Below are 53,115 nucleotides of genomic sequence, written 5' to 3'. Positions count from 1 at the left end.
AGCGTTAGGGAAACGCCCGGTTACATTCCGAACCCGGAAGCTAAGCCTTTCAGCGCCGATGGTACTGCAGGGGGGACCCTGTGGGAGAGTAGGACACCGCCGAACAATCTTTCAGGACCCTTGGTCCAGCGTTCATGCTGGACCAAGGGTCCTTTTTTATTTACCGAAGCGCGTCGGATGGCCGACTGCGCGAGAATGACTGCGTTACCCCACGACAGGAGCCAACCGATGTCCACCAACTCTTCCGACGATCGTCCGGAGCGCGAGCCGCGCCGGCGAGACGGCGATGACAGGGGCGGATACCGCGGCGGTCGCGACGACCGCGCGCCGCGCCAGGACAACGATCGCGGTGGGTTCCGTCGTGACGACCGCCCCACCGGAGGGTCCCGCGGCGGTCGTGACGACCGTCCGAGCGGGCCGCGCCGTGATGACGACCGAGGCGGGCGTCCGGGCGGGGGCGGCGGCTACCAGCGTCGTGACGACCGTCCCAGCAGTGGGCCGCGTCGGGACGACGAGCGTGGTGGCGGTTTCCGCGGCGGGCGCGACGACCGCGCTCCCCGTCGCGACGACCGCCCGAGCGGCGGTGGCTATCAGCGTCGTGACGACCGTCCCAGTGGCGGCGGTGGCTACCAGCGTCGCGACGACCGTCCGAGCGGTGGGGGTTTCCAGCGCAGGGACGACCGTCCGAGTGGCGGCGGTGGCTTCCAGCGTCGTGACGACCGCCCCAGTGGTGGCAGCGGCTATCAGCGTCGTGACGACCGCCCCAGTGGTGGTGGGTTCCAGCGTCGTGACGACCGGCCCGCCGGCGGCGGTGGGTTCCGCGGCGGCCGTGACGACCGCGGCCCGCGCCGTGACGACGACCGTGGTGGCTTCCAGCGTCGTGACGACCGTCCCAGCGGCGGCGGCTATCAGCGTCGTGACGACCGTCCGAGTGGCGGCAGCGGTTACCAGCGTCGCGACGACCGTCCGAGCGGTGGGGGTTTCCAGCGCAGGGACGACCGTCCGAGCGGTGGGGGTTTCCAGCGCAGGGACGACCGTCCGAGCGGTGGGGGTTTCCAGCGCAGGGACGACCGTCCGAGCGGCGGCGGTGGCTTCCAGCGTCGTGACGACCGTCCCAGCAGTGGGCCGCGTCGGGACGACGAGCGTGGTGGCGGTTTCCGCGGTGGGCGCGACGACCGCGCTCCCCGTCGCGACGACCGCCCGAGCGGCGGTGGCTATCAGCGTCGTGACGACCGTCCCAGTGGCGGCGGTGGCTACCAGCGTCGGGACGACCGCCCCAGTGGTGGCAGCGGCTATCAGCGTCGTGACGACCGCCCCAGTGGTGGCAGCAGCTACCAGCGTCGTGACGACCGTCCCAGCAGTGGCGGCTATCAGCGTCGTGACGACCGTCCCAGTGGCGGCGGTGGCTTCCAGCGTCGGGACGAGCGTCCGAGTGGTGGCGGCGGTTACCAGCGTCGGGACGACGAGCGCGGTGGGTTCCCCCGTGACGACCGGTCCCGGTCGCCGCGTCGGGACGACGAGCGCGGGTACCGCGGCGGTCGTGACGACCGTGGGCCCCGCCGTGACGACCGCGCACCGCGCCGTGACGACCGCGACGGGTACCGCGGGCAGCGTGACGACCGGGACCGCGAGCCCGTCAAGCGGCTTCCGATTCCCGAGGACGTCACGGGACACGAGATCGACAAGGACGTTCGCCAGGAGCTCCAGAGCCTGCCGAAGACGCTGGCCGAGGACGTCGCCAAGAACCTCGTCATGGTCGCGAACCTCATCGACGACGACCCCGAGGAGGCGTACGCGTACTCGCGCATCGCGCTGAGGCTCGCCTCCCGCGTGGCCGCCGTCCGTGAGGCCGCGGGCTTCGCGGCGTACGCGACGCAGCGGTACACGGAGGCGCTCGCGGAGTTCCGCGCGGCCCGCCGTATGACCGGCAGCGTGGAGCTGTGGCCCGTCATGGCGGACTGCGAGCGCGGGCTCGGGCGGCCGGAGCGGGCGCTGGCGATGGCCGGTGAGCCCGAGGTGGCGAAGCTCGACAAGGCGGGCCAGGTCGAGATGCGTATGGTCGCGGCCGGCGCGCGGCGCGACATGGGGCAGATCGACGCCGCCATCGTGACGCTCCAGGGTCCCGAGCTGGCGTCGAACTCGGTGCAGTCGTGGACCGCGCGGCTGCGTTACGCGTACGCCGACGCGCTGCTGACCGCCGGGCGTGAGGCCGAGGCGCGGGAGTGGTTCGCCAAGGCGATCGAGGCCGACAAGGACGGTTCGACGGACGCTTCGGACCGGCTCGCCGAGCTCGACGGTGTCGACTTCGTCGACGCTCTCGACGAAGAGGGCGACGAGGTCCAGGATTCCGAGGAGACCGTCGCGACGGACGGTGCCGAGGACGCGAGCGGCCCGAAGGTCGTCGAGGGCGACGAGGACTGACTGGCGCTGTGACTGAGGGCGGCACCCCGACGGGGTGCCGCCCTTTCGCGTTGTCGAGGGGCTCAGCTCAGGTCGAGGCTGCGCAGGACCAGGCCCGTCGCCGGCTTCGGGCCGAACGAGGTGGACTTGCGGGGCATCGTGACGCCCTGGCGGGCCAGGTCCCGGACCACCTCCTCGCGTACCGGATGCATCAGTACGGCCGTGCAGCCGTGACGTTCCGCCTGCTCGACGGCCGCCTCCGCGCCGTGGATGTACGCGATGTGCTCGGGGGCGTCGGGGACGGACCACACGTGGTCCAGGAGCGTCGCGTGCAGCACCGTCGCGTCCAGAGTCCGCCACGCCTCGGGGCGGCCGGACGGGATCGTACGGGCCAGCAGCGCCTCGTCGGGGCGGTCGACGAGGTGGAAGACGCCGTCCCCGGCCAGCAGGAACGCGTTGCCGGCGGTGGCGGCGTCGGCCAGGGCGTCCAGGGCCCGGGGCAGCGGGCCCGGCACCTCGCGTACGCGGAACGTGTCCGTCACCGCGGCCAGGGCGTCCGCGACGGGCAGGCGGTGCAGCAGGCGGTGGATGGCGCGGACCTGGAGCGGGTAGCGGGCCGTGTCGATGAGGAGGACGAGGCCGGAGTCCCAGGGGCCGCCGGCCGGGTGCTCCGACCGGAGGCGCAGGTAGGTGGCCCAGCGGTGGTGGCCGTCGGCGATCAGCGCCTGGCGTGCGGACAGGTCGGCCGTGGCTTCGGCCAGCTCGGCAGGGTCGGTGACGGACCACAGGCGATGGCTGAAACCGTCGTCCGTCGTGGTGGCCAGGACCGGCGGGCGCAGGGTGGCGCGTTCGATCACGGCGCCGGCGCCGGTCTCTCCGCCGTCGCCGCGGTAGGTCAGCAGGAGCGGTTCGAGGTTGGTTGCGGTGGCGCGCATCAGGGCGGCCCGGTCCGCGACGACGTGCGGCATGACGTCCTCGTGGGGCAGGACGATGCCGTCGGCGGGCGGGCTGAGGGTGAGGGCTCCGATGAGGCCGCGCTGCAGGAGGTCGCCGCTGCGCTGCTCGTACACGTACAGAGCGGGCTCCGGGTCCGGGGCGAGCACGCCCTCGGAGAGCCAGCGGCGCAGCGTGTCGGCGGCCTGCTGGTTGCGGATGCCCGGGGTGGCGGCCTGCGGCAGGATCAGCCGGACGATGTTGTACGGGTCGGCCGATTCCAGGTGGAGCAGGCCGTCGGGCCGTACGACCACGTCGTACGGCGGGGACGTGACAGCGGCCAGACTGCTCACGCGCTCGGGGACGTAGCGCAGTCCACGGAACGGGGCCAGGCGCAGGCCGTGGTCCTCCTCGGGCCGACCAGGTGTACTCATTGGTGCATCGTAAGTGGGGTCGTCCGATGCGCGATGATCGGGGGACGAGCGAGGATCTAGGAGCGATACGGAATGAGCCAGCGGACCAGGACCCGGCCCGACGCGAGCGCGCGTGCGCTGAGGGAGGCGTACGACACGGCTCTGCTGGACCTCGACGGCGTCGTCTACGCGGGCGGCGCGGCCATCGCGCACGCCGTGGACGCGCTCGGCGTGGCCCGGGAGGGCGGGATGCACCTCGCGTACGTGACCAACAACGCCCTGCGGACGCCCGACGCGGTGGCCGAGCACCTGACGGAGCTCGGCGTTCCGGCGGAGGCCTCAGACGTGATCACTTCCGCGCAGGCGGTCGCCCGGCTGATCGCCGATCAGATGCCGTCCGGGGCGCGCGTGCTGGTGGTCGGCGGCGAGGGCCTGCGGGTCGCGCTGCGCGAGCGCGGGCTGGTGCCGGTGGAGTCGGCCGACGACGATCCGGTGGCCGTGGTGCAGGGGTACGGCGGGCCCGATCTGGCGTGGGGCCGGTTCGCGGAGGCTTCGTACGCCGTCGCGCGCGGGCTGCCGTGGTTCGCCTCCAACACCGACCTGACGATTCCCAGTGCGCGGGGCATCGCGCCGGGCAACGGCGCGGCGGTGGAGGTCGTACGGATCGCCACGGGCGCCGAGCCGCAGGTGGCGGGCAAGCCGCTGCCGCCGATGCACCGCGAGACGATCCTGCGGACCGGCGCCGAGCGGCCGCTGGTGGTCGGGGACCGGCTGGACACGGACATCGAGGGTGCGAACGCCGGCGGCGTGGACTCGCTGCTCGTGCTGACCGGAGTGACGGACGCCGTGCAGCTGCTGGCGGCGGCGCCGAAGTACCGGCCGACGTATGTCGACGCGGATCTGCGGGGCTTGCTCACCGGGCAGCCGGAAGTGGCCGAGAGCGACAGCGGTTTCGTGTGCGGCGGCTGGACCGCTGCCGTGCGGGACGGCGAGCTGGTGGCCGACGGGGAGGGCGCGGCGCTGGACGGGCTGCGTGCGCTGTGCGCTGCGGCCTGGACGTATGCGGGGGACGGTACGTGCGAACTGGAGGCGGGGAAGGCGCTGGAGAGGGTGGGGCTCTAGGCGGCGGACCGGGGGCTTCCGTCGGGGGGCGACGGCCGTTTGCCGGATTGCGAGGGTAGGCTAACCTAACTCCGTGTTGGTCGAGAGTTCCCCCAAGCAGAGCGCGGTGCCGGCCCCCCGCGCCCCCGCGTCCCCCGGACGCAACGCCGTACGCGCCGTCGGGCTGTTCGCCGCCCTCGGCGTGTTGCTGCTGGTCGTCGTGGCGAGTATCGCGATCGGCGCCAAACCGCTCGCAGTGGGCGACGTGTGGCACGGCCTGTTCCATGCCTCCGGGACCGGCAACGACGTGATCGTCCGTGACGTGCGGGTGCCCCGCACCCTTCTCGGCGTGCTGGTCGGGGTGGCCCTCGGGCTCTCCGGCGCGGTCATGCAGGGACTCACCCGCAACCCCCTCGCGGAGCCGGGAATCCTCGGCGTGAATGCGGGGGCGGCAGCCGCCGTCGTCTCCGCCATCAGCTTCTTCGGCATCACGTCGCTGACCGGATACGTGTGGTTCGCGTTCGCCGGCGCGGGAGTCGTCTCCGTACTGGTCTACGTCCTGGGCGGCAGCCGGGGCGCTACCCCGGTACGGCTCGCGCTCGCCGGCACCGCCGCGACCGCCGCGCTCTACGGCTACGTCAACGCCGTACAGCTCATGGACTCCGCCGCGCTGGAGCAGATCCGGTTCTGGACCGTCGGGTCGCTGGCCTCCGCCGACATGGAGATCATCGGCAAGGTCTGGCCGTTCGTCGCCGCCGGCGTCGTGCTCGCGCTGCTGATCGCGCGGCCGCTCAACGCCATGGAGATGGGCGACGACACGGCGAGGGCGCTGGGCGCGCACCTGACCCGCACGCGTGTGCTCGCGATGGTCGCGGTGACGCTGCTGTGCGGGGCCGCGACCGCCGCGTGCGGGCCGATCGTCTTCATCGGGCTGATGGTTCCGCACCTCGTGCGGACCCTCACGGGACCCGACATGCGCTGGATCCTGCCGTACGCCGCCGTGCTGTCCCCGGTCCTGCTGCTCGGCTCGGACGTCATCGGTCGGGTCGTGGCCCGGCCCTCGGAACTCCAGGTCGGCATCGTGACCGCGCTGGTCGGCGGGCCCGTGTTCATCCATCTCGTACGCCGCCGGAAGATGGCCCAACTGTGACTGTCACCTCTCCTTCGCGACCTTCGCGCTCGCGGAACCTGTCCGGGACCTCCCGTGCGATGCGCACCCGCGGCGGACTCTCCTTCCGGGTCGAGCCCAGGGCGCTCCTCGCCACGGTTCTGCTGCTGGCCGCCGCGCTCGGCATGGCGGTCGTGCTCATCGGCAGCGGCGACTTCCCGATGTCACCGGGCGACGTGGTGCGCACGCTCCTCGGGAACGGCACCGCCGCGCAGGAATTCATCGTCACCGAGCTGCGGACGCCGCGGGCCGTCGTCGCGCTGCTCGTCGGTGCGGCGCTCGGGGCCTCCGGGGCGGTCTTCCAGTCCATCTCCCGCAACCCGCTGGGCAGTCCGGACGTGATCGGTTTCGGCCAGGGCGCCACGGCCGGTGCGCTGACCGTGATCGTGCTGTTCAAGGGCGACGCGCTCGCGGTGACGGGCGGCGCGCTCGTCGGCTGTCTGCTGACCGGAGCCGCCGTCTACTTCCTGGCGTGGAAGCGGGGCGTGCACGGTTTCCGGCTGGTGCTCGTCGGAATCGGCGCGGCCGCCATGCTGACGGCGCTCAACCACTATCTGATCACCAAGGCCAGCATCTTCGACGCCACCCGCGCCACGGTGTGGATGACGGGCTCGCTGGAGGGGCGCGGCTGGGAGCAGGCGTGGCCGCTGCTCGGCGTGTGCGCCGTCCTCCTTCCGCTGGTGCTGGGGCACGGGCGGTCGCTGCGCATGATGGAGATGGGCGACGACGCGGCGTACGCCCTCGGGGTGAGGGTCGAACGGGCCCGGCTCGTGCTGATGCTGTCCGCCGTACTGCTCATCGCCGTCGCGACGGCCGCCGCCGGGCCCATCGCCTTCGTCGCGCTGAGCGCGCCGCAGCTCGCCCGCAGGCTGACCCGGTCGCCGGGGGCCAATCTCGGCGCCTCGGTCTGCATGGGCGCCGCCCTGCTGGTGGTCGCCGACTGGATCGCCCAGCTGGGCCTCGGCGGCACACAGCTGCCGGTGGGCGTGGTGACGGGCGTGCTCGGCGGCTGCTACCTGCTGTGGCTGCTGGTCACCGAACGCAAGGCGGGACGTATATGACGAACGAGAAGACTTCCAGGAGCATGCCAGTGCAGCGTCAGCGCCTCAGCGCGGAATCGGTGACCCTCTCCTACGACCAGCGGGTCATCGCGGAGGACCTGTCCGTCGAGATACCCGACAACTCGTTCACGGTCATCGTCGGGCCCAACGCGTGCGGCAAGTCGACGCTGCTCCGGGCTCTCTCACGGATGCTCAAGCCGACGCGGGGGCGGGTGCTCCTCGACGGCGCCGCCATCGGCTCCATGCCGGCGAAGAAGGTCGCCAGGACGCTGGGGCTGCTGCCGCAGTCGTCCATCGCGCCCGACGGGATCACGGTCGCCGACCTCGTGGCGCGCGGCCGCTATCCGCACCAGGGGCTGCTGCGGCAGTGGTCGCCGGAGGACGAGCGGATCGTCGGGGAGTCGATGGAGTCCACGGGCGTCGCCGAGCTGGCCGACCGGTACGTCGACGAGCTGTCCGGCGGACAGCGGCAGCGCGTGTGGATCGCGATGGCCCTGGCCCAGCAGACGCCCCTGCTGCTCCTCGACGAGCCGACGACCTTCCTCGACATCCAGCACCAGATCGACGTCCTCGACTTGTGCGCGGACCTGCACGAGACGCGGGGGCGCACCCTCGTCGCCGTACTGCACGACCTGAACCACGCGGCGCGCTACGCCACGCACCTGATCGCCATGCGGGACGGCGCGATCGTGGCGCAGGGACCGCCGGCCGAGGTGGTCACCGCGGAGCTGGTGGAGCGGGTCTTCGGGCTGCGCTGCCAGGTCGTCGACGACCCGGAGACGGGAACGCCGCTGGTGGTCCCGGCGGCGCGGCAGGCGCGCGGCCGGGCCGTGGCCGCCCCGGCTACAGCAGCTTCCTGAGCCGGATCAGGTCGCGGAATCCGGCCTCCAGCCGGACCCGGCCCGAGGCCCAGGCCCTGGCGAAGTTCAGCTCGCCGCCGACCATGGCGACCAGGTCGTCACCGGTCATGGCCAGACGGATCTCGGCGCGCTCGCGCGGGGGGCCGTCATGGGTGTCCCGTACGTCGATCCGGCCGTCCGCGAGGCGGCCGGTGAACGTGACGTCCAGGTCCGTGAGGTGACAGCTCAGGGAACGGTCGAGCGCGGCGGCGCTGCGTACCCCGTCGTCGTCGGCCCGGGCCAGGTTGTCCGAAAGTCTGTCGAGTGCGCCGCGGCACTCCTCCGTCGTAGCCATCGGATCGACGGTACCCCAGGGCTTCGGGGTAGCGTCGGGGCATGAACCACGAGGTCGAGGGCGCCGAGTACGCCCCGAACGAGGCCGGGGAGACCGCCGGGGCCGCTGCCGGCGCGCCGTACGGCCCCGCCGCACCGGCGCCTCTCGGCGTGGAGCGCACCCCCACCGGGCACGACGGCGTCGACGTCCTGCTGGAGCGGCTCGGCGACGCCGACCACCTCCCCGCGGACGGGCACATCGAGGTGTACGAGGATGTACACCGGGGACTGCGTGAGGCGCTGACCGCGCTGGACGCACGCCCGGGACCTCCGGCGCCCCCTTCCACGTACGACAACAGGAGCTGAACCGATCGTGGCAGGAGTCGCGCGCCGCCGCCTCGACGCCGAGCTGGTCCGCCGGAAACTCGCCCGCTCCCGGGAGCACGCGAGCCAGCTGATCGCCGCAGGGCGGGTGAAGGTGGGCGGCGCCGTCGCGACCAAGGCCGCCACGCAGGTCGAGACGAGCGCCGCCGTCGTGGTGCTCAAGGACGAGAGCGACCCGGACTACGTATCGCGGGGCGGCCACAAGCTGGCCGGCGCGCTGGAGGCGTTCGCACCGCTGGGGCTGGAGGTCGAGGGGCGCCGTGCGCTCGACGCCGGGGCCTCCACGGGCGGGTTCACCGATGTGCTGCTGCGCGCCGGGGCCCGGCAGGTCGTCGCCGTCGACGTCGGATACGGCCAGCTCGCCTGGTCGCTGCAGTCCGATGAACGCGTGAGCGTCAAGGACCGTACCAACGTGCGGGAAATGACACTCGAGACGATTGACGGGGAGGCGGTCGACCTGATCGTCGGTGACCTGTCGTTCATCCCCCTCGGCCTCGTGCTGCCGGCGCTGGTGCGGTGCGCCGCGCCGGACGCCGATCTCGTGATGATGGTGAAGCCGCAGTTCGAGGTGGGCAAGGACCGCCTGGGCAGCGGCGGCGTCGTACGCAGCCCGGAACTCCGGGCGGAGACGGTGCGGGCCGTGGCCCGGCAGGCGTGGCAACTCGGCCTGGGCGTACGGGGCGTCACCGCCAGTCCGCTGCCGGGCCCTTCGGGGAACGTCGAGTACTTTCTGTGGCTCCGGGCCGGTGCTCCCGAGCTCGACCCGGCGGATGTTGACCGTGCAGTGGCGGAGGGGCCGAGTTGACAACGACGACAACGACGACGGACAGATCTGCCGAGCCCTCCGGGACGGCACGCACTGTCTTCCTGGTCGCGCACACCGGACGCCCCGCGGCGATCCGCAGCGCCGAACTGGTCGTACAGGGACTGCTGCGCAGCGGAATCGGCGTGCGCGTGCTGGCGGCGGAGGCGGCGGACCTGCCGCTGCCGCCGTCCGTGGAGACGGTGGCGGAAGCCTCGCCGGCCGTACTCGACGGCTGCGAACTGCTGATCGTCCTCGGGGGTGACGGGACGCTGCTGCGCGGCGCCGAGTTCGCGCGCGCCTCCGGGGTGCCGATGCTCGGCGTCAACCTCGGCCGCGTCGGCTTCCTGGCGGAGGCCGAGCGCGACGACCTCGACAAGGTGGTCGACCGGGTCGTCACGCGCGCGTACGAGGTCGAGGAGCGCATGACCCTCGACGTCCTGGTGCACAACAACGGGGACGTCGTCCACGAGGACTGGGCGCTCAACGAGGCTGCCGTGCAGAAGGTCTCGCCCGAGCGGATGCTCGAAGTCGTCCTGGAGATCGACGGGCGGCCGGTGACCGGCTTCGGCTGCGACGGGATCGTCTGCGCCACCCCCACCGGCTCCACGGCGTACGCGTTCTCGGCCGGCGGGCCCGTGGTCTGGCCGGAGGTGGAGGCGCTGCTGATGGTGCCGATCAGCGCGCACGCGCTGTTCGCCAAGCCGCTGGTGACGTCGCCGAACTCGGTGCTCGCGGTCGAGGTGCAGCCGCACACGCCGCACGGCGTGCTGTGGTGCGACGGCCGCAGGACCGTGGAACTGCCCTCCGGGGCGCGGGTGGTGGTGCGGCGGGGCGCCGTGCCCGTACGGCTGGCTCGGCTGCACCATGCGTCGTTCACCGACCGGCTCGTCGCCAAGTTCGCCCTGCCCGTCTCGGGGTGGCGGGGCGCGCCGCACTGACGGGCGGCGTACGGGACAGCGCTTCGCAGGGTGATCGCGCGAGGGCGGCGTCGCGTCGCCCGGCGTCGCGTCGCCCGGCCCTCGTCCGTTCTCCGGCCCTCGTCCGTTCTCCGGCCCTCGTCCGTTCCCGGGGCCTCGTCCGTTCCCCGGTCTCGCCGAGACCGGGGAAGCCCCGGCCGCCGCTCCCCGAACTCGTGAATTCTTGTGGAGAGTGATGCGGGTGGGCTCCATGGGCCGATCACCCGGGCCGGGGTGGGGTTTTGCCCGTCGCGGCCCGTCGCATCGGCGGGGAGCGGGGGGCGCGCGGGGGAGTGTCGGTGCGGGGGCCGTCGCGAGGGAGGCTCCGGACCTCGTAAGGTCGTGTCCGTGTTGGAGGAGATGCGGATACGGTCGCTGGGCGTCATTGATGACGCCGTCGTCGAGCTGTCACCGGGGTTCACCGCGGTGACGGGCGAGACCGGCGCGGGCAAGACCATGGTCGTCACCAGCCTCGGGCTGCTGCTCGGCGGGCGCGCCGACCCCGCCCTCGTCCGGATCGGGGCCAAGGCCGCGGTCGTCGAGGGGCGCATCACCGTGCCCGCCGGCGCGCCCGCCGCCGTACGGGCGCAGGAGGCGGGGGCGGAACTCGACGACGGGGCGCTGCTGGTCAGCAGGACCGTCTCGGCCGAGGGCCGGTCGCGGGCCCACGTGGGCGGGCGCTCCGTACCGGTGGGGCTCCTCGCGGAGCTGGCGGACGACCTCGTCGCCGTACACGGGCAGACCGATCAGCAGGGCCTGCTGCGGCCGGCCCGGCAGCGGCAGGCGCTCGACCGGTACGCCGGAGACGCCGTCGCCGTCCCCCACGAGAAGTACGCGGCCGCGTACCGGCGGCTGCGGGCCGTCGCGGTGGAACTGGACGAGCTGACCACGCGGGCCCGGGAGCGCGCGCAGGAGGCGGATCTGCTGCGCTTCGGGCTCGACGAGATCGCGGCCGTCGAACCGCGGGCCGGCGAGGACGTCGAACTCGCCGCCGAGGCGGAGCGGCTGGGGCACGCCGAGGCGCTGGCCTCCGCGGCGGCTGTCGCGCACGCCGCGCTCGCCGGGAACCCGGAGGACCCGGAGAGCGTCGACGCCAGCACGCTGGTCGCCGGGGCTCACCGGGCCCTCGACGCCGTGCGGTCGCACGATCCGGCGCTCGCCGTGCTCGCCGAGCGGATCGGTGAGATCGGGATCCTGCTGGGCGACGTGGCGGGGGAGCTGGCCGGGTACGCCGACAACCTCGACGCCGACCCGCTGCGGCTGTCCGCGGTGGAGGACCGCAGGGCGGCGCTCACCCAGCTCACGCGCAAGTACGGCGAGGACGTCGCAGCGGTGCTCGCGTGGGCGCAGGACGGGGTCGCCCGGCTGACGGAGCTGGAGGGCGACGACGACCGGATCGGCGAGCTGACGGCTGAGCGGGACGGGCTGCGGGACGAACTCGCGGGCCTGGCGCAGGCCCTCACCGACGCCCGTACCGAGGCGGCGGCGCGGTTCGCCGACGCGGTCACCGAGGAACTGGCCTCGCTCGCCATGCCGCACGCCCGGGTCACGATCGACGTACGGCAGACCGAGGACCCCGAGGGGATCGAGGTCGGCGGGCGTCCGGTGGCCTACGGGGCGTCCGGGGCCGACGAGGTGGAGCTGCTGCTCGCGCCGCACCCCGGCGCGCAGCCCCGGCCGATCGCCAAGGGCGCCTCCGGCGGTGAACTTTCCCGGGTGATGCTCGCGGTGGAGGTGGTCTTCGCCGGGTCCGATCCGGTGCCGACGTATCTCTTCGACGAGGTCGACGCGGGCGTGGGCGGCAAGGCGGCGGTCGAGGTCGGCCGGCGGCTGGCGAAGCTCGCGAAGTCGGCGCAGGTCGTCGTCGTGACGCACCTGCCGCAGGTCGCGGCCTTCGCCGACCGGCAGCTACTGGTCGAGAAGACCCACGACGGGTCGGTCACCAGGAGCGGAGTCACCGTCCTGGAGGGCGAGGACCGGGTCCGGGAGCTGTCGCGGATGCTGGCGGGACAGGAGGACTCGCAGAGCGCCCGGGCGCACGCGGAGGAGTTGCTGGCCGCCGCGCGCGGGGACGTGTAAGGCCGCTCGGGGCAGGGCTCGCGTTGCCGCGGGCGGGGACGCGTAACGCCGCCCGGGTCACGGTCCGGTCGCCGGCCGGCCTGCCCGGTTCACCCGCACGGGTGTGCCCGGGCTCGCCGGTCACCCGTGTGGGTGATGCCGGTCAGGTGCCAGCAGGGATGAGACCCTTTCGCGGTGCCGGAACGCGCGTACGGGCTGGCATCCTGGGCGACGCACTACGCCCGTTCGACGCCGACTCAGGAGCTCCGCGACGTGAGCAGCACCCCGGTCCCGCCGTACGGTCGGTCGCCGCTGAGCGTCGTCCACGTGCTCGGCGGCGGCAGCGCGGGCAGCACCGCGCACGTCAGATCACTGGCCGCCGGGCTCGTCGCGCGTGGTCTGCGGGTGGCCGTCTGCGCCCCCGCCGCGGTGCGGGACGCGTACGACTTCGGCGGTTCCGGGGCGGGGTTCGCCGCCGTGCCGCGCCGCAGCGATCCCGCCGCCGTGGCGGCGCTGCGCGCGGCCTGCGCCGGGGCGGACCTCGTGCACGCCCACGGGCTGCACGCCGCTGTCCGCAGCGCGCTCGCGCTGCGGGGACGGCGCGTCCCGCTGGTCGTCACCTGGCACACCCGGGCGGACGACGAGGGTCCGCGCGGCCATCTCGTGCGGCTGCTGGAGCGCAGGGCGGCCAGGGCGGCTGCCGTGGTGCTGGGCACGTCGTCCGACCTCGTGGACCGGGCCCGCAGCCGCGGCGCGCGCGACGCGCGGCTCGCGCCCGTCAGCGTGCCCGCGCCGCGGCCGCCCGAGGGCGCCGGCGAGAGCAAGGCGCGGGCGGACCTCGGGGCCGTCGACCGGCCGCTGGTGATGGCGGTCGGCAGCCTCGAGCGCAACCGGGGATACGACGCCCTGCTGGACGCGGCGCGCGTCTGGCGGGACATGGACCCCGCACCGCTGCTGGTGGTGGCCGGCGAGGGCGGTGAGCGGGGCGCACTCCAGCGGCGTATCGAGGCGGAGTCGCTGCCGGTGCAGCTCATCGGGCGGCGGGACGACGTCGGGGAGCTCCTCGCCGCCGCCGACGTCGCCGTGCTCGCCAGCCGCTGGGAGGGGCGGTCCGTGCTGGCGCAGGAGGCGCTGCGGGCAGGGATCCCGCTGGTCGCCACGGCGGTGGGCGGGGTGCCCGAGCTCGTGGGCGACGCGGCCGAACTGGTTGCGTACGGCGACAGCCGGGCCCTCGCGGACACCGTCGTACGACTGCTGGACGACCCGGCGCGACGGCTGCGGCTCGCCGAGGCGGGCAGGGCGCAGGCGGCGACCTGGCCGACCGAGGACGAGACCGTGGCGCAGGTGCTGGCCGTGTACGACGAGCTGACCGGCTGAATCCCGACCCGGCGGCCCGGTCCGGCTGACTCCCGACCCGGCGGCCCGGGTGGCCCGGGTGGCCAGGGAGGCCCGTCGCGGGTTTTGCCGACGCCGAGGCCGCGGACAGGCGCGCGGGCCCGGCCTAGGTGATGTGGCGGCGGGCGCGCAGGGCCAGGCTGAGCGCCAGGACCGTCTGCGGGTCGTCCAGGTCCGTGCCGAGGAGCTCGGAGATGCGCGCCAGGCGGTTGTAGAGGGTCTGCCGGTTCAAGTGCAGCTCACGGGCCGTCTCCGCCTTGCGGCCCGCGTGCGCCAGATACGTCTGGAGGGTGGGCAGCAGGGGCGGGCGGGACGTGCGGTCGTGGTCCCGCAGGGGTCCGATCGCCCGGTCGACGAAGGCCGCCAGGTCCGGGTGCTCCCGCAGGCGCCACAGCAGCAGGTCGATGTCCAGACGCCGGGCGTCGTACCAGGGGCGGTCGGACAGCCCCTGGGCGGCCGTCGCCGTCTCCGCCGCGTGGCGCAGGCCCGCCGACGCCGCCGTCCAGCTGCCCGCCACGCCGACGACCACGACGGGAGGGTGTGCGCCCGCGCGTTCCAGACCGGCGCGTTCCACCCCGGCGCGCAGCGCCGCAGCCACGCGGTCGGCGACCGCCGTGCGTTCCGACTCGGAGCGCAACCCCAGCAGGAGGGGTACGCGGCCCTCCACGGGGCGTACGCCCAGCAGGACCGGCACGCCGACCGCGGACAGCTCCTCCAGGACGGCGCGAGCCAGCACCGCCCAGTTGCCCGCCGGGGCCAGCTCGGCCGCGAGCCGCATCACCACGGGCAGCAGCGGGCCCTCGCCCGGCTTGAAGCCGAGCACCCGGGCCTGGGCGGGCGCGTCCTCGGCGGCGATGCGGCCCTCGGCGAGGTCCGTGAGGAAGTCGCCGCGCCCGCGCGCGGCCAGCTCCTCCTCCTGACGCGCCTGCATCAACACGACGGCGAGGATCCCGGCCGCCCGCTCCGCCGCGATCCGGTGGACGGGCAGCAGGGGCGAGGACACCGCGAGGAGCGCGATCCTGGCCCTGACCGCCCCCGCGCCGTGGCCGCCGCCCGGCACGTCCACCAGCACGCCGTTCGCGGGCGGTCCCGACTCCCGCGCCTCCCGCTGACCGCGCAGGCCCTCCCACACCTGGAGGGGGTCGGCGCACGCGTCGCCCGCCCCGGGCCCGGCCGCGTACAGGAGCTGTCCGTCCGCCGTCTCCAGGAAGACCGGGTTCGCGGTGAAGTCCGCCAGGATGCCGAGGACCTGCGGGATCCCGCCGCCGCCCAGGAGCGCCTCCGTACAGCGCCGGTGGACCTCCTCGGCACGCCGCAGCAGGGTGTAGTGGCCGTTGACGATCTCGGTGTGGACCTCCTCGGTCACCGAGACGAACGGCACCTCCCGGTGCAGCTGGACGAGCGGCAGCCCGGCCGTCCGCGCGGTCTCCACGATCGTCGCGGGCAGCCGGCTGAACCGCGGGCCCAGCTCGACGACCAGGGCGGCGATGCCCCGGTCCGCGAGGCGGCGTACGAACGCGCGCTGCTCGGCGGGGCGCGTACCGAGGCCGAGGCCGGTCGTCAGGAGGAGCTCGCCGCCCTTGAGCAGCGAGGCGATGTTCGGCACCTCGCCGGCGTGCACCCAGCGCACGGTGCGGTTCAGCCGTTCTGCGCCGGCGACGACCTCGGGCAGTCCGCCGCGGAGCCCCGGCAGCTCCAGCGCCCGCTGAACGGTGATGCCGCCTTGTGTGTCCACTGCGATGTACCTCGTGACGTGTTCCCGCCGTGCCCCAGGAAGGCACCGCATTCGGTGGACGCTACCCGCGTGTCCGTTCCAGGAACATCACCCCGCGGTTACGGGACAGATCCCGCGGCCCGGCGGCCCGACAACTCGTCGCCCCCGCAGCGCATTTGCGCGACCGCGTGTCGATTGTGGTCTGCGTCACTCGGCCCAAGACTGTCGCCCCCGTACAAGAGAGAGGGCGCGGCATGTCTGACAAACCCGCACGTGAGGTCCAGCGGCTCAAGGCGAATTCCGTCGGACTGGTCGGTGTGGTGTTCATGGCGGTCGCCACCGCGGCGCCGATCACCGCGATGACCGGAAATCTCCCTATCGCCGTGGGCTTCGGCAATGGAACGGGCGCCCCCGCCGGCTACCTCTTCGCCACCCTCGTCCTGACCGTGTTCTCGGTCGGGTACGTCGCCATGGCGAAGCGCATCACCGCGGCGGGCGCGTTCTACGGATACATCTCGCACGGTCTCGGCCGCATCGCCGGCATGGCGTGCGGGATGCTCGCCGTCCTCGCGTACATCGTCTTCGAGGCGTCGATCGTCGGCATCTTCGCCTACTTCGGCCAGACGACGGTCGCCGACCAGCTCGGGGTCGACATCCCCTGGATCGTGTACGCCGTGGGCATGCTCGCCGTGACGGGCGTCCTCGCGTACTTCGACATCAACATCACCGCCAAGGCCCTCGGCGTCATGCTCGTCGCCGAGATCGCCGTCCTCTTCGCCGTCGCCACCGCCGTCCTGCTTGCCGGCGGCGGCCCCGACGGCATCCCGCTCGAACCCGTCAACCCGGTCAACGCCTTCACCGGCACCTCCGCAGGACTCGGTCTCTTCTTCGCCTTCTGGTCGTGGGTCGGCTTCGAGTCGACCGCGATGTACGGCGAGGAGTCGCGCGACCCGAAGCGCGTCATACCGCGCGCGACCCTCGTCTCGGTGGTCGGTGTGGGCCTGTTCTACATCTACGTCTCCTGGATGACGATCGCGGGCAACGGCCTCGCCGGCTCGGTCAAGGTCTCCTCCTCCGCGTCGCCGCTCGATCTCTTCTTCGACCCGACGGAGACGTTCATCGGCGCGTGGGCCGTGGACGTGTTCCAGTGGCTGCTGCTCACCGGTTCGTTCGCCTGCGGCATGGCCTTCCACCAGTGCGCGTCGCGCTACCTGTACGCGATCGGCCGCGAGGGCTTCCTGCACCCGGCCCTCGGACGCACGCACCGCTCGCACGGGTCGCCGTACATCGCGTCGTACGTCCAGACCGGCATCGCCACCGCGCTCGTCGCCGCCTTCTGGCTGGCCGGCGAGGACCCGTACATCCACCTCTACACGCTGCTGGCGATCCTCGGCACGATGGCGATCCTCATCGTCCAGACGCTCTGCTCCTTCGCGGTGATCGGCTACTTCCGCAGGAACCACCCGGAGGACCGGCACTGGTTCAGGACGTTCACCGCTCCGCTCCTCGGCGGCATCGGCATGATCGCCGTCGTCGTCCTGCTCGTCATCAACATGGAGACCGCGGCCGGACTCGCCGCCGACTCCCTCTTCTTCGAGCTGATCCCCTGGATCGTCGGCCTGGTGTTCTTCGGCGGTCTCGGACTCGGCTTCCACCTCAAGGCCAAGCAGCCCGACCGCTACGAGATCATCGGCCGGATCGTCCTCGAGGACGCGGCCGAGCGCACCGACGACAGCCCGACCAGTCAGCCAGCCGCGACCGTCTGAGGAGCCCTCCATGTCCCGAACGCACCTGATGCACGCCCTGCGCCGGCTCGCCGCGGAGCACGCCGCCGCCCGGAGACTGCGTATGCCCGCCGCCGAGGTCCGCGGCTCCAGCCGTCGCGAACTGCTCGGTCGCGCCGCCGCCCTCGGGCTCGGCACCGCGCTGGCCGGCCCGGCTCTCACCGCACAGGCCGCCCCCGTGGCGGCGGTCCAGGGAGCGGCGGCGCCCAGAATCGCCGTGGTCGGCGCGGGCATAGCCGGCCTCACCGCCGCGCTGACCCTCAAGGACGCCGGCCTCGGCTGCGCGCTCTACGAGGCCAACCCGGACCGGGTCGGCGGCCGCATGTGGACCCAGCGGAGCCACTGGGCCCACGGGCAGATCTCCGAGATCGGCGGCGAGCTGATCGACACCAGCCACAAGAAGATCCTCGAGCTGTGCCGCCGCTTCGGGCTGCCGACGGAGGACTTCCTGGGCGGCGGCCCCAACGGCGCCGAGGAGGTGCTCTGGTTCAACGGGGCGTACTACCCGCGCGAGCAGGCCGATGAGGACTTCAAGGCCGTCTTCCAGGCCCTCCACCGCGACCTCCAGGAGGCGGGGGAGGTGCGGTGGAACCGGAGCACGCCGGCCGGCACGGCTCTGGACGACATGTCGATCCGTGAATGGATCGACTCCCGGGTGCCCGGCGGGCACACCTCGTCGCTCGGCGCCTTCATCGACGTCGCCTACAACGTCGAGTACGGGGTCGAGACGACCGAGCAGTCCGCCCTGGCCCTGGTCCTGCTGATGGGCTACCAGCCGAACCCCGGACGCTTCAACGTCTGGGGCCTGTCCAACGAGCGGTACCACGTCGTCGGCGGCAACGATCAGCTCCCGCGGGCCATCGCCGCGTCACTGCCCGCGGGCACGATCCGGATGGGCAAACAGCTCACAGCGGTAAGGGCCAACGCCAATGGCACCCAGACCCTTGCCTTCACCGACGCGGGAACGGTCACGACCGTCACCGTGGACCACACGATCCTGTGCGTGCCGCTGCCCGTTCTCCAGCGCCTCGACCTGTCGGCCGCCGGGTTCGACCCCCTCATGAGGAACCTGCTGCGCGATGCCCGCATGGGCGACTGCACCAAGCTCAACATGCAGTTCTCGGCTCGCCCGTGGCGCGGTGAGGGCCCCTGGCCCGGGGTGTCGGCGGGCGACTGCTTCACCGACAGCGACGTTCAGCAGACCTGGGACACCACCAAGGTGCAGCCGGGGAGCGGCGGCATCCTCATCCAGTACGGCAGCGGCAGGCTCGCCAGGGCGCTGACCCCGGCCACGCCCTTCGCCACCGAGACGGACCCGTACGTACGGGACCTGGCCGCGCGCCGTTCCCGGGAAGTGGACGCGTTCTTCCCGGGAACGTCGAAAACGTGGACCGGGAAGGCGCAGCTGTCCGCCTGGCACCGCAACCCGTACGCCCTGGGCGCGTACTCCTACTGGCCCGTCGGCTACCTGCACCGGTACGCCGGCTACGAAGGCACCCCGCAGGGGAACATCCACATCGGCGGTGAGCACTGCAGCTACGACTTCCAGGGCTTCATGGAGGGCGGCGCGACCGAAGGGGAACGCGCCGCCCGCCAGGTGATCGGCAAGCTGCTCTAGTCAGCCGCCGTACGCACCGCTCGCCGTCAGCCGCAGTGCCGTGTCGATCAGCGGCACGTGGCTGAAGGCCTGCGGGAAGTTCCCGACCTGGCGCTGCAGCCGGGAGTCCCACTCCTCGGCGAGCAGCCCCAGGTCGTTCCGCAGCCCCAGCAGCTTCTCGAAGAGCTTGCGCGCCTCGTCGACCCGCCCGATCATCGCCAGGTCGTCGGCGAGCCAGAACGAGCACGCGAGGAACGCGCCCTCGTCGCCCTCCAGACCGTCCAGGCCCGCGTGGTCACCCGCGGTCGGGTAGCGCAGGACGAAACCGTCCTCCGTGGACAGCTCGCGCTGGATCGCCTCGATCGTGCCGATGACCCGCTTGTCGTCGGGCGGCAGGAACCCCACCTGCGGGATGAGGAGCAGGGAGGCGTCCAGCTCCTTGGACCCGTACGACTGCGTGAAGGTGTTGCGCTCCGGGTCGTAGCCCTTCTCGCACACCGCGCGGTGGATCTCGTCGCGCAGCTCGCGCCACTTCTCCACCGGGCCGTCCGCGTCGCCCATCTCGATCAGCTTGATCGTCCGGTCGACGGCGACCCACGCCATCACCTTGGAGTGCACGAAGTGGCGGCGGGGGCCGCGCACCTCCCAGATGCCCTCGTCGGGCTGGTCCCAGTGGTCCTCCAGGTAGCGGATCAGCTTGAGCTGGAGCAGCGAGGCGTAGTCGTTGCGCGTCAGGCCGGTCATGTGGGCCAGGTGCAGTGCCTCGGTGACCTCGCCGTACACGTCGAGCTGCAACTGGTGCGCGGCGCCGTTCCCGACCCGTACGGGCGTCGAGTTCTCGTAGCCGGGCAGCCAGTCCAGCTCCGCCTCGCCCAGCTCGCGCTCGCCCGCGATGCCGTACATGATCTGGAGGTTCTCCGGGTCGCCCGCGACCGCCCGCAGCAGCCACTCGCGCCAGGCGCGTGCCTCTTCCCGGTAGCCCGTGCGCAGCAGCGACGACAGGGTGATCGCCGCGTCGCGCAGCCAGGTGTAGCGGTAGTCCCAGTTGCGCACACCGCCGATCTCCTCCGGCAGCGACGTCGTCGGCGCGGCGACGATGCCGCCCGTCGGGGCGTACGTCAGCGCCTTCAGGGTGATCAGCGAGCGGATCACGGGCTCGCGGTAGGGCCCGTGGTACGTGCACTGCTCGACCCAGTCGCTCCAGAACTCCGCGGTCGCCTCCAGCGAGGCCTCGGGCTCCGGCAGCGGGGGCTCCGCCTTGTGCGAGGGCTGCCAGCTGATGGTGAAGGCGATCCGGTCACCGGGCGCGACGGTGAAGTCGGAGTACGTCGTCAGGTCCTTGCCGTACGTCTCGGTGTCGGCGTCCAGCCAGACCGAGTCGGGCCCGGCGACGGCGACCGTGCGCGTGTCGACCTTGTGGACCCAGGGCACCACGCGCCCGTAACTGAAACGCATCCGCAGCGCGGAGCGCATCCGCACGCGGCCGCTGACGCCCTCGACGATCCGGATCACCTGGGGCGCGCCGTCGCGAGGCGGCATGAAATCGGTCACCCTGACCGTGCCGCGGTCGGTGTCCCACTCGGATTCGAGGATCAGCGAGTCACCGCGGTAACGGCGGCGGGCGGCGGCCGGGGGGCCCGCGTCGGCCGCGTGAGCGGGCCCGATCCGCCAGAAACCGTGTTCCTCGGTGCCGAGCAGCCCGGCGAAAATGGCGTGTGAGTCGAAGCGGGGGAGGCACAGCCAGTCGATCGTGCCGTCCCTGCAGACCAGCGCCGCTGTCTGCATGTCTCCGATAAGTGCGTAGTCCTCGATGCGCCCGGCCACGTTGCAATCTCCAGTCGAACGGCCACGTTCGCCCCATTGGGGCACTTGCGGTCAGGGGATTTCCGACGAGCTCTTGGTCCCGGGAGCGGGCGGGGATGGTGCCTTCGCCGGCCGGCTCGCAGCGATGTATCCGAGCAGGATACGTCGCAGCCAAGTGCTCTGCGCGACGGTACCGGCAACACGAGTCTGCCGAACGGGTGAGCTACGAGTGAGTTGGGTGCGGGTCGGCGGCGGCAGATGACGGAGGGCTTCCCGTGCGGCAGGAGACGCGGCGCGGCCGGAAGCGGCCTCGTCCCGTCGCTGATAGGCTGGTACCCCGTGGACCGGTGGCCAGTCTGTGACGATCAGGCGCCCCGAAACCGCAGCGACGGCACCACCCGGATTCCGGGCCGGCGGCCGGTACGCACCTCACTACGCGACCACGGGAGCCCCCTCTTGGCGATGCCGCCCAAATCCATGACGACCAAGCACATCTTCGTCACCGGGGGTGTCGCCTCCTCCCTCGGTAAGGGCCTGACGGCCTCCAGCCTGGGTGCGCTGCTCAAGGCGCGGGGCCTGCGGGTCACGATGCAGAAGCTCGACCCGTACCTGAACGTCGACCCCGGCACGATGAACCCCTTCCAGCACGGCGAGGTGTTCGTCACCAACGACGGCGCCGAGACCGACCTGGACATCGGCCACTACGAGCGCTTCCTGGACGTCGACCTCGACGGTTCGGCCAACGTCACCACGGGCCAGGTCTACTCGCAGGTCATCGCCAAGGAGCGGCGCGGCGAGTACCTCGGCGACACGGTGCAGGTCATCCCGCACATCACCAACGAGATCAAGCACCGCATCCGGCGCATGGCGGGTGACGACGTCGACGTGGTCATCACCGAGGTCGGCGGCACGGTCGGTGACATCGAGTCGCTGCCGTTCCTGGAGACCGTGCGCCAGGTTCGTCACGAGGTCGGCCGCGACAACGTCTTCGTCGTGCACATCTCGCTGCTCCCCTACATCGGCCCGTCCGGTGAGCTGAAGACCAAGCCGACGCAGCACTCGGTCGCCGCGCTGCGCAACATCGGTATCCAGCCCGACGCCATCGTGCTGCGCGCGGACCGTGAGGTGCCGCTGTCGATCAAGCGCAAGATTTCGCTGATGTGCGACGTCGACGAGGCCGCGGTGGTCGCCGCGATCGACGCCAAGTCGATCTACGACATCCCGAAGGTGCTGCACACCGAGGGCCTGGACGCGTACGTCGTCCGCAAGCTGGACCTGCCGTTCCGCGATGTGAACTGGACCCAGTGGGAGGACCTGCTGGACCGCGTCCACAACCCCGACCACGAGGTCACGGTCGCGCTCGTCGGCAAGTACATCGACCTGCCCGACGCCTACCTGTCGGTGACCGAGGCCATGCGCGCCGGCGGGTTCGCCAACAAGGCGCGCGTCAAGGTCAAGTGGGTCACCTCCGACGACTGCCGGACGCAGGCGGGCGCCACGAAGCAGCTCGGCGACGTCGACGCGATCGTCATCCCGGGCGGTTTCGGCGAGCGCGGCGTCAACGGCAAGGTCGGCGCCATCCAGTACGCCCGCGAGAACAAGATCCCGCTGCTCGGTCTGTGCCTGGGCCTGCAGTGCATCGTCGTCGAGGCCGCGCGCAACCTCGCGGGCATCGAGGACGCCAACTCGACCGAGTTCGACGCGGCGACCGCCCACCCGGTGATCTCCACCATGGAGGAGCAGCTCGCGTACGTCGAGGGGGCGGGCGACCTGGGCGGCACCATGCGCCTGGGCCTCTACCCGGCCAAGCTCGCCGAGGGCTCGATCGTGCGCGAGGTCTACGGCGACCAGCCCTACGTCGACGAGCGCCACCGCCACCGCTACGAGGTGAACAACGCCTACCGCGCGGAGCTGGAGAAGAAGACGGGCATCGTCTTCTCCGGCACCTCGCCCGACAACAAGCTCGTCGAGTACGTCGAGTACCCGCGCGAGGTCCACCCCTACCTGGTCGCCACCCAGGCCCACCCCGAGCTCCGCTCCCGCCCGACCCGCCCCCACCCGCTCTTCGCGGGCCTGGTGAAGGCCGCGGTCGAACGGCAGCAGGCGGCGCTCAGGACCGGCACGGCCGGCGAGTAGTCGCAGGAGATACGGTTGCCGGGGTACGGGCCTTTTGGGCCGGTACCCCGGTTTTCTGCTTTCTGCTTTGGGAGGACGCTTTCATGGCCATCAAGGACACCCCCGAGGAGTGGCAGGTCACCGCGACCGCGGTTCCCTTCAAGGGCAACAAGACGAGTGTCCGCACCGACGACGTGGTCATGCCCGACGGCAGCGTGGTACGCCGCGACTACCAGGTGCACCCCGGTTCCGTGGCGGTCCTGGCCCTCGACGAGAACGACCGCGTCCTGGTCATCCGCCAGTACCGCCACCCCGTACGCCAGCGGCTCTGGGAGATCCCGGCCGGGCTGCTCGACGTGCCCGGCGAGAACCCGCTGAACGCCGCCCAGCGCGAGCTGTACGAAGAGGCGCACGTCAAGGCCGAGGAGTGGCACGTGCTGACCGACGTCTACCCGACGCCGGGAGGCTGCGACGAGGCCGTACGGATCTTCTTCGCCCGCGACCTCTCGGACGTCGAGGGCGAGCGCTTCGAGGTCGAGGAGGAGGAGGCGGACATGGAACTCGCCCGGGTCCCTCTCCAGGACCTCGTGCGCGGTGTGCTCGCCGGTGAACTGCACAACACCTGCCTGGCCGTCGGCGCACTGGCGCTGGCCGCCGCGCTCGCGGGTGACGGCGTCGAGGCGCTGCGGCCCGCCGACGCGCCCTGGCCCGCGCGTCCGTTCGAGGCGTGACAGCCCCCTCCACGGGTGACGGTCATCTGAAAATCCGCTGATCCGATCGGGTGATCCACCCGCCGCGCTCCGCACGGTTCGTAGCAGAGCGTGAACTACGCTCGAAGTTCCCGACCGCAGTCGCGGCGGGCTTGTGCGCAGGCGGACGGGAGCGTGGCCCGTGACGGATCAGGCGGTGGACACCAGCGGCGTGGCGGCGGGTTCCCCGGCAGGGCGGACTACGGGCGAGTTCTTCGGCAGAGCGCGCGAGCTGAAGGAGCTGCGGGACGACATCGAACGGGCCGGGCTCGACACCCTCGCGGGCCGCAAGGCGCCGAGGGCGCGCGTCCTGCTGATCGCCGGCCGCCCCGGCTCCGGCCGCACCGCCCTGGCCGCCGAACTCGCCGCGCGTCTCGCCGGCGACTACCCCGACGGCACGCTCCGCGCCCGGTTGACCGAGCCTGGCGGCGAGCGCGTGCCCACCGAGCGCACCGCCCGGGCGCTGCTCGACGAGCTCGACGTCCCGGTGCCGCCGGGGGCCGGTGACGACGAGCTGTCCGAGCTGGTCCGCGAGGCGCTCGCCGCACGCCGCGTCCTGCTGGTCCTCGACGACGCCGCCGACGCCGAGCAGGTCGACCCGCTGCTGCCCGACAACCCCGGCTGCCTGGTCGTGGCCACCGCCCGGGGTCCGCTCACCGGCATCCCCGGCGTGCGGCCCTGCACCATCGGCGGCCTGGACACCGGATCCGCCGTCGAGCTGCTCGGCCGCTACACGGGCGCCGTGCGGATCACCGTCGATCCGACGGCCGCCGAATCGCTCGCCGAGGAGTGCGGGGGACAGCCCGCCGCGCTCACCCTGATCGGCGGCTGGCTTGCCGCCAGCCCCAAGGCGTCGGTCGCCGATGTGACCAAGCGGCTGCACGACATGCCCGTCGACCCGGGCCAGCCCACCGGGGGCCGCCCGCTCGCCCGCACGTTCCGGTTCGTGTACGAGTCGCTGCCGCAGCCCACGGCCCGGATGCTGCGGCTGCTCGCCCTCGCGCCGGCCGGCGTCGTGGACGCCCACATCGCGTCCGCGCTGGCGGGCTGCTCCGTCTCCGGGGCGCAGACGGCACTCGACGACTTCGCCGCGTTCGGCCTGCTGCGCCGCGTGGACGACCGGCAGTACGAGGTGCCCGGCTGCCTCGCGCCCATGATGAAGGCGCTGATGGAGGACCGGGACCGGCCCGCAGAGGTACAGCTGGCCCGGGCCAGGATGCTGGAGCGGACCGTGCGCCGGCTCCACTCCTGCCGGGCGATCACGGAGCCCGACGGCTCACCGGCCCGCAAGAAGCTGGCGGGGCTCCCGCGCGCGCTCCGCTTCCCCAACGTCCCGGCCGCCGCCGCATGGCTCCGGGTCCGGCAGCCCGCCCTGCTCGCCGCGGCCCGGATGGCGGTCGAGGACGGTGAGCTCGACACCCTGGCGAGGCGCCTGGTGGCCGCGCTGGTACGGGCGCTCGCGGCGCACCGGGGCACCGAGGCCGCGGCTCCCGAGCTGTACGGGCTGCACCGGCTCGTGCTGGACGTGGCGGAGCGGTGCGGGCTGCACCGGGAGAAGGCCGCCGCGCTGCTGAATCTGGCGGATCTGGACGCGCGGACCGGGCGTACGCAGGAGGCGCTGACGCGCTACCGGGCGGCGCTGGACGCCGGCCGGGCGGCGGGCGACCCCTACGCGACGGGCCGGGCGATGGAATCCGTAGGCGGCACCTATCAGGAACTGGGGGACTGGCAGCGCGCCTCCGACTGGTACGGCCGCGCCCTGGAACAGCGGCTGACGCGAGGGGAACGCGCGGACGCGGCCCGGCTGTACGGGCGACTCGGGGCGGTGCACACCTACGCGGGCCGTTACGGCGAGGCGCTGCGCAACTGGCGGGCCTCGGCCGCCGGACACCGCAGGGTGGGTGATCTGCCGGGCCACGCCCGGGCGTTGAGCGAAGTGGCGCGGGTGCAGGAGTACGCGGGGCGGCCCGAGGAATCGCTGCGCACCTGCCGCGAGGCGGTGGAGTGGGCGCGGCGGGCCGAGGACGTACGGCTTCAGGCCGCACTGGAGTTGAGGCTCGCGGACACCCTCGACCGGCTGGGCGACCCGGCGGCGGCCCGGCTGCACAGGAGCGCTGCGGAAAGACTGCTGAGAGAAGAGGGTTATACCTACGAAATCCGCAGTGGTTCCGCTGGAGATTGATGCTTTGTAAGGCTAGACAGCGGGAAATCCTTCATTAGACTGGCTCTGCCGCGTCATGCTGCGGTGTTGCCCGGGTGTGCCGTGTGTACCTGGGTATGTATGGCAATGACCCATTTATTCCCCCTGAGCCAAGGACCGTGATCGACGTGAAGGTCGGCATCCCCCGCGAGGTCAAGAACAACGAGTTCCGGGTGGCCATCACCCCCGCAGGCGTGCACGAGCTGGTGCGCCACGGCCACCAGGTCTTCGTCGAGCAGAACGCCGGCGTCGGATCTTCGATCACGGACGGTGAGTACGTCGCCGCCGGTGCGCAGATCCTGGCGACCGCCGATGAGGTCTGGGCCACCGCCGACCTGCTGCTGAAGGTCAAGGAGCCCATCGCGGAGGAGTACCACCGCCTCCGCAAGGACCAGACCCTCTTCACCTACCTCCACCTCGCCGCCTCCCGTGAGTGCACGGACGCCCTCCTGGCGTCCGGTACCACGGCGATCGCCTACGAGACGGTAGAGACCGCGAACCGCGCCCTGCCGCTGCTCGCCCCGATGTCCGAGGTCGCGGGCCGGCTGGCCCCGCAGGTCGGCGCGTACCACCTGATGCGCTCGGTCGGCGGCCGCGGTGTGCTCCCGGGCGGCGTCCCGGGCACGGCGGCCGGCGAGGCCGTCGTCATCGGCGGTGGCGTCTCCGGTTGGAACGCCACGCAGATCGCCGTCGGCATGGGCTTCCATGTGACCCTGCTCGACCGTGACATCAACAAGCTGCGCGAGGCCGACAAGGTCTTCGGCACCAAGGTCAAGACGATCGTCTCCAACGCCTTCGAGCTGGAGAAGGCCGTCGTCGAGGCCGACCTCGTCATCGGCGCGGTCCTGATCCCCGGCGCCAAGGCCCCGAAGCTCGTGACCAACGAGCTCGTCGCCAAGATGAAGCCCGGAAGTGTTCTTGTCGACATTGCGATCGACCAGGGCGGCTGCTTCGAGGACTCGCACGCCACGACGCACGCCGAGCCGACGTTCAATGTTCACAATTCGGTCTTCTACTGCGTCGCGAACATGCCGGGCGCCGTCCCGAACACCTCGACGTACGCGCTGACGAACGCCACGCTGCCGTACATCGTCGAGCTCGCGAACCGCGGCTGGGTCGAGGCGCTGCGCCGCGACGCCGCGCTCGCCAAGGGCCTCAACACCCATGACGGCCAGGTCGTTTACCGCGAGGTCGCCGAGGCCCACGCGCTGCCGCACGTGGAGCTGGGCACGCTTCTCGGCTGACGCGTCAACGAAAGTCGTCAACCTCACGCAACCGGCCGGACCTTGTGAGCAAGGTCCGGCCGGTCGCGTTTGCGGCCGCTTCGACGGACGAGCTCAACTCGCCGCGAACGTAACACTTTAACCGTTTCGCGACCCCGCGAAACGCGCGGTCGGTGCCTCTCTTTCGCACCCGCGCACCCTTGACACAGGGGTGTTCCATTGCCGACACATCGGGCCGCGTCCGGCCGATTGTGTTGCTGCGGACCGGTGACACGCCATAGAGTCGCCAACCGTCGGCATGGTGCCACGCTGACCTATCGATAAGTTTCCTGGTCACTTCCAAGGAGGTAAGACGACTTGTGAATGAGTCGACATTTACTCCCGGGGGTGGTCAACCAGGAATGCCTGCACGGGGCCAGGGCCCATCGGGGCTCCAGGCTGTCGGCTCCGTCGCTGTCCGCACCTTCGCCACCCATCAGCACATGACGACAGCCCACCAGAGCATGGACGGCCTACACGTGAACGCCATGGCCGGCGACCAGAGTGGGGACAAGTCCACCACCCGTTTCGCCGACTTCGACGAGGTGCCCGAGGGGCACTTCTACGATCCCGATGCCGAGTACGAGCCCGACCCCGAGTACGCGGCCACCCTCGCCCCGGACGCTGCCCGCCAGCGCCGCGAGCGGATCGGCCCCACCGGGCGGCCGCTGCCGTACTTCCCTATCCCGGGCCCGCTGACCGATCACGGCCCCGCGAAGATCATCGCCATGTGCAACCAGAAGGGCGGCGTCGGCAAGACGACGTCGACCATCAACCTGGGTGCCGCTCTCGCGGAGTACGGCCGACGGGTCCTGCTCGTCGACTTCGACCCGCAGGGAGCCCTGTCGGTCGGTCTCGGCGTGAACCCGATGGAGCTCGACCTGACGGTCTACAACCTGCTCATGGAGCGGGGCATGTCGGCCGACGAGGTCCTCCTGAAGACCGCGGTCCCCAACATGGACCTGCTTCCGAGCAATATCGACTTGTCGGCCGCCGAGGTCCAACTCGTCAGCGAGGTCGCGCGCGAGTCGACACTTCAGCGGGCGCTCAAGCCGCTGATGGCCGACTACGACTACATCGTGATCGACTGTCAGCCGTCGCTCGGCCTGCTCACCGTGAACGCCCTGACGGCGGCTCACAAGGTGATCGTGCCGCTGGAGTGCGAGTTCTTCGCGCTGCGCGGCGTGGCCCTGCTGACCGAGACGATCGAGAAGGTCCAGGAGCGGCTCAACCCCGACCTGGAGCTCGACGGCATCCTCGCCACGATGTACGACTCCCGCACGGTGCACAGCCGTGAGGTGCTCGCGAGGGTCGTCGAGGCCTTCGACGAGCACGTCTACCACACGGTGATCGGGCGTACCGTGCGCTTCCCGGAGACCACGGTCGCGGGTGAGCCGATCACGACGTACGCCTCCAACTCGGTCGGTGCGGCCGCTTATCGCCAGCTCGCCAGGGAGGTGCTCGCCCGGTGTCACGCCGAGTGAGTCTGCCGGGGGCCGACGAACTGTTCCGCACGACCGGGGGAATGGCGCTGCAGTCGTCGTCCCCCCGGCGCCCGCCCGTCAACGGTGAGGCCCGCGTGCCGGGGCCGGCGGGGGAGAGCGACCCCGGCGCGGCGGCCGAGCCGTCCGAGAGCGCGTCCGCCGGGGGGCCCGACGGCCGCGAGGGGGCGGAGCACGCCGCCGCCGACGCGGAGGCCGGCGGGCATCGCAGCCGGGCCGCCGAGGGCGACCAGACGGCCGCTGCCGCCGCCAAGGCCCGCCGCGCCCCCGAGGGGCAGCCGGCGGCCCAGCAGGCTGCCCAGCAGCGTCCTGCGGGCCCTGTGGCGGGGGCCCAGCCGCGCCGCAGGGGCGGGCGCGGGGCGAACCGCCGTCCCAGTGGCCGCGAGCGCCACGACGAGAAGATCACGGTCTACGTGTCGGCCGAGGAACTGATGGACCTGGAGCACGCGCGGCTGGTGCTGCGCGGGGAGCACGGGCTCGCCGTCGACCGCGGCCGGATCGTGCGGGAGGCCGTCGCCGTCGTCCTCGCGGACCTGGAGTCGCGCGGCGACGCGAGCATCCTCGTACGGCGCCTACGCGGGCGCTGACCGGACCGGGGGTAGCCTGCGCTGCTGCCCCTGCCTTGTTCCCCCGCACCCTGGACCACCGCCATGCCGCGCCCCGACGATTCCGCCCCCGCCCCCCGCCGCCGCCTCGGCCGCGGGCCGGGGGCGCCGCGGCCGGCCGGGGACGAGGGCGCGCACGGCGCCCCCGGGCCGGCGCCGGAACCGGAGTCGGAACCTGACGGCGCACCCGAGGCCGGGACCGGTGAGCGGCCCCCCGCCGCGTCTCCGCACCCGAGGCCCGCCCCTTCCCTCCCCGCGGCCGTCGGCGCGACGGCGGACCGGGGGCACGAGGTCCCGGCCGACGGGCGGTTCACCGTCCGGTTGGTGAACTTCGAAGGGCCGTTCGATCTGCTGCTCCAGCTCATCTCGAAGCACAAGCTCGACGTCACCGAGGTCGCCCTCTCGAAGGTCACCGACGAATTCATGGCGCACATCCGCGCCATGGGGCCCGACTGGGACCTCGACCAGACCACCGAGTTCCTCGTGGTGGCCGCCACGCTCCTCGACCTGAAGGCCGCCCGCCTTCTGCCCGCCGCCGAGGTGGAGGACGAGGGGGACCTCGCGCTGCTGGAGGCGCGCGACCTGCTGTTCGCGCGGCTCCTGCAGTACCGCGCGTACAAGCGGGTCGCCGACATCTTCGGCGAGCGGCTGGACGCGGAGGCCCGGCGCTACCCGCGTACCGTCGGACTGGAGCCGCACCACGCGGCGCTGCTGCCCGAGGTCGTCATCAGCATCGGCCCGGACGGCTTCGCGAAGCTCGCCGTGAAGGCCATGCAGCCCCGGGCCGAGCCGCAGGTGTACGTCGACCACATCCACGCGCCGCTCGTGTCCGTACGGGAGCAGGCCGAGGTGGTCGTCGCGCGGCTGCGGGACATGGGGGAGGCGACGTTCCAGGCGCTGACCGAGGACGTCTCGGACACCCTCACCGTCGTGGCGCGCTTCCTCGCGCTGCTGGAGCTCTACCGGGAGAAGGCCGTCGTCCTGGACCAGGAGGAGGCCCTCGGGGAGCTCGTGGTCCGATGGACCGGGGGAGAGACGGCCCGGCCCGTCGTCACCGACGAATTCGATCAAGTGGTGGAGGAGACATCGTGAGCGAGCCCGCGGCGGTCGCGGAACTCGGCCTCAAGCCCGCCCTGGAGGCGGTCCTCATGGTGGTCGACGAGCCCGCCACCGAGGAACACCTCGCGAAGGTGCTGCAGCGGCCCCGCAGAGCCGTCGCGGACGCGCTGCGCGAGCTGGCCGACGAGTACGCCGTACAGGGGCGCGGATTCGAGCTCAGGCTGGTCGCCGGGGGGTGGCGCTTCTACACGCGGCCCGAGTATGCGGCGGCGGTCGAGAGCTTCGTACTGGACGGGCAGCAGGCCCGGCTCACGCAGGCCGCCCTGGAGACCCTGGCGGTCGTCGCGTACCGCCAGCCGGTGAGCCGTTCACGGGTGTCGGCCGTGCGGGGCGTGAACTGCGACGGCGTGATGCGGACCCTCCTCCAGCGCGGTCTGGTCGGGGAGGCGGGCACGGAACCCGAAACAGGTGCGATCCTGTACAGGACGACGAACTACTTTCTGGAGCGGATGGGCCTGCGAGGCCTGGACGAGCTCCCGGAGCTCGCGCCATTCCTCCCGGAGGCGGACGCGATCGAGGCTGAGACGCTAGAGGGTGTGCCGTCGTTCGATGCGGACGCTCCGTACGCCTCGGACACACACGCAGACGACAAGACGGAATTTTGATGCGAAGCAGCAGCGGCAGGAACAGCGGAAGCGGCAACGACCGGAACCAGCGGGGCGCGGGCAAGGGGCGCGACGACAGGCAGCAGCGCTCGGACCGCCCGGACCGTCCCCGTCCCGAGGAGCGCCGTTACGACGTCGGCCGTGACGCCCCCGGCGCCCGCGAGGGCGGCGGCTCGGGCCGTGGTGGCGCCGGGCGCGGTGGCGCGGGTGCCGGCCGTGGCGGCAGCGGCGCGGGCGCCGGGCGCGGCGGCAGTGGTGCCGGCGGCGGTGCGGGTGCCGGGCGCGGCGGTGCGGGCGCGGGGCGCGGTGGCGGTGGCGCCGGCGGTTCCGCGGGCACCGGCAGTCGCGGCGCGTCCGCGCGCGGTGGCGCCAAGGGCGGCCCCAAGGCCCCGCAGGGCGGCTTCAGGACCCCTGGGCTGCGCCGCGGCCCGCAGAGCGCCCCGTCCCGTCCGCGCGAGCTCGACGCCAAGCTCGAGGAGCGCGTACGCGAGCGCCACAGCAAGCCCCAGGTGAAGACCCCCAAGACGTTCCCGGGAGCCGAGCAGGAGGGCGAGCGCCTGCAGAAGGTCCTCGCCCGCGCCGGCATGGGTTCGCGGCGTGCCTGCGAGGAGCTGATCGAGCAGGCCCGCGTCGAGGTCAACGGCGAGATCGTGACCGAGCAGGGCCGCCGGGTCGACGTGCACAAGGACGAGGTCAAGGTCGACGGCCTGACGGTCGCCACCCAGTCGCACCTCTTCTTCGCGCTCAACAAGCCGGCCGGCGTCGTCGCCACGATGGGCGACCCGGACGGCCGCCAGAATCTCAACGACTACGTCAACAACCGTGAGACGCGTCTCTTCCACGTGGGCCGGCTGGACACCGAGACCGAGGGCATCATCCTGCTCACCAACCACGGCGAGCTGGCCCACCGTCTCACCCACCCCAAGTACGGCGTGAAGAAGACCTACCTCGCCGCCATCCAGGGACCGCTCCCGCGCGACCTCGGCAAGCGGCTGAAGGACGGCATCGCGCTGGAGGACGGGTACGCCCGCGCCGACCACTTCCGCGTCGTCGAGAACACCGGCAAGAACTACCTGGTCGAGGTGACCCTCCACGAGGGCCGCAAGCACATCGTCCGCCGCATGCTGGCCGAGGCCGGCTTCCCGGTCGAGCGGCTCGTGCGGACGTCCTTCGGGCCGATCCCGCTGGGCGACCAGAAGTCCGGCTGGCTGCGCCGCCTCACCAACACCGAGGTCGGCATGCTGATGAAGGAAGTCGGCCTGTAACCGGCACTCTCCCCGCTTCGAGGCTCCGGCCGGTTCCTGTACGCACAGGAACCGGCCGGGGCCTTTTGCCGCTTGTGGTGCGGACCCCCGGCCCTTTATAGTCATCTTGACCATAAAGGAGGCGGGCGTGAGTCTCGCGGACATACTCGGACCGTTGCAGCAGCCGCTGGTGACCGTCCTCGACACCCCGGTGAGCTGGACCGAGGTGCTCGGCTTCGGCAGCGGCGCGCTCTGCGTCTGGCTCGTCGCCCGGCAGCACATCGCCAACTGGCCGATCGGCATCGCCAACAACCTGTTCTTCGTCCTCCTGTTCACCCAGGCGGGCCTGTACGCCGACGCCGGCCTGCAGGTCGTCTTCATCTCCCTCGCCGCCTACGGCTGGTGGACCTGGACCCACGGGGGTGGACCAGGCTCCTCGTCCCTCCCGGTGCGGCGCACGAGCCGCACCGAGTGGACCTGGCTGCTGGCGGCGGGGGCGGTGGGGACCCTGTCCCTCACGCTGCTCCTCGACCGCGCCACCGATTCGACCGTCCCCTTCTGGGACGCCCTGACGACCGCCCTGTCCCTCATGGCGACGTACGGACAGTGCCGCAAGCGCCTCGAATCGTGGTGGCTGTGGATCGCGGCGGACATCGTGTACGTCCCCCTGTACGCGTACAAGGAGCTGTACCTGACCGCCCTGCTGTACGTCGGGTTCATGGCCCTGTGCGTGCTCGGCCTCGTCAACTGGCGGCGCGGCGCCGCTTCCCGGGAACAGTCGCTCGCCGAGGCCGCCGTATGACGGACTACAAGCACGGACTCGTGCTCGGGAAGTTCTATCCGCCGCACGCGGGACACCACCACCTCGTGCGCACCGCGCGGGAACGCTGCGAACGGCTCACCGTTCTCGTGTGCGCGTCGTCCGTCGAGTCTGTGCCGCTCGCCGACAGGGTGGCGTGGATGAGGGCCGCGCACCCGGACGCCGAGGTCGTCGGCGCCGTGGACGACATCCCCGTCGACCTCACCGATCCCGCCGTGTGGGACGCGCACATGGCGGTCTTCCTGGCCGCCGTCCCCGAGGCCGTCGACGCCGTCTTCACCTCGGAGGCGTACGGCGAGGAACTCGGCCGGCGCTTCGGCGCGGACGCGGTGTGCGTCGACCCGGACCGTACGGCCTTCCCCGTCTCGGGAACCGCCGTACGCGCCGACCCCGCCCGCCACTGGGACTTCCTCGAGGCGCCCGTACGGGCGGCCCTCGCCCGGCGGGTGGTCGTCCTGGGGGCCGAGTCGACCGGGACCACCACCATGGCGCGGGCGCTCACCGAGCACTACCGGGCCCGCGGCGGCGTGTGGGAACGGACGCGGTGCGTTCCCGAGTACGGCAGGGAGTACAGCGAGCGGAAGCTGGCCGCCCTGCGCGCACGGCGCCCGGAAGCCGACTGGACGGACGTCGCCTTCGGCACCGAGGAGTTCCCGCTGATCGCGCGGCGGCAGTGCGAAACCGAGGACGCCGCGGCCGGGGCGGGCTCTCCCGTGCTGTTCTGCGACACCGACGCCTTCGCCACCACGGTGTGGCACGAGCGCTACCTCGGCGGCCCCAGCGCCGAGGTGGCGCGGATCGCCGCACGCGGGGCGCAGCACCTGTGGCTGCTCACGGACCACACGGGCGTGCCCTTCGAGGACGACGGCCTGCGCGACGGCGAGCACCTGCGGCCCTGGATGACGGGACGCTTCCGCGAGGAACTCGTCCGTACCGGGCGCCCCTTCGTCACCCTCGGCGGACCGCACGAGGAGCGGCTCGCGGCCGCCGTGGCCGCCGTCGACGCGCTGCTCGCCGAAGACTGGGGCCTCACCGACCCACTGCCGGAGAAGCGATGAACGAGAACGACGGGACACCGTACGACCCGCACGCCTTCGAGCCGTTCGCCGTGACCGTCGACCTGGCCGTCTTCACCGTGCGCGAGGGTGGGCTGCACGTCCTGCTGATCCGGCGCGGACAGGACCCGTACGCGGGGGCGTGGGCGCTCCCCGGCGGCTTCATACTGCCCCGGGAGTGCGCCGAGGACGCGGCCCGCCGCGAACTGGCCGAGGAGACCGGACTCTCGCAGGAGTCCGCCGCCGCCCTCCACCTGGAGCAACTGCGGACGTACAGCGATCCCGACCGCGATCCGCGGATGCGCGTGGTCTCCGTCGCGTACACCGCGCTCGTGCCCGGCCTGCCGGAGCCGCGCGGCGGCGGCGACGCGGCGGACGCGCAGTGGATGCCTGTCGGCGGTCTGCCGGAGCTCGCCTTCGACCACGGGCGGATCATCGCGGACGCGCGGGAGCGCATCCGCGCCAAGCTCGAGTACACCTGCCTGGCCACCGCCTTCTGCCCGCCGGAGTTCACCCTGGGCGAGCTCCAGCAGGTGTACGAGACGGTCTGGGGCGTGGAGCTCGACCGGCCCAACTTCCGGCGCAAGGTGCTGGCCTCACCCGGCTTCGTGGAGCCGGTGGAGGGGCCGCCCCGGCGTACCGGAGGACGCGGCAAACCCGCCGCGCTCCACCGCGCCGGAACCGCCACCACCCTGCATCCGGCACTGCTGCGACCCGAACGACGATCAGAAGGAGAACGGTCCGTATGAAGCAGGCAGCCACCGGGGCCCTCGTCGGGCTCGCGCTCGGGGACGCACTCGGCTTCCCGACCGAGTTCAGCGACGTACCCGCGATCCTCGCGAAGTGCGGTCCGTGGCGGGAGATGGGACTGCCGTCCCCCGCGATCGTCACGGACGACACCCAGATGACGCTGGCGCTGGGACGCGGGATACGGACCGCGATGGACCGCGGCGTGCTCGGGCCGCCGAGGCTGGTGCGTCCCGTGCGCGAGGAATTCGTCGACTGGTACCACTCCCCGGAGAACAACCGGGCCCCCGGCAACACCTGCCTCGTCGCCTGCCGGCTGCTCGACGGCGACCGGCCGTGGCAGCAGGCCAGCCAGCTCGGTTCCAAGGGATGCGGGGCCAACATGCGGGTCGCGCCGGTCGGCCTCGTACCGGGGCTGAGCGAGGAGCAGCGGGCCGGAGCCGCGCAGTTGCAGTCGGCGCTCACGCACGGGCACCCGACGGCGCTGGCGGCGAGCGACCTGACGGCCCACGCGGTGCACCTGCTCGCACGGGGGGCGGAACCTACCGGCCTGGTGGGGCTGCTCCGTTCGTACGCGTACGAGAACCGCACCCGGTACCACGAGCGCTGGCTCGGCGACCTGTGGACGCGCGCCCACGACGCGTCGCCCGAGGACTTCATCGCGCGCGGCTGGGACGAGTGCCTGGCCGTGCTGGAGCGGCTCGCGGCGGCCCTGCGCACACCGTCGCCGGAGACGGACCCCTGCCTGGCGACGGGCGACGGCTGGATCGCGGAGGAGGCCCTCGCCACCGGGCTGCTGTGCTTCCTCCTGTTCCCCGGGGAGCCGGTCACCGCGCTGCGGCGGGCCGCCTGCACGAAGGGCGACTCGGACTCCATCGCCTGCCTCGCGGGAGCGTTCGCGGGGGCGCACCTGGGCGCGGACGCGTGGCCGGCCGAATGGGCCGGGCGCATCGAGTACCGGACCGAGCTGCTGGCCCTGGGCGCGCTCTGGGACGCTTGAGCGATGAACGCGTACCAGAAACGCCTGCGCGAGGCCGGGCTGCCGGACACCGACCTCGCCCCCGTCCTCGCCGGGGAGACCGACCCCCTGCTGTTCGCGACCGTCTCCGGGGCGCACCTGTACGGGTTCCCGTCCCGCGACTCCGACGTGGACCTGCGCGGCACGCACCTGCTGCCCACGGCGGACCTCGTCGGCCTGACCGAGCCCGACGAGACGCGCGAGCGCATGTGGGTGCGCGACGGCGTCGAGATGGACCTGGTCACGCACGACCTGCGCAAGTTCGTCCGGCTGATGCTGCGCCCCAACGGCTATGTGCTGGAACAGTTGCTGTCGCCCCTGGTCGTGCGGACCACGGACGCGCACGCCGAACTGGTGGCGCTCGCGCCCGCCGTGCTGACCAGCCGTCACGCGCACCACTACCGGGGGTTCGCGGGCACACAGTGGCGCCTCTTCGAGAAGAACGGCGAGCTGAAGCCGCTGCTCTACACCTTCCGGGCGCTGCTGACCGGCATCCATCTGATGCGCGGCGGCGAGGTGCTGGCCCACCTGCCCACCCTGCTGACGCGGGTGGACGCCCCGCCCTACCTGGAGGAGCTCATCGCGGCCAAGGCGGAGGCGGAGCACGGCGCGGCCACCGGACCGGACCGCGAGCGGCTGCGCGCCGACACCGAAGCCCTCCACGGCGTCCTCGACGAGGCGCAGGCCGCGTCCCGGCTTCCGGCCGAGGCGACGGCGTACGAGCGGCTGAACGACTTCGTCGTACGGACGCGGCTCGGCCACCCCGCGAGCGCGCCCGCCGCCGGCTCAGAAGGCTGACGCGCGGCGGGTGCGCAGGAGGAAGTCCTCCACGCGGGCGCGGTCCGGCTCCTCGGGGAGGGGGCTCTTCGCCGCGGCCGCGTCGGCCTCCGCCACCAGAGCCCCCATCCGGCGCTCGACCTCCCGCCACGGGACCTCGCCGCGCTTGACCGCCAGCAGGGGCTCGCGGTCCACGCCGACGTCGAGCACCAGCTCACCGGTGCGCAGCAGGTCGCGGCAGGAGGCGAGCAGCCGCAGCAGGTGCATGGCGTGCTTCCAGCGCGGGGCGCCGTGCCGGCGTACGTCCGACTCCAGCTTCTTGCGCTGGCCGGTCGCGTACCGCGCGAACGTGCGGTGGGCGTGGCGGGAGAGGAACGCCCCGCGCAGGTCGAGGAGCTCGCGGCCGGTCACGTCGACGTGTTCGACCAGGGGGGAGTGCAGGCACTCCAGAATGTTGGGGTTGGCCACGAGGGCAAGGCCGCAGAACCGTTCCAGCTCCCAGGAGAACTGCTCCTCGCCCGGCCCCTCGACATGCGTCGGCGGCTTCTCGAAGCGCCAGAACAGCGGCGTCGGCGCGACGAAGACGCCGCGCCGGTCGGTGTCGCTGCCGTCCGTCGCCAGACCGAAGGCGCGCGAGCCCATCACACAGGAGTACACCGTGTGGTCGCGTACGAGAGCCTCGTGCGTCGGCGGGGCGTCGGCGGGGCCGGGGGCGGCGGGCGGGATCATGCTCCGGATTGTGCCGCAGTCAGGGCAGCCGGATCGAGCCGCTTTCCACGGTGATCTCCTCCCGGGGCAGCGGCCTGCGCGCCGGCCCCGCCGCGACCGAGGCGTCCGTCACCCGGAACTTGCTGCCGTGGCAGGGGCAGTTGATGGTGCCGCCCTCGACGCTGCCGACCGTGCAGCCCTGATGGGTGCAGACGGCGGAGAAGGCGCGGAAGGCGCCCTCCTCCGGCTGCGTGACCACGATCTTGTCGTCCGCGAAGATCTTGCCGCCGCCGACCGGGATCTCCGACGTCCGGGCCAGCGTCCGGCCGCCGGCGGGCGACTCCCGGGCGGTGGGCGGCTCCCTGGGCGCCTCCGGCGGCTCGGAGGTCGCCCGGGGCGTCTCGCCCGTGTCGCCGCCGTCTCCGCCGCCGCCGCAGCCGGCGGCCAGGGCGGTGCCCGCCGCGGCGCCGGCCGCGAGGACCGCCCGCCGGCTCGTACCCTTGCCCATCACGTGCTCCTCACCCCACGCTCCGGTCGTCCGGCGCGAAGGGCAGCATCTTCGCCCCCGCCGCACCCGGGAGGAAGCACCCGGCGGCGTGCCGCCCGTGTCTCACCCCCAGAACACGCCGCGCCCCGCCCCACCCGGCCCAACTAGGCTGAATCCAGCAGGGGCACATGAGGTACGGAGCGAGGAGCACGACGTGGCAGTACGAGCGGTGCGTGGGGCCGTCCAGCTGGAGCGGGACGAGGCCGGGCACATGGACGAGCAGGTCAGTGAGCTGCTCACCGCGATCCTGGAGCGCAACGGGCTCACGCCCGACGACCTCATCAGCATCTGGTTCACGGCCACCCCGGATCTCCACAGCGACTTCCCGGCCGCCGCCGCGCGCAAGCTCGGCATCGTCGACGTACCGCTCATCTGCGCCCAGGAACTGGACATAGCGGGCGCCATGCCCCGCGTCGTGCGCATCCTCGCGCACGTCGAGTCCGACCTGCCCAAATCCTCCGTGTCGCACATCTACCTCGGCGCCGCGGCTGCCCTCCGCAAGGACATCGCCCAGTGAGAACCGCCCTCGTCGTCGGAACCGGCCTCATCGGCACGTCCGCCGCCCTCGCCCTCGCCGGGCGTGGCGTCACCGTCCACCTCACCGACCACGACCCGGCGCGGGCGCACACCGCCGCCGCCCTCGGGGCGGGCACCGACGAGGCGCCCGAAGGCCCCGTCGACCTGGCCGTCGTGGCCGTGCCGCCCGCCCACGTGGCCGCGACGCTCGCCGACGCCATGGCGCGCGGGGTCGCCCGCGCCTACCTCGACGTCGCCAGCGTCAAGGGCGGACCGCGCCGCGAGCTGGAGGCTCTGGGCGTCGACCTCACGGCGTACATCGGTACGCACCCGATGTCCGGCAAGGAACGTTCCGGCCCGCTCGCCGCGACCGCCGACCTCTTCGAGGGCCGCCCCTGGGTCCTCACCCCCACCCGCGACACCGATACCGAGGTCCTCAACCTCGCGCTGGAACTGGTCGCCCTGTGCCGGGCCGTACCGGTGGTGATGGACGCGGACGCCCACGATCGCGCGGTCGCGCTCGTCTCGCACACCCCGCAGCTCGTCTCCTCCATGGTCGCGGCGCGCCTCGCGGACGCGGACGAGACGGCGGTACGCCTGTGCGGCCAGGGCATCCGGGACGTCACCCGCATCGCCGCCTCCGACCCCCGGATGTGGGTCGAGATCCTCTCCGCCAACCCCGGGCCCGTCGCGGACGTCCTCACCGGCGTCGCGGCCGATCTGGAGGAGACCGTCCGGGCCCTGCGGGCGCTGCAGTCCGCCGACGACGACAAGCGCCGCACCGGCGCCGACGGCATCGAGGACGTGCTGCGTCGCGGCAACACGGGCCGCGAGCGGGTGCCGGGCAAGCACGGGGCCGCTCCGGCGGCGTACGAGGTCGTCGCCGTGCTCATCAGCGACCGTCCCGGCGAGCTGGCCAGGATCTTCGCGGACGCCGGGCGGGCGGGCGTCAACATCGAGGACGTGCGCATCGAGCACGCGACCGGTCAGCAGGCCGGCCTGGTGCAGCTGATGGTGGAACCGGCGGCGGCGCCCGGGCTGACCGCGTCGCTGCGGGAGCGGGGCTGGTCGATCCGCCAGTAGGAGGGGCCGGCAAGCGTCCGAGGCGCCCCCCGAGTGTCCGGTTTGTGGGGGCTTTGCGGGGGCGTCGAGGGCGGGGCCGCGGACTCGGTAACCTTGTGTGGGGTCCGTTGGTCCCCGCATGCCCAAGCCCGTGTACCAGGAAGGTGTCCTACACCGTGGAAACCGCCGCCCGGACCGCCCCGGCAGCAGTGATTGTCGCCATCGACGGCCCCTCCGGCACGGGCAAGTCCAGCACCTCCAAGGCCGTCGCCGCCAAGCTCGGGCTCAGCTACCTGGACACCGGCGCCCAGTACCGGGCGATCACCTGGTGGATGCTGAACAACGGCATCGACGTCACGGACCCCGTGGCCATCGCGGACGCCGCGGGCAAGCCGGTCATCGTCTCCGGGACCGACCCGTCCGCCCCCACGATCACGGTCGACGGGATCGACGCCTCCGGGCCGATCCGCACCCAGGAGGTCACCTCCAAGGTGAGCGCCGTGAGCGCCGTGCCCGAGGTGCGCACCCTCATCACCGAGCTGCAGCGCTCCATCGCCGAGGGCGCCGCGCTCGGCATCGTCGTCGAGGGACGCGACATCGGTACGACCGTGCTGCCGGACGCCGACCTCAAGATCTTCCTCACCGCCTCTCCCGAGGCGCGCGCCGCCCGCCGCAGCGGCGAGCTCAAGGGGGCGGACGTCTCCGCGACCCGCGAGGCCCTGCTGAAGCGGGACGCGGCCGACTCCAGCCGCAAGGCCTCGCCGCTCGCCAAGGCGGACGACGCCGTCGAGGTCGACACCAGCGACCTCACGCTGGACCAGGTCATCGAGTGTGTCGTTACCCTGGTCGAGGGGAAGCGGGCCGCGAAGTGACCGCACCCACATCGCGTGGTGCGGCGGTCGGGCGCGGCATCGGCATCGGCCTGATGTACGGGCTGTGGAAGCCGCGCGTGCTCGGTGCCTGGCGGGTGCCCGTGAGCGGGCCGGTGATCCTGGCGGTGAACCACTCGCACATGATCGACGGCCCCATGCTGATGGGCACGGCCCCCAGGCCGGTGCACTTCCTGATCAAGAAAGAGGCGTTCGTCGGCCCCCTCGACCCGTTCCTGCGCGGAATCGGGCAGCTGAAGGTGGACCGCGCGACCGCCGACCGTACGGCGATCTCGAACGCGCTCGGCGTCCTGGCGGACGGCGGCGTGCTCGGGATCTTCCCCGAGGGCACCCGGGGCGAGGGCGACTTCGCGTCGCTGCGCGCCGGCCTCTCGTACTTCGCCGTCCGCGGCGGGGCGCCGATCGTCCCCGTGGCGGTGCTCGGCAGCACCGAACGCCGAGGCCGGCTCATACGCGGGCTGCCGCCCCTGCGCGGCCGCGTGGACGTCGTCTTCGGTGACCCCTTCGAGGCCGGCGACGGCAGTGGACGGCGCACGCGCAAGGCGCTGGACGAGGCCACCGTGCGGATCCAGGAGCGGCTGACCGCCCACCTGGAAAGTGCCAGGCGCTTCACCGGGCGCTAGGCGAGACTTGAGTAGTGGACCGCGCGCATCGGGTGGTCCATCGATGATGATGAACGAGGAACGGACTTCATGAACGACCAGATTCACTCCGGCGACGAGCACGGAGCACTTGGCGACGCCGAGTACGCGGAGTTCATGGAGCTCGCCGCGCAGGAGGGCTTCGACCTCGAAGAGGTCGAAGGCGCGATCGGTGAGGCCGGTCACGGCCCGCTGCCCGTCCTCGCCGTCGTCGGCCGGCCGAACGTCGGCAAGTCGACCCTGGTGAACCGCATCATCGGCCGCCGTGAGGCGGTCGTCGAGGACAAGCCGGGCGTCACCCGCGACCGCGTCACCTACGAGGCCGAGTGGGCGGGCCGCCGCTTCAAGATCGTCGACACCGGCGGCTGGGAGCAGGACGTCCTCGGCATCGACGCGTCCGTCGCCGCCCAGGCCGAGTACGCGATCGAGGCCGCCGACGCGGTCGTCTTCGTCGTCGACTCCACGGTCGGCGCCACCGACACCGACGAGGCGGTCGTCCGCCTGCTGCGCAAGGCCGGCAAGCCCGTGGTGCTCTGCGCCAACAAGGTCGACGGCCTGAGCGGCGAGGCGGACGCGACCGCGCTGTGGTCACTCGGCCTCGGCCAGCCGCACCCCGTCTCCTCGCTGCACGGCCGCGGCACCGGCGACATGCTGGACGCCGTACTGGAGGCCCTGCCGGAGGCGCCGGCCCAGACCTTCGGCCAGGCCGTCGGCGGCCCGCGCCGCATCGCCCTCATCGGCCGACCGAACGTCGGAAAGTCGTCGCTCCTGAACCGGGTGGCGAACGAGGACCGCGTCGTCGTCAACGAGATCGCGGGCACCACCCGCGACCCGGTCGACGAGCTGATCGAGCTCGGCGGCATCACCTGGAAGTTCATCGACACGGCCGGCATCCGCCGCCGCGTCCACCTCCAGGAGGGCGCGGACTACTACGCCTCCCTGCGCACCGCCGCCGCCGTCGAGAAGGCCGAGGTGGCGGTCGTCCTGATCGACGCCAGCGAGTCCATCAGCGTGCAGGACCAGCGGATCGTCACGATGGCCGTCGAGGCCGGCCGCGCGCTGGTCATCGCGTACAACAAGTGGGACACCCTCGACGAGGAGCGCCGCTACTACCTCGAGCGCGAGATCGAGACCGAGCTCGCCCAGGTCGCGTGGGCGCCGCGGGTGAACGTCTCCGCGCAGACCGGCCGCCACATGGAGAAGCTCGTCCCGGCGATCGAGACGGCGCTGGCCGGCTGGGAGACGCGCGTACCGACCGGCAGGCTCAACGCCTTCCTCGGCGAGATCGTCGCCTCCCACCCGCACCCCGTCCGCGGCGGCAAGCAGCCCCGCATCCTCTTCGGGACGCAGGCGGGAGCCAAGCCGCCGCGGTTCGTGCTCTTCGCCTCCGGCTTCCTGGAGGCCGGCTACCGGCGGTTCATCGAGCGCCGGCTGCGCGAGGAGTTCGGCTTCGAGGGAACGCCGATCCACATCTCGGTCCGGGTGCGCGAGAAGCGCGGCCGCAAGAAGTGAGGTAGGGCCCCTGGCGGGCCGGCGGGCTTCCTAGAAGCCCCGACGAGGAGCGGGCGGCAGCGCGGCCGGGAAGTGATTCCCGGTGTGCTGTCGCCCGTTGCTGTGCGGGGTGGTGCCGCTGTCGCTGCTCGTGACGCGCCAGAAACCGGTGTGCCCGCCGTGCGTGCCCTGACCGGTGTGACTCGTGGAGCCGTGGCCGTGGCGCGAACCGGCGGAGAAGCCCGTGAACCCCAGTTCCTCCTCGCCGGTGCGGTCGCCGGGCAGTGCCCGGAAGGACCTGCGGTACTCCGAGTAGAGCGCGTCGTAGATCGGGGTGTGCGAGTGGTCGGTCTGGGTTTCTCGCGAGGGGCGCATCGCGGGGATGGGGCTCTGGTACGGCTGATGGCGTGAGGGGTCGTATGAGTGCACGTACGTGCCAACGACCCCAGCGCCCGTCGGATGCGGGCCGAGCAGGGAATTCCCTGCTCGGCGGGGGTGAGCGGTCCGCCGTCCGGCCCTGTCGGGCGGCCCGCCCGGGCCCGTCAGGTGCCGGCCAGCGGCATGGCGGCGGCGGCCAGCACACCACGGGCGGCCGCTCGCTCCAGCGCGTTGCGCAGCAGGTCCTCGCGCGGCTGCTGGCCGATGGAACCGGCGGGCGCGGTGTAGACGAGGACGGTGCTCGACTTGTTGGCCGCCGTGCGCCAGCCCTCGGTCACCTGGAGCGGCTGGTGCGCCTGCCACCAGGACACCGGGCTGCCGCCGTTGGCCCCCGGCTGGAGTACGGCGTGCAGCTGGCCCATGGCGAGCAGGACCGACCAGCCGGGCAGCGCGGCGGGCACGTCGTTCATGTCGGCGACGGGCCGGAAGCCCTGCTCGGTCACGAGCGCCAGGAACTCGTCGGTGGTGCGGTCGGAGCCGGGGCGCGCGACCGGCCCGGTCGGCTCGACGACCAGGGCCGGGTGCAGCTGGCCGTCGATCAGCACCAGGCCGCTGGTGATCCCGAGCACCGCCTGGCCCGGCGAGCCGCCGAACTCCTCGGCGCCGGGCAGGTCGGGGCCGCCGCCCGTGATGCTGCGTACGGCGCCCTGGAGCTGCTCCTCGGCCACCTGGACGACCTGGGAGGGGATGCAGGTGGCGTGGGCGAACGCGAGGACGGCGGTTTCGTCGCCCACGAAGAGCACGGTGCTCGTGCGCTCCAGTTCGGAGTCGCCCTGGGTGCGGCAGGAGGTGCAGTCGTAACTGCCCGGGGCGTTCTCGCCGGCGAGCAGGCGGTCGGCTTCTTCGTTGCCGATCTCGGCGCGTACGTCGTCGCTGACGTCGAGCATGCGCGGCACGGGGGACTCCTCGGACTCGGTGCGGGTGCCGGGCGGTTCCCGGCTCGTCAAGGAAGACAACGGGTGAGTCGTCGCCGGGGTCACGCGAAGAAGGGAACAGAATCGAACCGATGCGCCGGGGCGGGCGCCGTTCCGCGCGCCCCCGGGGTGCCGAACGGCCGTCCGGCCGTCTCCGGTCCCCCCGACCGGGTGGGGCTTCGGGGGCGGCCGCGCGGCATCCCGGGCGTCGCGCGGGCGGCTGCTTAGCGTGGCGCGATGCCGAAGCTGCCGCAGTTGTGCCCCGTGCCGGTCGCCGTGCTCGCCGTACTGCTGGCCCTCTGCCCTACGGGTGCGCGGGCCGAATCCCCGCCGCCCGCTCCCGCGCCCGGTACGGAGAGCTGTGCCGGGGCCCAGTGGCCCTGGGGCTGCCTCGCGGAGTGCGAGAGCGGCGGCGACTGGCACATCAACACGGGCAACGGCTACTACGGGGGGCTGCAGTTCCACCAGCCGACCTGGGTGGAGCACGGCGGGCTCGCGTACGCCCCGCGCGCGGACCTCGCGACCCGGGCGGAGCAGATCGAGGTGGCCGAGAAGGTGCTCGCCAACCAGGGATGGAAGGCGTGGCCGGTCTGTTCGAAGCGCTACCGCCTCTCCGGGCGGGTCCATGTGGTCAAGGCCGGTGACACGCTCGCCTCGATCGCCCGCCGCTACGGGGTGCGCGGTGGCTGGAAGGCGCTCCACCAGGCCAACGCGAAGGCGGTCGGCGGCGATCCGAACCGGATCCGGACCGGGACGATGCTCGTCATTCCGTCGGCGAAGAGCGCGTCCGCGCGTACCTGGGCTCCGACGCCTCACCACCGCTGAACACGAGGGTTCCCCGCCCGACTTCCGGGCCATGGAGGCGGATCCCGAGGGCCGGCGGGCCGGCCTGGTCCTCGACGGGAAGGGCGCGCACGGGAACGTCCGGCTGTGCGAGGCGATGGACGCCGTCGGCGTGGACGTCACCGCCGAGGTGACCCGTGTGCGGAACCGGTCGTCCGACGTCCCGTGGACCACGAGGACGCGCCGCGCTGCCGCGACGCCCTGTGGGTCGCCGGGGCCGGCCGCGAGTACGAGGACGCGCGACTGCTGCATCGTTCCGCGGCTTCCCCACCGACCCTGATGCGCGGAACGGCGGTTTGGTTGCCTGCTTGTGCTATCGATGCCACAACCGTATTGGAACGATTTGATGCGGCTCGGGCCTATCAGTTTTCGCCCAGTACAGTCCATTTCTGAAAGCAGTCGGACATGACCAGTCCGCTGAAGATCTGGGGGTCGCGTCGGCGTATGCACATCTCTTTCCTGCTTCACAACGCGTACGGCATCGGAGGGACGATCCGTACGACGTTCAATCTCGCGCAGGCGCTGGCCGAGCGGCACGACGTCGAGATCGTCTCGGTCTTCCGCCACCGCGACGAACCGGCGATGGGCGCCCCCGCCGGCGTCCGGCTGGACTACCTGGTCGACCTGCGCGCGAAGAGTCCCGGATACGACGGCGACGACGAGCGGTGCGCGCTCCCGGCGAAGGTCTTCCCCGCGGGCGACGGCCGGTACCGGCAGTACAGCCGCCTCACCGACGCCCGCATCGCCACGCACCTGAAGTCCACGGAGGCGGACGTCGTCGTCGGCACCCGCCCCGGGCTCAACGTGCACATCACCCGCCAGACCCGGCGCGGCCCCGTGCGCGTCGGCCAGGAGCACCTCACGCTCGCGGGCCACAGCTACCGGCTGCGCCGGGAACTGAGTCACCGTTACGCCGTGCTGGACGCCGTCACCACCGTCACCGAGGCCGACGCCCACGCCTACCGCACCCGCCTCAAACTGCCGGGCGTACGGATCGTGGCCGTGCCCAACAGCGTGCCCGCACCGCCCGTCGCGCCGGCCGACTCCGACGCCAAGTGGGTCGTCGCGGCCGGCCGGCTGACCCGCGTCAAGCGCTACGACCTGCTCGTCGAGGCCTTCGCGAAGGTCGTCGCCGCCCGCCCCGACTGGCGGCTGCGCATCTACGGCGGCGGCGACGCGAGCGGGAACGAGAAGAACGCCCTGCACGCCCTCGTCGCCGAACTCGGCCTGCACAACCACGTCTTCCTGATGGGCCCGGCCAGCCCCATAGAGCCCGAGTGGGTCAAGGGTTCGATCGCCGCGGTCACCTCGGAGCACGAGTCCTTCGGCATGACCATCGTGGAGGCGATGAGATCCGGCCTTCCGGTCGTGTCCACCGACTGCCCGCACGGTCCGCGTGAGATCATCTCCGACGGCCGCGACGGACGCCTCGTCCCGGTCGGTGACACCGGCGCGGTGGCCGACGCGCTCCTCGGCCTGATCAACGACGACGACCGGCGCCGCGCCATGGGAGCGGCCGCGCTCGCCGCTTCGGCCCGCTTCGACCCGGGGAACATCGCCGAGCGGCACGAGGCGCTGTTCACCGAACTGGTCTCGCGCGGCGGACACGGACGCTCGCGCAGCCGGATCCAGGACGCGCTGTACGCCTCCAGGGGAGCGGTACTCGACGGGGCGTACTCGCTGCGCTACAAGGCCGCCTCCGCGCTCCGGAAAGGGCAGACCGCATGAACAGCACCCCGACCCGCACGGAGCGGCCGCGCGCCGACTGCATCGCGGACGCCGCCGGCGGCGTCACCTTCGACATCGCCGGTGAGGCGTCGCCGCGCGCCGCGCTCCTCCTGCGGCGGCGCGGCGGCGACACGGCCGCGGACATCGTGCGGCTGCCGCTCACGCCCGCCGGCGAGGGCCGCCTGCGGGCCGTGCTGCCGAGCACCGTCGAACTGGCCGAAGGACGCTGGGACGCGTTCACGACGCACGGGGACGAGTCCGGGCAACAGCGGATCGAGCCCGGCGTCAGGGACCTTCGGTCGCTCGTGGACCGGGCCCCGGACCCCGGGCGCGCCCGGGTCGCCGTACGCATCCCCTATCCGACCGCCGACGGCAGGCTCGCGGTGCGCAGCTGGCTGCGCGCGCCGCACGCCGAGGCCGGAGCCATCGGCTTCCCCCACGGCGCGATGACCGTGGAGGGGCGGCTGTACGGGACCGGGCTCGACGGGGACGTCGTCGTCGAGGCCAGACTGCGGGGCGCGAAGAAGGACCCGCACCGGGTGCCGGTGACCCTCGGGGCCGACGGCGCGTTCGCCTTCACGCTGGCGTACGAGCCGCTGGCCGAGGGACGCGGCGACGAGCAGCGGCTGTGGGACCTGTGGCTGTGCCCCGCGCCGGCGGAGCCCGGAGCGGCCGGGACACGGATCGGGCGCATCCTGGACGACGTGTGGGACAAGAAGGGCGTCTTCCGCTATCCGGCGCTGCCGGTCGAGGGGCCGGGGGTGGGCCGGCCGACCACGGCGTCCCCGTACTTCACCGTCGACAACGACCTCAGCGTGCGGCTCGACACCCTGCGGTAGGGGCCCGGGAGCGCCGGGGCCCGAGGACCGTGGCTGTCCTCGGGCCCTGGCAGACTCGCCGCATGTTGGAGACCTCGGCACGTCTGCTGCGCCTGCTCTCGCTGCTCCAGGCCCACCGCGAATGGTCGGGCCCGGACCTGGCCGAGCGGCTCGGCGTCACCCCGCGCACCGTGCGCCGCGACGTCGACCGGCTGCGCGAGCTCGGCTACCCCGTCAACGCCAGCCCCGGCACGGGCGGCGGCTACCGGCTCGGCGCGGGCGCCGAACTGCCGCCGCTGCTCCTCGACGACGAGGAGGCCGTGGCCGTCGCGGTCGGGCTGCGCACCGCCGCGGGACAGGGCATCGAAGGCATCGGCGAGACGTCCGTACGCGCGCTGGCCAAGCTCGAACAGGTGCTGCCGAACCGGTTGCGCCGCCGCGTCGGCGCGCTCAACGCCTTCACCGTGCCCATGCTGCGCGGGCCGGCGGCGTCCACCGTGGACGCGTCCGTGCTCACGGAGCTGGCCAACGCCTGCCGGGACAGCGAACGGCTGCGCTTCGTGTACCGGGACCACGGCGGCAGTTCGACCCGCAGGGCGGTCGAGCCGCACCGCCTGGTGTGCACCGAGCGCCGCTGGTACCTAGTCGCCTGGGACCTGGACCGCTCGGACTGGCGTACGTTCCGGGCGGACCGGATCACCCCCACACCCCCGCACGGGCCGCGCTTCGACCCGCGCGACCCCCCGGCCGAGGACCTCGCGGCGTACGTCTCGGAGGGCGTGTCCACCGGGGCGTACGCCGCGACGGCGGTGGTGCGGCTGCTGGCGCCGCTGGAGGAGGCGCGACAGGCGGTCCCGCCGAGCGCCGGCGTGCTCGAAGCGGTCGACGACGACAGCTGTCTGCTGCGCACCGGGGCGGCGAGCCTCGACGTGCTGGTCATTCACATCATGCTGACCGGCTTCGAGTTCGAGGTGGTCGAGCCGCCGGAGCTCTCGGAGCGGATCCGGTCGGCCCGTGACCTCCTCGCGCGCGCTGTGGACCGAGGCTCACCGGGGTGACCGGGCGGCCCGCCTCGCTCCGCCGCTTCGGGCTCCGGGCAGCAGGCTGCGGATGCCATGACGCGCGCGTCGGCCCCCGGGCCCGGCCGGGTGCACCCGCGGGCGCATACGTCTCCGGAGGCCCCGGTGCTCACCGCGTCCGGTGCGGACTGTGTGGGGGAACCGTGAATTCGCTACGCCCCGTCAGTTTTCCGGCGGGAGCGCGCGCCGTGAATTCGGGGGAGCGTTCGGGGGAGCCGGGAATGAATTCAGTATCTGTTATGGGGTGATGATTCGAGGGTGTTCCCTTTCCGCTCCCCGGGTGCCCCGCTGCCCTTTCGGGTGAAGACGCTCGTGCCAAACGTCTGTCGTGATCCTGTGACACAAGCGTGACCGCTGAGGTATGTGGGACGGTGACTCACCGCTCCGGCCCCGCCCTTCCTTCCCCGTCGCCGGCGGCCTACGGTGAGTCCCATGGCACCTCTACCGACCCCTTCCGCCCAGCCCGACGACGCCCCCGAGGCGTACGTCGGCCTCGATGCCGACGGCGCGGAGCGGCTGGCCCGCGAGCGCGGCTGGACCACCGTCAGGACGCTCCCGCCGGGCTCGATCATCACCATGGAGTACCTGGAGGGCCGCCTCAACTTCGAGGTCGACAAGGACACCGTCGTCCGCTGCTGGACGGGCTGACCCGCCCGGTTCCACAGCACCGGCACACGGCGAAGGCCCCGGCCGGCTCCTCAGGAGCCGGCCGGGGCCTTCGTGTGCGGGGTGGGGCCTGTGCGTACCGTCCCCGCGGGTCCGTGGGCGGTCAGCCGCCGGCCACCGGCCGGGGCGACGTCCCGGGGCGCGCCGCGCCCGTACGGTCGGCGTGCGGCGGGCGGCGGCTGCCGGCCGGGGTGACGGACGTCCGCTCCGGGCGTGCCGTGTGGGGCCGCTGCGTGAGGTGGACGGTGGTCCTGACGCCGCTCGTGGGGCGGACGGCACTGCCCGCGGCCACCGGCTCGCGGGCCGGGCCGTCCGCCTGGACGGTGCCGCGGGCGGTCGGGTGACGCTGCGGGAAGAGGCCGGGGGACAGCCGGCCGCCGGCCGGTGCGGGCCGCGAGGCGCCGAGCCTGCGACGGGCGCGCCAGGACTCGCGTACCGCGAACACCCACGCCTCGGTGCGGCCGATCAGAGGCTCGAACCAGGGCAGGCTCAGCAGGATCAGCAGCCCCGCCGCCCAGCCGAGCAGCACGTCGCTCACCCAGTGGGTGCCCAGGTAGACGGTGGTCGCGCCGACGCCCAGGGCGACCACGGCGGAGAGCACCGAGAGCCACCGTCTGGCCCGGGGGGTGGTGGCCATGTAGGCGAGGATGCCCCAGGTGACGACCGCGTTGGCGGTGTGGCCGGAAGGAAATATATCCCCGCCCGCGAACATCTCGGCCGAGCCGATCTCCGTCGCGTAGTGCGGGCCGCGGCGGCCGAGGCCGAGCTTCACCGCGCCCACCGTCACGTTCAGCAGGAGCAGCGAGGCGCCCAGCGTCAGCAGCGGGCGCAGCGTGTGCTGGCGCCAGGAGCGCCAGCCGAGCCAGGCCGCCACCATGACGGCGGTGGGGCCGCGCTGCCCGAGCACCACGAAGTAGTCCAGGAAGGGGTGCAGTTCCGGCCACTGCTCGTACGGCCGGAACAGCATGATCTTCCAGTCGAGAGCCACCAGCCAGGACGTGATCAGGACGGCCCAGACGATGGCGATGTAGAACGCCAGCGTCGAACCGAAGAGCGCCGTACGGGTACGGCTCATCCCGGGGATCTCTATCTTCGGCGGCTCCGGTTCCCGGTCCAGCCGGGCAAAGATTCGGTCGGTACGCACTGAATCGACGTTACAGCGAGTGAGTGACAAGCCCGGCCCCTCCGGCACCTTTGTGATGACGATGTGATGTGGGGTGTGTCTCACCGAGACGTTAATTCCCGGCCGTTCGGGAAAGCCGAGAGGCCCGCTGAGCAATTCATTCGGAGGCCCGCTCGTAAGAGTGAATGGTGTCGATGAATTGCGTTCACCGGAACGCAACACGGAATTTCCCGGTCCCTCACGGGTGTCCCAAGATCGCCGATGGGCTGCCGGGCGTCCTGCGGCGGTGCCGCCGACGGTGTGGCGTACGCCACACCCGGCCGTTCGCCCTGGTGAGAGGTGCGCCATGCGGCCCCCGTGTGAACTCGCGTACTCTGACGGCTCACTCGCCCGTCGATGCCGGGCCCGCAGGGACGTCGGACAGCGCCGTTCCCGCCGGTCCGCCGAGCGCGAGGGATGCGCCACTGGGAGGGACGTACATGTCAGGGACGACCACGGCCGGAACACAGCGGTCTGCGGGCGCCCCCGGGCACCGGCCGGGTGCGACGACCGTGAAGCCCGTGAAAGCCGTGCGCGCCACACCGTTGCGGACGCTGCGGGCCGCCCCCGGCAACCGCTGGGCCGTGCTGGTCGTGCTGTGCGTCAGCCTCCTGCTGGTCGCTCTCGACGCGACGATCCTGCACATCGCCGTCCCGGCCCTCTCCGAGGACCTGCGTCCCCGGGCGACCGAGCTGCTCTGGATCGTCGACGCCTATCCGCTGGTCTGTGCCTCGCTGCTGATCCTCTTCGGCACCCTCGGCGACCGCGTCGGCCGCCGTCGCGTCCTCCTGCTCGGATACGGCCTCTTCGGCGGCGCCTCCGCTCTCGCCGCCTACGCCGACGGGCCGCACGTCCTCATAGCGGCCCGCGCCCTGCTCGGCGTCGGCGGCGCGATGATCATGCCCGCGACGCTGTCGATCCTCCGTCAGGTCTTCCCCGACCGGCGCGAACGCGCGGTGGCCATCGGCATCTGGACGGCGGTCGCCGCCATAGGGGCCGCCACAGGACCGGTGCTCGGCGGCTTCCTCGTCCAGCACTACTGGTGGGGGTCGGTCTTCCTCATCAACATCCCGCTGATGGCGCTGATCCTGCCCGTCGGCCGCTGGCTGCTGCCGGAGTCGCGGGGGAGCGGGCAGGGCCCCTGGGACGTGCTCGGCGCGCTGATGGCGGCCGTCGGCGTGCTCGGCGTGGTCCTCGGGGTGAAGCGGGCCGGCGGCGGCGAGGGGGTCGCCGACGCCAGGACGCTGCTGCCGCTGCTCGTCGGCTCCGTGCTGCTCGTGCTGTTCGTGCGGCGCCAGCGGACGCGCAGGCACCCGCTCGTCGACGTCACGCTGTTCGCCCGGCCCGCCTTCTCGACCTCCGTGGGCTGCATCGTCCTGGCGATGCTCGCACTGGTCGGCCTGCAGCTCATCGCCGTCCAGTACCTCCAACTGGTGCTCGGACTGAGCCCCCTGGAGACCGGCCTGCGGCTGCTGCCGCTGACCTTCGCCGCGATGGCGGCCGGCGCCACCGGCTCGTACACCCTCCAGCGCCTCGGCCCGCGCGCGATGGTCTCGTCCGGCTTCGCGCTGACCGCCGCCGCCGTGCTGGTGCTGACCCTGATGGGGCAGCACGACCGGCCCGCGCTGCTGACCGCCGGCTTCGTCCTGCTCGGCTTCGGGCTCCAGACCACGCTCTTCGGCGCGTACGAGTCGATGCTCAGCGAGGCCCCGGCCGAGCACGCGGGCGGCGCGGCCGCCATCGGCGAGACCTCGTACCAGCTCGGCGCCGGCATGGGCATCGCCCTGCTCGGCAGCGTCATGAACGCCGCCTACGCACCCGGGCTCGCCAAGGTCCCCGGGGTCTCCCCGGCCGAGAGCGCGGGCGCGGCGAACTCGCTCGGCGAGGCGTACACCGTCGCGGCGCAGATCGGCGGGCCCGCCGGTGAGGCCCTGCGCTTCACCGCGCGGCACGCCTTCGTGCACGGCCTGCACGTGACGCTCTTCGTCAGCGCGGGTCTGCTGCTCCTCGGCGCGCTGGCCGCGCTGCGGCTGCCGCGGCTGATGGACTGCGGCGGGTGGGGCGCGGAGCGGGAGCCCGTGCGCGAGCCGTCGCCGCAGGTGAAGGTCCCGGCATCCCGGGAGCACGCGCAGCACGCCGGGTCTGGACGGGTAGCGCGGTGACCCCGTAACGTCGGCGGCGCGACGCCGTAACTACCACTGCTAGTTTTCCGGTGCGCCGCACACCGCATCGACCCGCACCGCACCTCATCGTGAGCCGAGCAGCCGCCGGAGGGCCAGGAATGTCCGTCACTTCGAAGCCTCAGCAGCTTCCGCCGTTCGATCCCAGCGACCCGATCGGCATCGACGATCTGCTGGCCCCCGAGGACCTCGCGATCCGCGAGACCGTACGCACCTGGGCCGCCGACCGCGTCCTGCCGCACATCGCGGACTGGTACGAGCGCGGTGAGCTCCCCGGCATCCGTGAGCTGGCCCGCGAGCTCGGCTCGATCGGCGCCCTCGGCATGTCCCTGGAGGGCTACGGCTGCGCGGGCGCGTCCGCCGTCCAGTACGGCCTGGCCTGTCTGGAACTGGAGGCCGCCGACTCAGGCATCCGCTCGCTGGTCTCCGTGCAGGGCTCGCTCGCCATGTACGCCATCCACCGCTTCGGCTCCGAGGAGCAGAAGCAGCGCTGGCTGCCCGGCATGGCCGCGGGCGAGATCATCGGCTGCTTCGGCCTGACCGAGCCCGACCACGGCTCCGACCCGGCCGGGATGCGGACGTACGCCAAGAAGGACGGCGCCGACTGGGTGCTGACGGGCCGCAAGATGTGGATCACGAACGGATCGGTGGCGGGGGTGGCCGTCGTCTGGGCGCAGACGGACGACGGGAGCGGTGCCATTCGCGGATTCGTCGTGCCGACCGACGCCCCCGGCTTCTCGGCGCCCGAGATCAAGCACAAGTGGTCGCTGCGCGCCTCGGTCACCAGCGAGCTGGTCATGGACGAGGTGCGGCTGCCCGCCGACGCCGTACTGCCGGAGGTCACGGGGCTCAAGGGGCCGCTGAGCTGCC

The 53,115-nt window shown here is 72.7% G+C and carries 47 protein-coding genes, 1 rRNA gene and 1 pseudogene (1 of these 49 only partly in view); 40 read left to right on the top strand and 9 right to left on the bottom strand.

What is annotated here, in order from left to right; all coding sequences use genetic code 11:
- From rrf to AC07FK_RS21470, 3 genes and pseudogenes are all read left to right on the top strand, one after another.
- Positions 1-105, top strand: a 5S ribosomal RNA gene (rrf, locus tag AC07FK_RS21480); the annotation flags it as partial.
- A 72-nt stretch (positions 106-177) separates the two neighbouring features.
- A pseudogene (locus tag AC07FK_RS21475) lies at positions 178-1,368 on the top strand (hypothetical protein); the annotation flags it as partial.
- A gap of 384 nt (positions 1,369-1,752) precedes the next feature.
- Entirely contained in the window at positions 1,753-2,421 is a 669-nt protein-coding gene (locus AC07FK_RS21470) for a hypothetical protein (RefSeq protein WP_479106527.1), read from the top strand.
- Between the two features lie 62 nt (positions 2,422-2,483).
- Here AC07FK_RS21470 and AC07FK_RS21465 read toward each other — a convergent pair whose 3' ends face one another.
- The gene (locus AC07FK_RS21465) at positions 2,484-3,767 is read right to left on the bottom strand and encodes a DUF1015 family protein (protein WP_479106500.1); all 1,284 of its coding nucleotides are present in this window, start codon (positions 3,765-3,767) and stop codon (positions 2,484-2,486) included.
- Positions 3,768-3,839: 72 nt separating this feature from the next.
- Between AC07FK_RS21465 and AC07FK_RS21460 the strand changes: the two genes are divergently transcribed.
- The 4 genes from AC07FK_RS21460 (at position 3,840) to AC07FK_RS21445 (ending at position 7,936) form a co-directional block, all read left to right on the top strand.
- Positions 3,840-4,868 carry an HAD-IIA family hydrolase gene (locus tag AC07FK_RS21460; RefSeq protein ID WP_479106499.1) on the top strand — a complete coding sequence of 343 codons (1,029 nt, stop codon included), beginning with the start codon at positions 3,840-3,842 and terminating at the stop codon, positions 4,866-4,868.
- Positions 4,869-4,944: 76 nt separating this feature from the next.
- Positions 4,945-5,997, top strand: a complete 1,053-nt coding sequence (locus tag AC07FK_RS21455; protein WP_479106526.1) for a FecCD family ABC transporter permease — start codon at positions 4,945-4,947, stop codon at positions 5,995-5,997.
- A gap of 59 nt (positions 5,998-6,056) precedes the next feature.
- The gene (locus tag AC07FK_RS21450) at positions 6,057-7,076 is read left to right on the top strand and encodes a FecCD family ABC transporter permease (RefSeq protein ID WP_479106498.1); all 1,020 of its coding nucleotides are present in this window, start codon (positions 6,057-6,059) and stop codon (positions 7,074-7,076) included.
- Between the two features lie 23 nt (positions 7,077-7,099).
- A complete protein-coding gene (locus AC07FK_RS21445) occupies positions 7,100-7,936 on the top strand; it encodes an ABC transporter ATP-binding protein (RefSeq protein WP_479106497.1) in 837 nt (278 codons plus the stop codon).
- Here the strand turns inward: AC07FK_RS21445 and AC07FK_RS21440 are convergent.
- Positions 7,920-8,270, bottom strand: a complete 351-nt coding sequence (locus AC07FK_RS21440; protein WP_479106496.1) for an SCP2 sterol-binding domain-containing protein — start codon at positions 8,268-8,270, stop codon at positions 7,920-7,922. The genes AC07FK_RS21445 and AC07FK_RS21440 overlap by 17 nt on opposite strands.
- Before the next feature lie 41 nt (positions 8,271-8,311).
- Between AC07FK_RS21440 and AC07FK_RS21435 the strand changes: the two genes are divergently transcribed.
- From AC07FK_RS21435 to AC07FK_RS21415, 5 genes are all read left to right on the top strand, one after another.
- Positions 8,312-8,614 carry a hypothetical protein gene (locus AC07FK_RS21435; RefSeq protein ID WP_479106495.1) on the top strand — a complete coding sequence of 101 codons (303 nt, stop codon included), beginning with the start codon at positions 8,312-8,314 and terminating at the stop codon, positions 8,612-8,614.
- A gap of 7 nt (positions 8,615-8,621) precedes the next feature.
- A complete protein-coding gene (locus AC07FK_RS21430; RefSeq protein ID WP_479106494.1) occupies positions 8,622-9,437 on the top strand; it encodes a TlyA family RNA methyltransferase in 816 nt (271 codons plus the stop codon).
- Positions 9,434-10,375 carry an NAD kinase gene (locus tag AC07FK_RS21425; RefSeq protein ID WP_479106493.1) on the top strand — a complete coding sequence of 314 codons (942 nt, stop codon included), beginning with the start codon at positions 9,434-9,436 and terminating at the stop codon, positions 10,373-10,375. The genes AC07FK_RS21430 and AC07FK_RS21425 overlap by 4 nt, the downstream gene beginning before the upstream one ends.
- 378 nt (positions 10,376-10,753) lie before the next feature.
- Positions 10,754-12,472, top strand: coding sequence for a DNA repair protein RecN (gene recN, locus AC07FK_RS21420; RefSeq protein ID WP_479106525.1), 1,719 nt, complete (start codon positions 10,754-10,756; stop codon positions 12,470-12,472).
- Positions 12,473-12,724: 252 nt separating this feature from the next.
- Positions 12,725-13,828 carry a glycosyltransferase family 4 protein gene (locus tag AC07FK_RS21415; protein ID WP_479106492.1) on the top strand — a complete coding sequence of 368 codons (1,104 nt, stop codon included), beginning with the start codon at positions 12,725-12,727 and terminating at the stop codon, positions 13,826-13,828.
- A gap of 124 nt (positions 13,829-13,952) precedes the next feature.
- Here the strand turns inward: AC07FK_RS21415 and AC07FK_RS21410 are convergent, their stop codons facing one another.
- Positions 13,953-15,581 carry a PucR family transcriptional regulator gene (locus AC07FK_RS21410; protein ID WP_479106491.1) on the bottom strand — a complete coding sequence of 543 codons (1,629 nt, stop codon included), beginning with the start codon at positions 15,579-15,581 and terminating at the stop codon, positions 13,953-13,955.
- Between the two features lie 233 nt (positions 15,582-15,814).
- Here AC07FK_RS21410 and AC07FK_RS21405 point away from each other — a divergent pair, with 233 nt between their 5' ends.
- On the top strand, positions 15,815-17,326 hold the full coding sequence (locus AC07FK_RS21405; RefSeq protein WP_479106490.1) for an APC family permease: 1,512 nt from the start codon (positions 15,815-15,817) through the stop codon (positions 17,324-17,326).
- Between the two features lie 10 nt (positions 17,327-17,336).
- Positions 17,337-18,962: a flavin monoamine oxidase family protein gene (locus AC07FK_RS21400; RefSeq protein ID WP_479106489.1), complete on the top strand. Its 1,626-nt coding sequence runs from the start codon at positions 17,337-17,339 to the stop codon at positions 18,960-18,962.
- Here AC07FK_RS21400 and AC07FK_RS21395 read toward each other — a convergent pair whose 3' ends face one another.
- A complete protein-coding gene (locus AC07FK_RS21395; protein ID WP_479106488.1) occupies positions 18,963-20,765 on the bottom strand; it encodes a glycoside hydrolase family 15 protein in 1,803 nt (600 codons plus the stop codon).
- Positions 20,766-21,206: 441 nt separating this feature from the next.
- On the opposite strand from AC07FK_RS21395, the gene AC07FK_RS21390 reads away from it, so the two are divergent.
- The 14 genes from AC07FK_RS21390 to AC07FK_RS21325 all read left to right on the top strand — a co-directional run bounded on the left by AC07FK_RS21390 (position 21,207) and on the right by AC07FK_RS21325 (position 36,583).
- Positions 21,207-22,880, top strand: a complete 1,674-nt coding sequence (locus tag AC07FK_RS21390; RefSeq protein ID WP_479106487.1) for a CTP synthase — start codon at positions 21,207-21,209, stop codon at positions 22,878-22,880.
- 83 nt (positions 22,881-22,963) lie between these two features.
- Entirely contained in the window at positions 22,964-23,590 is a 627-nt protein-coding gene (locus AC07FK_RS21385; RefSeq protein ID WP_479106486.1) for an NUDIX domain-containing protein, read from the top strand.
- A 160-nt stretch (positions 23,591-23,750) separates the two neighbouring features.
- The gene (locus AC07FK_RS21380) at positions 23,751-25,790 is read left to right on the top strand and encodes a tetratricopeptide repeat protein (RefSeq protein WP_479106485.1); all 2,040 of its coding nucleotides are present in this window, start codon (positions 23,751-23,753) and stop codon (positions 25,788-25,790) included.
- 146 nt (positions 25,791-25,936) lie between these two features.
- Positions 25,937-27,052, top strand: a complete 1,116-nt coding sequence (gene ald / locus AC07FK_RS21375) for an alanine dehydrogenase (protein ID WP_479106524.1) — start codon at positions 25,937-25,939, stop codon at positions 27,050-27,052.
- Between the two features lie 380 nt (positions 27,053-27,432).
- The gene (locus tag AC07FK_RS21370; protein WP_069935438.1) at positions 27,433-28,554 is read left to right on the top strand and encodes a ParA family protein; all 1,122 of its coding nucleotides are present in this window, start codon (positions 27,433-27,435) and stop codon (positions 28,552-28,554) included.
- Positions 28,539-29,159: a hypothetical protein gene (locus AC07FK_RS21365; RefSeq protein WP_479106484.1), complete on the top strand. Its 621-nt coding sequence runs from the start codon at positions 28,539-28,541 to the stop codon at positions 29,157-29,159. The genes AC07FK_RS21370 and AC07FK_RS21365 overlap by 16 nt, the downstream gene beginning before the upstream one ends.
- Before the next feature lie 63 nt (positions 29,160-29,222).
- Complete coding sequence (locus AC07FK_RS21360; protein ID WP_479106483.1) at positions 29,223-30,269, top strand: segregation and condensation protein A; 1,047 nt, start codon at positions 29,223-29,225, stop codon at positions 30,267-30,269.
- Positions 30,197-30,901, top strand: a complete 705-nt coding sequence (gene scpB, locus AC07FK_RS21355; RefSeq protein WP_479106482.1) for an SMC-Scp complex subunit ScpB — start codon at positions 30,197-30,199, stop codon at positions 30,899-30,901. Before AC07FK_RS21360 ends, scpB begins: the two co-directional genes overlap by 73 nt.
- On the top strand, positions 30,901-32,166 hold the full coding sequence (locus tag AC07FK_RS21350) for a pseudouridine synthase (RefSeq protein ID WP_479106481.1): 1,266 nt from the start codon (positions 30,901-30,903) through the stop codon (positions 32,164-32,166). The genes scpB and AC07FK_RS21350 overlap by 1 nt, the downstream gene beginning before the upstream one ends.
- A 127-nt stretch (positions 32,167-32,293) precedes the next feature.
- A complete protein-coding gene (gene pnuC, locus AC07FK_RS21345; RefSeq protein ID WP_479106479.1) occupies positions 32,294-32,947 on the top strand; it encodes a nicotinamide riboside transporter PnuC in 654 nt (217 codons plus the stop codon).
- Positions 32,944-34,023 carry an AAA family ATPase gene (locus tag AC07FK_RS21340; protein ID WP_479106477.1) on the top strand — a complete coding sequence of 360 codons (1,080 nt, stop codon included), beginning with the start codon at positions 32,944-32,946 and terminating at the stop codon, positions 34,021-34,023. The genes pnuC and AC07FK_RS21340 overlap by 4 nt, the downstream gene beginning before the upstream one ends.
- Positions 34,020-34,769, top strand: coding sequence for an NUDIX hydrolase (locus AC07FK_RS21335; protein ID WP_479106476.1), 750 nt, complete (start codon positions 34,020-34,022; stop codon positions 34,767-34,769). Before AC07FK_RS21340 ends, AC07FK_RS21335 begins: the two co-directional genes overlap by 4 nt.
- A complete protein-coding gene (locus tag AC07FK_RS21330) occupies positions 34,766-35,767 on the top strand; it encodes an ADP-ribosylglycohydrolase family protein (RefSeq protein WP_479106475.1) in 1,002 nt (333 codons plus the stop codon). Before AC07FK_RS21335 ends, AC07FK_RS21330 begins: the two co-directional genes overlap by 4 nt.
- A gap of 3 nt (positions 35,768-35,770) precedes the next feature.
- Positions 35,771-36,583 (top strand): nucleotidyltransferase domain-containing protein, encoded by an 813-nt coding sequence (locus AC07FK_RS21325; protein WP_479106474.1) that lies wholly within the window; start codon positions 35,771-35,773, stop codon positions 36,581-36,583.
- Here the strand turns inward: AC07FK_RS21325 and AC07FK_RS21320 are convergent.
- Both AC07FK_RS21320 and AC07FK_RS21315 read right to left on the bottom strand, forming a co-directional pair.
- Positions 36,572-37,291 (bottom strand): nucleotidyltransferase domain-containing protein, encoded by a 720-nt coding sequence (locus AC07FK_RS21320; protein WP_479106473.1) that lies wholly within the window; start codon positions 37,289-37,291, stop codon positions 36,572-36,574. The two genes, AC07FK_RS21325 and AC07FK_RS21320, sit on opposite strands and share 12 nt — an antisense overlap.
- A gap of 19 nt (positions 37,292-37,310) precedes the next feature.
- Positions 37,311-37,778, bottom strand: a complete 468-nt coding sequence (locus AC07FK_RS21315) for a Rieske (2Fe-2S) protein (RefSeq protein WP_479106472.1) — start codon at positions 37,776-37,778, stop codon at positions 37,311-37,313.
- A gap of 193 nt (positions 37,779-37,971) precedes the next feature.
- Between AC07FK_RS21315 and aroH the strand changes: the two genes are divergently transcribed.
- From aroH to der, 5 genes are all read left to right on the top strand, one after another.
- Positions 37,972-38,334 (top strand): chorismate mutase, encoded by a 363-nt coding sequence (gene aroH / locus AC07FK_RS21310; protein ID WP_453407898.1) that lies wholly within the window; start codon positions 37,972-37,974, stop codon positions 38,332-38,334.
- Positions 38,331-39,416, top strand: coding sequence for a prephenate dehydrogenase (locus AC07FK_RS21305; RefSeq protein ID WP_479106471.1), 1,086 nt, complete (start codon positions 38,331-38,333; stop codon positions 39,414-39,416). Before aroH ends, AC07FK_RS21305 begins: the two co-directional genes overlap by 4 nt.
- 143 nt (positions 39,417-39,559) lie before the next feature.
- Positions 39,560-40,267, top strand: a complete 708-nt coding sequence (cmk, locus tag AC07FK_RS21300) for a (d)CMP kinase (RefSeq protein ID WP_479106470.1) — start codon at positions 39,560-39,562, stop codon at positions 40,265-40,267.
- A 53-nt stretch (positions 40,268-40,320) separates the two neighbouring features.
- Positions 40,321-40,908 (top strand): lysophospholipid acyltransferase family protein, encoded by a 588-nt coding sequence (locus AC07FK_RS21295; protein WP_452811738.1) that lies wholly within the window; start codon positions 40,321-40,323, stop codon positions 40,906-40,908.
- Positions 40,909-40,977: 69 nt separating this feature from the next.
- Positions 40,978-42,438: a ribosome biogenesis GTPase Der gene (der, locus tag AC07FK_RS21290; protein WP_479106469.1), complete on the top strand. Its 1,461-nt coding sequence runs from the start codon at positions 40,978-40,980 to the stop codon at positions 42,436-42,438.
- 30 nt (positions 42,439-42,468) lie between these two features.
- Here the strand turns inward: der and AC07FK_RS21285 are convergent, their stop codons facing one another.
- Both AC07FK_RS21285 and AC07FK_RS21280 read right to left on the bottom strand, forming a co-directional pair.
- Entirely contained in the window at positions 42,469-42,792 is a 324-nt protein-coding gene (locus tag AC07FK_RS21285; RefSeq protein WP_479106468.1) for a hypothetical protein, read from the bottom strand.
- Between the two features lie 167 nt (positions 42,793-42,959).
- Complete coding sequence (locus AC07FK_RS21280) at positions 42,960-43,751, bottom strand: hypothetical protein (protein WP_479106523.1); 792 nt, start codon at positions 43,749-43,751, stop codon at positions 42,960-42,962.
- 255 nt (positions 43,752-44,006) lie between these two features.
- On the opposite strand from AC07FK_RS21280, the gene AC07FK_RS21275 reads away from it, so the two are divergent.
- From AC07FK_RS21275 to AC07FK_RS21255, 5 genes are all read left to right on the top strand, one after another.
- Positions 44,007-44,594, top strand: coding sequence for a transglycosylase family protein (locus AC07FK_RS21275; protein ID WP_479106467.1), 588 nt, complete (start codon positions 44,007-44,009; stop codon positions 44,592-44,594).
- Positions 44,595-45,056: 462 nt separating this feature from the next.
- Entirely contained in the window at positions 45,057-46,340 is a 1,284-nt protein-coding gene (locus tag AC07FK_RS21270; protein WP_479106522.1) for a glycosyltransferase, read from the top strand.
- On the top strand, positions 46,337-47,179 hold the full coding sequence (locus AC07FK_RS21265) for a transferase (protein ID WP_479106466.1): 843 nt from the start codon (positions 46,337-46,339) through the stop codon (positions 47,177-47,179). The genes AC07FK_RS21270 and AC07FK_RS21265 overlap by 4 nt, the downstream gene beginning before the upstream one ends.
- 62 nt (positions 47,180-47,241) lie before the next feature.
- Positions 47,242-48,216: a helix-turn-helix transcriptional regulator gene (locus AC07FK_RS21260; protein ID WP_479106465.1), complete on the top strand. Its 975-nt coding sequence runs from the start codon at positions 47,242-47,244 to the stop codon at positions 48,214-48,216.
- Between the two features lie 453 nt (positions 48,217-48,669).
- On the top strand, positions 48,670-48,885 hold the full coding sequence (locus AC07FK_RS21255; protein WP_479106464.1) for an I78 family peptidase inhibitor: 216 nt from the start codon (positions 48,670-48,672) through the stop codon (positions 48,883-48,885).
- Positions 48,886-49,006: 121 nt separating this feature from the next.
- On the opposite strand, the gene AC07FK_RS21250 is transcribed toward AC07FK_RS21255, so the two are convergent.
- Positions 49,007-50,047, bottom strand: a complete 1,041-nt coding sequence (locus tag AC07FK_RS21250) for a phosphatase PAP2 family protein (RefSeq protein WP_479106463.1) — start codon at positions 50,045-50,047, stop codon at positions 49,007-49,009.
- 458 nt (positions 50,048-50,505) lie between these two features.
- Between AC07FK_RS21250 and AC07FK_RS21245 the strand changes: the two genes are divergently transcribed.
- Both AC07FK_RS21245 and AC07FK_RS21240 read left to right on the top strand, forming a co-directional pair.
- A complete protein-coding gene (locus AC07FK_RS21245) occupies positions 50,506-52,227 on the top strand; it encodes an MFS transporter (protein WP_479106462.1) in 1,722 nt (573 codons plus the stop codon).
- Positions 52,228-52,346: 119 nt separating this feature from the next.
- Positions 52,347-53,115, top strand: partial view of an acyl-CoA dehydrogenase family protein gene (locus AC07FK_RS21240; RefSeq protein ID WP_479106461.1) — the 5' portion only. It continues 440 nt past the right edge of the window; only the first 769 of its 1,209 coding nucleotides appear in the window; its start codon is at positions 52,347-52,349; its stop codon lies beyond the right edge, outside the window.

The organism is Streptomyces sp. NPDC046122, assembly GCF_056429965.1.
This window is presented reverse-complemented; position numbering and strand designations above follow the sequence as displayed.

What these genes read in the sequence shown, in the direction of transcription:
- AC07FK_RS21390 (WP_479106487.1), top strand. Translation starts at nt 21,207, where the DNA reads ATGCCGCCCAAATCCATGACGACCAAGCACATCTTCGTCACCGGGGGT.
- AC07FK_RS21260 (WP_479106465.1), top strand. Translation starts at nt 47,242, where the DNA reads ATGTTGGAGACCTCGGCACGTCTGCTGCGCCTGCTCTCGCTGCTCCAG.
- AC07FK_RS21450 (WP_479106498.1), top strand. Translation starts at nt 6,057, where the DNA reads ATGCGCACCCGCGGCGGACTCTCCTTCCGGGTCGAGCCCAGGGCGCTC.
- AC07FK_RS21405 (WP_479106490.1), top strand. Translation starts at nt 15,815, where the DNA reads ATGTCTGACAAACCCGCACGTGAGGTCCAGCGGCTCAAGGCGAATTCC.
- AC07FK_RS21295 (WP_452811738.1), top strand. Translation starts at nt 40,321, where the DNA reads ATGTACGGGCTGTGGAAGCCGCGCGTGCTCGGTGCCTGGCGGGTGCCC.
- AC07FK_RS21335 (WP_479106476.1), top strand. Translation starts at nt 34,020, where the DNA reads ATGAACGAGAACGACGGGACACCGTACGACCCGCACGCCTTCGAGCCG.
- der (WP_479106469.1), top strand. Translation starts at nt 40,978, where the DNA reads ATGAACGACCAGATTCACTCCGGCGACGAGCACGGAGCACTTGGCGAC.
- AC07FK_RS21470 (WP_479106527.1), top strand. Translation starts at nt 1,753, where the DNA reads ATGGTCGCGAACCTCATCGACGACGACCCCGAGGAGGCGTACGCGTAC.
- AC07FK_RS21320 (WP_479106473.1), bottom strand. Translation starts at nt 37,291, where the DNA reads ATGATCCCGCCCGCCGCCCCCGGCCCCGCCGACGCCCCGCCGACGCAC.
- scpB (WP_479106482.1), top strand. Translation starts at nt 30,197, where the DNA reads ATGGACCGGGGGAGAGACGGCCCGGCCCGTCGTCACCGACGAATTCGA.
- AC07FK_RS21265 (WP_479106466.1), top strand. Translation starts at nt 46,337, where the DNA reads ATGAACAGCACCCCGACCCGCACGGAGCGGCCGCGCGCCGACTGCATC.
- AC07FK_RS21340 (WP_479106477.1), top strand. Translation starts at nt 32,944, where the DNA reads ATGACGGACTACAAGCACGGACTCGTGCTCGGGAAGTTCTATCCGCCG.
- AC07FK_RS21435 (WP_479106495.1), top strand. Translation starts at nt 8,312, where the DNA reads ATGAACCACGAGGTCGAGGGCGCCGAGTACGCCCCGAACGAGGCCGGG.
- AC07FK_RS21440 (WP_479106496.1), bottom strand. Translation starts at nt 8,270, where the DNA reads ATGGCTACGACGGAGGAGTGCCGCGGCGCACTCGACAGACTTTCGGAC.
- AC07FK_RS21350 (WP_479106481.1), top strand. Translation starts at nt 30,901, where the DNA reads ATGCGAAGCAGCAGCGGCAGGAACAGCGGAAGCGGCAACGACCGGAAC.
- AC07FK_RS21325 (WP_479106474.1), top strand. Translation starts at nt 35,771, where the DNA reads ATGAACGCGTACCAGAAACGCCTGCGCGAGGCCGGGCTGCCGGACACC.
- AC07FK_RS21460 (WP_479106499.1), top strand. Translation starts at nt 3,840, where the DNA reads ATGAGCCAGCGGACCAGGACCCGGCCCGACGCGAGCGCGCGTGCGCTG.
- AC07FK_RS21270 (WP_479106522.1), top strand. Translation starts at nt 45,057, where the DNA reads ATGCACATCTCTTTCCTGCTTCACAACGCGTACGGCATCGGAGGGACG.
- AC07FK_RS21370 (WP_069935438.1), top strand. Translation starts at nt 27,433, where the DNA reads ATGCCTGCACGGGGCCAGGGCCCATCGGGGCTCCAGGCTGTCGGCTCC.
- AC07FK_RS21245 (WP_479106462.1), top strand. Translation starts at nt 50,506, where the DNA reads ATGTCAGGGACGACCACGGCCGGAACACAGCGGTCTGCGGGCGCCCCC.
- AC07FK_RS21360 (WP_479106483.1), top strand. Translation starts at nt 29,223, where the DNA reads ATGCCGCGCCCCGACGATTCCGCCCCCGCCCCCCGCCGCCGCCTCGGC.
- AC07FK_RS21285 (WP_479106468.1), bottom strand. Translation starts at nt 42,792, where the DNA reads ATGCGCCCCTCGCGAGAAACCCAGACCGACCACTCGCACACCCCGATC.
- AC07FK_RS21465 (WP_479106500.1), bottom strand. Translation starts at nt 3,767, where the DNA reads ATGAGTACACCTGGTCGGCCCGAGGAGGACCACGGCCTGCGCCTGGCC.
- recN (WP_479106525.1), top strand. Translation starts at nt 10,754, where the DNA reads ATGCGGATACGGTCGCTGGGCGTCATTGATGACGCCGTCGTCGAGCTG.
- AC07FK_RS21385 (WP_479106486.1), top strand. Translation starts at nt 22,964, where the DNA reads ATGGCCATCAAGGACACCCCCGAGGAGTGGCAGGTCACCGCGACCGCG.
- AC07FK_RS21400 (WP_479106489.1), top strand. Translation starts at nt 17,337, where the DNA reads ATGTCCCGAACGCACCTGATGCACGCCCTGCGCCGGCTCGCCGCGGAG.
- AC07FK_RS21445 (WP_479106497.1), top strand. Translation starts at nt 7,100, where the DNA reads ATGCCAGTGCAGCGTCAGCGCCTCAGCGCGGAATCGGTGACCCTCTCC.
- AC07FK_RS21330 (WP_479106475.1), top strand. Translation starts at nt 34,766, where the DNA reads ATGAAGCAGGCAGCCACCGGGGCCCTCGTCGGGCTCGCGCTCGGGGAC.
- AC07FK_RS21275 (WP_479106467.1), top strand. Translation starts at nt 44,007, where the DNA reads ATGCCGAAGCTGCCGCAGTTGTGCCCCGTGCCGGTCGCCGTGCTCGCC.
- AC07FK_RS21255 (WP_479106464.1), top strand. Translation starts at nt 48,670, where the DNA reads ATGGCACCTCTACCGACCCCTTCCGCCCAGCCCGACGACGCCCCCGAG.
- AC07FK_RS21315 (WP_479106472.1), bottom strand. Translation starts at nt 37,778, where the DNA reads ATGGGCAAGGGTACGAGCCGGCGGGCGGTCCTCGCGGCCGGCGCCGCG.